Origin of the sequence: Ensifer sp. ENS07, from assembly GCF_014852185.1 — a bacterium.
Classification (GTDB): Bacteria; Pseudomonadota; Alphaproteobacteria; order Rhizobiales; family Rhizobiaceae; genus Ensifer; species Ensifer adhaerens.
Map to the genome: position 1 here is coordinate 57,672 of NZ_JACVBE010000010.1, position 57,671 is coordinate 115,342.

Consider the following 57,671-nt stretch of genomic DNA (forward strand, 5'->3'; position numbering starts at 1 on the left):
TGGAGAAGAGGCAATGATGCAATTTGACGTAATCATCATTGGCGGTGGCCATGCCGGCTGCGAAGCCGCGGCTGCGGCTGCGCGTCTGGGCGCCAACACAGCATTGATCACGCACAAGGCATCCACGATCGGCGTTATGTCCTGCAACCCGGCGATCGGCGGCTTGGGAAAAGGACATCTGGTCCGCGAGATCGACGCGATGGACGGCTTGATGGGACGCGTCGCTGATGCCGGCGGTATTCAGTTTCGTTTGCTCAACCGTCGCAAGGGTCCAGCGGTGCGCGGACCGCGTACGCAAGCCGATCGCCGCCTCTATCGCGAAGCCATGCAGCGGGAGATCGCTGCCATCGAGAATCTAACCGTTATCGAGGGCGATGCCTTCGACCTTCTGGAAGAGCAAGGCTGCATCCACGGTGTCGTCATGAAGGACGGCCGCCGCTTTCAAGCGAACTCCGTTGTTCTGACGACGGGCACGTTCTTGAAGGGCCTCATCCATGTTGGCGATCAGAAGATACCGGCCGGTCGCGTCGGTGAGGAACCGTCCGTCGGGCTCTCGGGAACCTTGCTGCGTTTTGGGTTGCGCCTCGGCCGCCTGAAGACCGGAACGCCCGCCCGCCTGGATGGACGCACCATCGACTGGGCGCGTGTTGGCCGGCAAGGTCCAGACCAAGATCCTGTGCCCTTTTCGTTCATGACCGACGGGATCGTGAATCGCCAGATCGATTGCGGTGTGACGCGGACGACGGAAGAGACGCACAAGATTATTACCGACAATATCGGCAAGTCGGCGATGTACTCGGGACAGATCGAGGGTATCGGACCGCGCTATTGTCCGTCCATCGAGGACAAGATCGTACGATTCGGCGAGCGTGATGGTCACCAGATCTTCCTGGAGCCGGAGGGTCTCGACGACGATACGATCTACCCGAACGGCATTTCGACGTCGCTGCCGGCTGACATCCAGGAAGCCTTTATCAAGACGATCCCAGGATTGGAGAATGTCGCAATACTGCAGCCTGGTTATGCCATCGAGTACGATCACGTCGATCCGCGTGAACTGAACGCGACCCTTGCTGTCCGCAAGATGCCAGGGCTTTTCCTCGCCGGTCAAATCAACGGTACGACCGGCTATGAGGAAGCCGGGGCGCAAGGTCTTGTTGCCGGCTTGAACGCCGCCTTGGCCGCGACCAACCGTCCCGAAATCGTGTTCAGCCGAACGCAGTCCTATATTGGTGTCATGATCGACGACCTGACGTCGCGCGGGATCACCGAGCCCTATCGCATGTTCACCTCCCGCGCGGAGTATCGATTGTCGCTGCGGGCCGACAATGCCGATGCGCGCCTGACACCGCTTGCGATGGAGGTCGGCTGCATCTCGGCTGCGCGGCGCGAACGCTTTGTCGATTGGCGCGCGCGTTTCGACGAAGGGCGTGCCCTGTTGAAAGGCCTCTCGGTAACCCCGGCTGAAGGTAACCGTCATGGCCTTAAGCTCAACCAGGATGGCCAACGGCGCACTGCTTTCGAGATCCTGTCCTATCCCGATCAGTCGATTGCCGGCTTGCAGCCGATCTGGCCCGAGCTGTCGTCGATTGGTCCGCGCGTCGTTGAGGCGCTTGAAATCGATGCGGTCTATGCGGTCTATATGGATCGGCAGGCGGCGGATATCGCCGGCATTCAGCGCGAGGAAAATCTCGCCATACCCGATGGCTTCGACTTCGATATGCTCTCAGGCCTCTCCAACGAGCTGAAGCAGAAGCTGAAGCAGCAGGCGCCCCGCAATCTGGCTCACGTGATGAAGGTCGATGGTATGACGCCGGCAGCAGCATCGCTGATCCTGGCGTGGGTGAAGCGACAGAACCGAACGGTAGAACGTGAAGAAAAGGCCGGCGTACAATGAAGGCGAGTCCAATCGATGTGTTGAACGGACTGCGTGTTTCACGTGAAACGAATGAACGGCTGGAGCATTTTGCCAAGCTCTTTCAGAAGTGGGCGAAGTCGATCAATCTCGTTGCGCCGTCCACGATCGAGGATCTTTGGCGTCGCCACATTGTCGATAGCTTGCAGCTCGCGCAGTTGTCGCCCGGTCCGAAGACCTGGGTCGATCTCGGCAGCGGTGGCGGCTTTCCAGGTGTCATCACGGCGATCTATCTCGCCGAACTTGGCGACGGTTGGGTCCATCTCGTTGAAAGCAACAACAAGAAGGCTGCCTTTCTGCGTGTAGCTCTGGCCGAAACGGGTGCGCGCGGCTCGGTTCACCCGGTTCGAATCGAAGAAGCAGGCGCATTGATTCCCCGAGCGGACGCGGTTTCGGCGCGCGCGCTCGCGGATTTGACCTTGCTGCTCGACTATTCTGCGCCATGGATGACGGCGAAGGAGCAGAAAGCGGTCGCCTACTTCCACAAAGGGCGGGATTACCAGCGCGAAATCGACAAAGCCGTTGGCCGCTATCAGTTTGATCTGGTAAAACATCCAAGCGTGGTCGAGCCGGATTCTGTCGTGCTCGAGATCGCAAATCTGGCGCGCAGGGCCCAGTGATCGCGAGCGGAAACATGTTTGGTGGCAAAAACCGGATCATCACAATCGCAAATCAGAAAGGCGGCGTCGGCAAAACCACGACCGCCATCAATTTGGCGACCGCATTGGCTGCTATTGGCGAACACGTTCTGATCGTTGATCTGGACCCGCAAGGCAACGCCAGCACCGGGCTCGGCATTCAACGCCGCGATCGGAACCTGTCATCCTATGAGCTGATGATGGGATCGCACGGGATCGGCGAGATAGCTCAGCAGACAGCCGTTCCGAATCTCTCGATCATTCCATCGACCATGGACCTTCTCGGCGTCGAGATGGAAATTTCGCAGGAACCGGATCGTGTCTTCCGTTTACGCAAGGCCTTGGTTAGCCCCGCCGCGATGGAATATTCCTACGTGCTCGTCGATTGCCCACCATCGTTCAACTTGCTAACGATGAACGCGATGGCGGCCGCCCATTCGGTGCTTGTCCCTCTGCAGTGCGAGTTCTTCGCGCTCGAGGGTCTGAGCCAGCTGCTGGAGACTGTGGATCAGATTCGCCGAACCGTGAATCCGAGCCTGGATATCCAGGGCATCGTCCTGACCATGTTCGATTCGCGCAACAACCTGGCACAGCAGGTTGTTAGCGATGTGCGGACGCATCTCGGCGACAAGGTCTACCACACCCTGATCCCGCGCAATGTTCGCGTCTCGGAAGCGCCTTCCTATGGCAAGCCGGCCATTCTTTATGATCTGAAGTGCGCTGGCAGTCAGGCCTATCTGCAACTGGCCTCCGAAGTCATTCAACGCGAGCGCCAGCGCAAAGCGGCATAATCATTTCGGTAGCGTAATTTAACTCGGGTGACGATATGAACGACGATAGCTCGAAGAGGCGGCTTGGTCGCGGACTGGCCGCGTTGATCGGCGAGATGGATCAGCCGTTGCAAACAGGGGCAGCTGCCCCTGCCCCGGTCAATCCGGATCGGCGCGTGCCGATCGAGTTCGTATCGCGCAACCCGCGCAACCCGCGTCGTCAGTTCGACGAAGCCGAACTCCAGGATCTCGCCAATTCGATCCGTCAGCATGGTATTGTCCAGCCTGTTGTTGCTCGCACCATCGGCGTCGATCGCTACGAGATCATCGCCGGCGAGCGCCGCTGGCGTGCCGCACAACTGGCCGGGTTCACCGAAATCCCGGTTATCATTCGCGACGTCGACGATCGCACGGCGCTTGAAATCGCTATCGTCGAAAACGTCCAGCGTTCGGATCTCAATCCGCTCGACGAAGCGCTTGGCTACGAGCAGTTGATCGCCGAGCACGGCTATACGCAGAACGATCTCGGCGAGATCATCGGCAAGAGCCGAAGTCATGTCGCCAATAGCCTGCGTCTTTTGAAACTGCCGGAACCTGTTCGGGACATGTTGTCGGAAGGCGCGCTTTCGGCTGGACATGCGCGCGCACTCATTCCGACCTCGGATCCGGCTACCCTCGCCCGGACGATCATTGCCAAGGGGCTCTCGGTGCGTGACGCCGAGCGCATCGCTCAGAACGATATTCGCGCGCAGAACGATCCGAATTACGGCAAGACCGTCCGTCGCGACGAGAAGGATGCCGATACGCTGGCGCTCGAGCGCACGTTGTCGGATAGCCTCGGGCTTGAGGTTACCGTGAACCACAAGGCGTCCGGTGGTCATTTGCGCATCGCCTACAAGACGCTGGATCAACTGGAAGAAATCTGCCGGCTGCTCGAGCGGCGATAAGCCACTCGTGCGTATTTTTGCTTTGGCGTATTGATGGCGCGTCGCTCCAACGAGCGGCGCGCCTAATTATTTGATATGATGAGATCTTTTGGCGTCCAGTTGAATTTCGGACGGCGAGGTCCACCCATCTCCCTCATGCAGCCTGAAGACCTGTTGGCGAAATTCGAACACTAGGCTGCGGCAACGGGACTGGATCGACAGAGGCAGGTCAGCGTCGCGCCGATTGCACCGCGATCGCCATCAGGTTCTGCAGCACCAGGCTTTCCTCCAGGCTTGCACGGCTGCGGCTCTGAAAGATAGTCGTCTGCAGGCGATTGAGCTCGCGGCGGATGGCCGGGCTCGACCAATGCTTCAAGGCTGCCTCGACGATCGGCTTGCGGCGAAAGTGCAGCCCACGCCCCAGCGTGGCGATCACTTGCCCCGCCTGCTGGCGGCTTGCATCCATCTCGGCGCGCATCACATCGAGCTGCTGAAACTGGCGCAGGCACGCCTGCAGCACCAGAAAGGCCGGCGTCTTGGATGTAGTGATCTTCTGCATCGCATGCAGCAATCCATCGAGGTCGCCCTTCAGCACGGCATCGACGGCATCGTCGACGGAGATGGCGCTGGCATCCCCAACGATATCGAGCACGTCTTCTTCGTCCACCGTGGACTTGCCACGGCAGTAGAGCGCAAGCTTGCGCAGCTCGTTTCGTGAGGCCAGGCGGTCGCCACCGAGCGCCTCCAGCAATCGTTGCCGTGCTGCGGTGCTGATGCCCAGCTTCTCGTCGCCGAGTTCCTTGTCGATCAGCGCTTGCAGGCTGCGCGCGTCGTCACTGTAGCAGGCGATACAGGCGACCGAACGCGCGCTCTCGCCGATCTTTCGAAGTGCGGACCCCTTCTTGAGGTCGCCGGCTTCGACGATCACATAGCTTCCGGTCGGTGGCTCGGACGAAAGGATCTGCAACGCATCGACCAGCGGCTTTTCATTGGCTGCGCCACGGACCCAGACGAGCTTTTCTCCACCGAAGAGGCCGATCGAGTTTACTTCATCGAGCAGCCGCCCGGGCGATTGCGTCAGTTCACTGACATCGAGCTTCAACAGGGAAAACGGATCGTCGAGCGGCACGCCGCAACGGGCGGCGATTGCAGTGGCACGCTCGGAGACGAGCCCGCGGTCGGGCCCGTAGAGGATGAAAAGCCGGTAGATTCCGGCTGACTTCTGGAGAAAGGAGTCGAACTCGTGCGACTTGACCTCGCTCATGCCGACACCCGTTAGCGGCTGAGAGCCGCGGCGATGTCGGCCCGGATCAGCTCGGCGAGTTCCTTGGCTGCGCGGTTTTCGCCGTCACGAACGGCGCGCACCTTGGCAAATTCCTGGACCGGGAAGTCAACGAGAGCAACGGCCGTGCGGTTGCCGGACTTGATGGTCTCGCCCGTACCGATCTTCGTCAGATTGTAGTCCGCCTTGACGACGATACGGCCGGCGCCGGCGCGGTCCTTGGCCTGATCGTAGAGCACGCCCATAGACCGGTGGGTGACGGTGAGCGCTAGGTGATACTGCGGATTCACGGGCTCGCCCTGACCACCTGCGGCCAGGAAGATCAGCGCGTTACGCACTTCCTGCTCGACACGGTCGGTGGCTTCGGAAATCTCGATCGCCGCCAGTGCCGTCGAGGTGCCGACCGGGTCGGAATAGAGCGGCCGGACCTGGCAGCCGGCGAGCGCGGTCAACATGAGCGCGCCAGCCAGAACCGGAATCGACCGGATACGGAAACCAGCTCTATCAGACAACGACATTGACGATCCTCTGGGGCACGACGATGATTTTCTTGGGGCTGCTGCCGTTGAGCGCGGACTTGACGGCATCGAGCGCCAGGACGGCGCTTTCGATCGCACTCTGATCCGCATCGCGAGCGATTGTCAAATCGGCGCGCTTCTTGCCATTGATCTGCACCGGCATGGTGATTTCGTTCTCGACGACCAAAGCGGGGTTGAAAGCCGGCCAGCCGCGTTCCGCAATCAGGCCCTCGCCCCCGACCTCGCGCCAGCATTCCTCGGCGAGGTGCGGCATCATCGGTGCGATGAGGTTGATCAGGATCGTCGTCGCATCCTTCACAGCCCCCGCCAGGGCCGCGTCGGCCTTGCCGGCTGCTACCTGGGTCAGCGGTGCGGCAAGCGTGTTCACGAGCTCGTAGATGCGCGCCACGGCCTTGTTGAAGGCGAGCTTGTCGTAGTCGGCCTCGACCGCGCGCAGCGTCTTGTGCGCGGCTTGCGAAACAGCGAGAGCCTCGCCTTCGAGCGCCGGGGCGGCCTCGATTGCCCGCAGCTTCTCGGCCGCTTCGCTGATCAGACGCCACACGCGCTGCACGAAGCGATGCGATCCTTCGACACCGGCTTCCGACCAGATCACGTCACGATCCGGCGGCGAATCGGAGAGAACGAAGAAGCGGGCGGTATCAGCGCCATAGGAAGCGATGATGTCGTCGGGATCGACGACGTTCTTCTTCGACTTCGACATCTTCTCGATCGAGCCGATGGTGATTTCCTCACCGGTTTCGATCAGCGTCGCGCTACGGCGTCCATCGATCTCCTCGATGCGGATCTCGGCCGGCGTCACCCATTCGCGCTGGGCGCCTTCGCCGCGGCTATAGGTTTCATGCACGACCATGCCCTGCGTGAACAGGCCTTTGAACGGCTCGTCGACGGCAACATGGCCGGTGGCCTTCATCGCGCGGGTGAAGAAGCGCGAATAGAGCAGATGCAGGATGGCGTGCTCGATACCGCCGATGTACTGATCGACCGGCAGCCAGTGGTTGGCGACCTTGGGGTCGGTCGGATTGTCTTCCCAGGGTGCGGTGAAGCGCGTGAAATACCAGGACGAATCGACGAAGGTGTCCATCGTGTCGGTCTCGCGACGGGCGTCCTTGCCGCAGTGCGGGCAGGCGACGTGGCGCCACGTGGCGTGACGGTCGAGCGGATTGCCCGGCTTGTCGAAGGTAACGTCCGGCGGCAGCACGACCGGCAGGTCGGCTTTCGGAACTGGTACCACGCCGCAGTCCTCGCAATGGATGACCGGGATCGGGCAGCCCCAGTAGCGCTGGCGCGAGATGCCCCAGTCGCGCAGGCGGAAATTGACCTTGCGCTCGGCACGCGGCGCACCGTCGAGCATTTCCTTCTCGAGCTTCGAAGCAACGGTCTCGAAAGCGTCTTCCGTCGACAGGCCGTCGAGGAAGCGCGAGTTGATCATCACGCCGTCGCCGATATAGGCCTCGTCACCAATGGCGAAGGTCGCGGCATCGCCGTCCCTCGGCATGACGACGGGAACGACCGGCAGGTCATATTTGCGCGCGAAGTCGAGGTCGCGCTGGTCGCCGGAGGGGCAGCCGAAGATGGCGCCCGTGCCATAGTCCATCAGCACGAAATTGGCGACATAAACTGGCAGCTCCCAGCTCGGATCGAGCGGATGCTTGGCACGGATACCGGTGTCGATACCCTTCTTCTCTGCCGTTTCCAGCGCGGCAAGGGAGGTACCGGCGCGGCGGCATTCCTCGCAGAATGCATCGACCTCAGGGTTGCTGGCCGCCACCTGCCTTGCCAGCGGGTGATCGGCGGCGATCGCCAGGAAGGAGGCGCCGAAGAGCGTGTCCGGACGGGTGGTGTAGACGGTGAGCTCGGTTGCGTCGCCGGCGGTGCCTTCGACGATTTCCCAACGCAGCGACAGGCCCTCGGAGCGGCCGATCCAGTTCTTCTGCATCAGGCGCACCTTCTCGGGCCACTGATCCAGCGTATCGAGCGCGTCGAGCAGTTCCTGGCTGAAGTCGGTGATGCGGAAGAACCATTGCGTCAGTTCGCGCTGTTCGACCAGCGCGCCGGAGCGCCAGCCACGGCCGTCGATCACCTGCTCGTTGGCGAGCACGGTGTTGTCGACCGGGTCCCAGTTGACCTTGGACTGCTTGCGGTAGACGAGGCCCTTTTCCAGGAAGTCCAGGAACAGGTACTGCTGGCGCTGGTAATAGGCGGGGTCGCAGGTGGCGAACTCGCGGTTCCAGTCGAGCGACAGGCCCATAACCTTCAGCTGCGCCTTCATCGAGGCGATGTTCTGGTAGGTCCAGCTGGCCGGGTGCACGCCACGCTCCATTGCGGCGTTTTCGGCCGGCATCCCGAAGGCGTCCCAACCCATCGGATGCAGCACGTTGAAGCCGCGGGCGCGTTTGTAGCGCGCTACCACGTCACCCATGGTGTAGTTGCGCACGTGGCCCATGTGGATGCGGCCCGAGGGATAGGGGAACATCTCGAGCACATAGTACTTTTCGCGCGGATCGTCGTTCTCGGTCTGGAAGACCTCGTTCTTATCCCATTCCTGCTGCCAACGGGGCTCGGCATCACGCGGATTGTATCGTTCGCTAGACATGTCTTTTCGATGTTCCGGAAGTTCTGCGGCGCATAGTGGCGCCTCATGATAATTGGGGTGACCTTCACCACGAAACCGCCTGACGGTCAAGTTTTTGAAGGGTTTGCCGCGACACTTTGGCGGATTTGAGCCTGTCCATGGCGGAGCGGCCTTGGCAATCGGCTCAACTTTGCCTAAGCCGCTCGGTCAGTGGTTTGGAAATCCCGTGTCGGAGAGCAGGTCCATGGAAGTTCAAGAACGGTTGCAGGATGTCGTGAGCCGGATTCAGGCAGCGGAGAAGTCTGCCGGTCGCGCCAAGGGTGCCGTCACGCTGGTCGCTGTTTCCAAGACCTTCGACGCCGACGCCATCCGCCCGGTGATTGCCGCCGGGCAGCGGGTCTTCGGCGAGAACCGCGTGCAGGAAGCGCAGGGCAAGTGGCCGGAGCTGAAGGCCGAGACATCCGGTCTCGAACTGCACCTGATCGGCCCGCTGCAGTCGAACAAGGCGGCGGAAGCCGTCGCGCTGTTCGATGTCATCGAGACGGTCGATCGCGAGAAGATCGCCCGCGCGCTTGCGGCCGAAATGCAGAGGCAGGGCCGGGCGCTTAGGCTCTACGTCCAGGTCAACACCGGGCTGGAGCCGCAGAAGGCCGGCATCGCGCCGGAGGAGACCGTTGCCTTCGTGGATCTCTGCCGCAACGAGCTGGGTCTTTCGATCGAGGGACTGATGTGCATTCCGCCGGTGGAAGAAAATCCCGGCCCGCATTTTGCCCTGCTCGCGAAGCTGGCTGCTGCCTGCAAGCTCGAGAAGCTGTCGATGGGCATGTCAGGCGACTTCGAGACGGCCGTCCAGTTCGGCGCCACCGGCGTTCGCGTCGGTTCGGCCATTTTCGGCGCGCGCTGAGGTCCGTTCGTCACATACCGCTTTCGTCGGGGTTCCCCTCGTCTCTCATTAGCCTATCCTTGTGCACGAGGAGGCCGGACATGTCCGGCAATATGCGCAGGGAGGAACGGACATGGCGAGTCGCTATGCCGACGTGTACGCGGGCTGGAAATCGGACCCGCAGAGTTTCTGGTCAAATGCCGCCAATGCGATCGACTGGTTTGAAAGACCGGCACGTGCATTTGATGCGGACGCTGGCATCTATGGGCACTGGTTCGCCGAAGGCATCACCAATACCTGCTACAATTGCCTGGATCGCCATGTGGCCGCGGGCCGTGGCGAGCAAATCGCCTTCATCTATGACAGTCCCGTCACCGGGCGGGTCGAGCGCATCTCCTATGCGTCTCTGCTCGGCGATGTAGCAGCGCTTGCCGCCGTCTACCGGAAACTCGGCGTTGGCAAGGGCGACCGGATCATTATCTATATGCCGATGATCCCGCAGGCGGCGGTTGCTATGCTGGCGGCTGCGCGCATCGGCGCCGTGCATTCCGTGGTTTTCGGCGGTTTTGCCGCCAACGAGCTCGCCGTACGCATCGACGATTGCCAGGCCAAGCTCATTGTGTCCGCAAGCTGCGGCATCGAACCTGGGCGCACCGTGGCCTACAAGCCGCTGCTGGATGCGGCGCTCGACATCGCGACCCACAAGCCGGCCCATTGCCTCGTCTTCCAACGCGAGATGGCGGAAGCCGCCATGACCGAGGGACGCGACCTCGATTTCGCTGCGGCTTTGGCGGCGGCCAAGCAGGCGGGAGAAGAGGTCGGCTGTACTCCGGTCGCCTCGACCGATCCGCTCTATGTGCTCTACACGTCGGGCACGACCGGCCAGCCCAAGGGCGTGGTGCGCGACAATGGCGGCCACATGGTCGCGCTCAAATGGTCGATGGAGAATTTCTTCGGCGTGCAGCCGGGCGAAGTGTTCTGGGCTGCGTCCGATATCGGCTGGGTCGTTGGCCACTCCTATATCGTGTACGGTCCGCTCCTCAACGGCAGCACCTCGATCCTGTTCGAAGGCAAGCCGGTCGGCACGCCGGATCCAGGCACCTATTGGCGCCTCATTGCCGAACACGGCGTCGTGGTGATGTTCACCGCGCCGACGGCGCTGAGAGCGATCCGCAAGGAAGATCCGGAGGCTTCCCACGTTCGCCGATACGACCTGTCGAAATTCCGCGCGTTGTTTCTTGCCGGAGAACGGGCGGATCCCGACACGATCCGATGGGCACAAAACGCGCTCGGCGTGCCCGTCATCGACCATTGGTGGCAGACGGAAACGGGATGGCCCGTGGCGGGAAATCCGATGGGGCTCGGGCTCCTGCCGGTAAAGTACGGTTCTCCGGCGGTTCCGCTGCCGGGATACGACGTCCAGATTCTCGACGATGCCGGACATCCGGTTGGCGCCGGTACGCTCGGCAATGTGGTGGTAAAGCTGCCGCTGCCGCCCGGCTGCCTGCCGACGCTTTGGAATGCTGACCATCGGTTCCGTGCGGCCTATCTCGACGAGTTTCCCGGCTACTACAAGACTGCCGATGCCGGCTACCTCGATGAGGATGGTTACATCTTCATCATGGCGCGGACGGACGACATCATCAACGTGGCTGGCCATCGCCTCTCCACCGGAGCGATGGAGGAGGTCTGCGCCAGCCACCCCGATGTGGCCGAATGCGCCGTGATCGGCATTGCCGACGACCTGAAAGGCCAGGTACCGGCCGGCTTCCTCGTCATCAACTCCAATGTTTCCCGTGAAACGTCGGAGATCGAGCGCGAGGTCATCAGCCTCGTGCGCGAACGCATAGGACCTGTTGCCGCCTTCCGCCTGGCCATCTGCGTCAAGCGGCTGCCCAAGACGCGGTCGGGCAAGATCCTGCGCGCCACGATCCAGAAGATCGCTGACCGCCAGCCCTGGAAGATGCCCGCGACGATCGACGATCCAGTCATCCTCGACGAAATCACCGTTGCGCTGCATGGGCGCGGCATCGGTGTATAACGATTGGTAAGCCGGCTCATGAATCTGCGAGGTGCATTCCGTATTAGGCGTGCACAATGGCCGCGAACCAATCGGCGAAACTGGCTGCCGCCTTCGAGCGTGTGAGTTTGGTGATCAGGAAGTAGCTCTCGTCCTCCAGGGTGGCGACATCGGACAGGATCACCAGGTCACCGTTTTCGATTTCGCGGCGGAAGACTTCGACCGGGCAAAGCGCCACGCCATGGCCGGCAATGACCGCCGTCGCCAGAAGATTGAAATCCTGGAAAACCGGGCCACGCAACGTCTGCGTGGTCTCCTGCCCTGCTCTTGTCAGCCAATCGCGCCAGCGTGACGTCGTTTCGTCGTGCAGCAGATCGGCAGACGCGATTGCCTCTGGTGTCCTCAACGCGCCTTTCCGCTCGAGATAACGGGGGCTCGCAACCGGCCGATTGATGCGGGAGAACAGCCGATCGGAGCGGGTCCCCTCGCTCTTGTCGGCGCCGAGCGTGATGAGGACGTCGCAGCCGGTTTCCCGCAATTGCTGCTCGGCCATCGCGTAGACGACCTTGACGTCCACCTCGGGGTGACGCTGCAGGAATTCGCCGAGTGCCGGGATCAGCCAGCGCGTGGCGATCGAGGGTATGCAGGCAACGCTCAACTGCGCCTTGGCGTTCAGCCGCAGCAACTCCGTTTCCGCGGCGATGCGCTCGAATGACGATGTCAACACGGCGGACAGGTTCTCCGCCTCCGGCGCCAGACTGACCCCACGCTTCTCGCGCATGAAGAGCGGCCGGCCGAACCACGCCTCCAGCAGCCGGATCTGGTGACTGATGGCGGCGTGCGTCACATGCAGTTCGTCACCGGCGCGGGAGAAGCTCGCCAGACGCGCTGCGGCTTCGAAGGCACGCAGCATGCCGAGTGGGGGTAACATCATCTGTAAGTTTTCCTCATCAAATCCTTGAGGAATCGTCGTTTGATTGCCTGTCTATGTCAATCGATACTGGGCTTCCAACCGAGGCGGGAGAGAGCTTTTCCGTTGGCGGATATTAGAAATGTTTACAGATGGAGAGGCCCATGTTCGTCCGCAGCCTGCAGCAGATCGAAGCAACTGATCATTTCGTCGAGTGGGGCAGCGGGACCAGTCATCGGCTGCTCACCGAGAGGGACGGTATGGGTTTCACCGTCTGCCACACGGTGGTGCGCGCCGGAACGGTATCGCTGCTCGAGTACCGCAACCATCTCGAAGCCTGCTATTGCATCGCCGGGCACGGCGAGGTCGAGGACATGCAGGGCAAGGTCTTCCCGATCAACAAGGGCGATATCTACGTGCTCGACCAGCACGACAAGCATTTCTTGCGCGGCGGCAAGGACGAAGACCTGATCCTCGTCAGCATTTTCAATCCGCCCCTTCAGGGGACCGAGCGCCACAACCTCAATGATCCATCCGGTTCGGCCTACTGAGCACGTTGCTGAGCACTGACCAACAAAAAAGCCCGGATCGTCGATCCGGGCTTTTTTCAATGGGCTGGACGGCGATCAGTACTGATCGTCTTCGTCCTCGTCCTTGCGGTCCGACTTCAGCGACTTGAGCTTGGCGAAGACGGCATCGGCGTCGATTTCCTTCTCTTCCTCGCGCTCGTAGCTGAAGCCCAGCTTTTCGGTTTCCTGGGCCGATTCCAGTGTCTGGCCGAGTTCGGCAGCCGTCGGCAGCGGACGGCCCTTGGAAGCGCGTTCGACTTCGAGGTCGAGGTCGATCTGCGAGCAGAGGCCGAGGGTTACCGGATCCATCGGCGTCAGGTTGGCGGAGTTCCAGTGGGTGCGCTCACGGATCTGCTCGATCGTCGACTTGGTCGTACCGACGAGGCGCGAGATCTGCGCGTCCTTGAGTTCCGGATGGTTGCGAACCAGCCACAGAATGGCGTTCGGGCGATCCTGGCGCTTGGAAACCGGGGTGTAGCGCGGGCCCTTGCGCTTGCTATCAGGTACGCGAACCTTCGGCTCGGACAGCTTCAGCTTGTGGTTGGGGTTGCCTTCGGCGCGGGCGATCTCGTCGCGCGAAAGCTGACCGGTCGCAATCGGGTCGAGGCCCTTGATGCCCTGCGCGGATTCACCGTCGGCGATCGCCTTCACTTCGAGCGGGTGCAGCTTGCAGAACTGCGCGATCTGGTCGAAGGACAGCGCGGTATTGTCAACCAGCCAGACGGCGGTCGCCTTGGGCATAAGCAGTTGCTGAGCCATGGATATAGTCCTTTTGTCCGCCGCGCCGGTGTCGCGGGCCGTGGAGTCTACCACTGATTTCCGGGAAATGTGGGCCTCTATACCGTCGTTGTCGCGAAATTGCAATTCTTCAGTTCCAAATGTCCTTTTGTCTAATTGCGGCGGGCATTTGACCTGCTATGAATGTGCGCGAAACGGGGGAGCCCTAGGAGGGGCGAACCGCACTAGGAATGCGTAGGGAGGAAAATATGTCCGCCAAAATCTATCCGGTGTTGAAGTCTGCCAAGAGCCGGACGCTGCTTGATAACGCCACTTACCTGAAGTGGTACGAGGAGAGCGTTTCCGATCCGGCAAAGTTCTGGGGCAAGCACGGCAAACGGATCGATTGGTTCAAGCCCTATACCAAGGTCAAGAACACGTCCTTCAAAGGCAAGGTCTCGATCAAGTGGTATGAAGACGGCCTTACCAACGTCTCCTACAACTGTATCGACCGCCACCTGAAGACGCATGGCGAAAAGACTGCCATCATCTGGGAAGGCGACAATCCCTATATCGACAAGAAGATCACCTACAACCAGCTCTACGAGCAGGTCTGCCGCCTTGCCAACGTCTTGAAGAAGCATGGCGTCAAGAAGGGCGACCGCGTCACCATCTATATGCCGATGATCCCGGAAGCATCCTATGCGATGCTCGCCTGCGCCCGCATCGGCGCCATCCATTCGGTCGTCTTCGGCGGCTTCTCGCCGGACGCACTTGCTGGCCGTATCGTCGACTGTGAGTCCACCTTCGTCATCACCTGCGACGAGGGCGTGCGCGGTGGCAAGCCGGTCCCGCTCAAGGAAAACACCGATACGGCGATCGACATCGCGGCCAAGCAGCATGTCATCGTCAACAAGGTTCTGGTCGTGCGCCGCACCGGCGGCAAGACCGCTTGGGCACCGGGCCGTGACCTCTGGTACCACCAGGAAATCGCGACCGTGAAGCCGCATTGCGAGCCGGCGAAGATGAAGGCGGAAGATCCGCTGTTCATCCTTTACACCTCGGGCTCGACCGGCAAGCCGAAGGGCGTGCTGCATACGACCGGCGGCTACCTCGTTTATGCGTCGATGACGCACGAATATGTCTTCGACTACCGCGATGGCGAGGTCTACTGGTGCACCGCCGACGTCGGCTGGGTCACTGGTCACTCCTATATCGTCTATGGTCCGCTCGCGAATGCGGCGACGACCGTGATGTTCGAAGGTGTGCCGAATTTCCCGGACGCGGGGCGTTTCTGGGAAGTGGTCGACAAGCACAAGGTCAACGTCTTCTACACCGCGCCGACGGCGATCCGCTCGCTGATGGGCGCCGGCGACGACTTCGTCAAGCGCGCCTCGCGCTCGTCGCTTCGCCTGCTCGGTTCGGTCGGCGAGCCGATCAACCCGGAAGCCTGGGAGTGGTATTACAACGTCGTCGGCGAGCAGAAGTCGCCGATCGTCGATACCTGGTGGCAGACCGAGACCGGCGGCATCCTGATCACGCCGCTGCCGGGTGCGACCGATCTCAAGCCCGGTTCGGCCACGCGGCCGTTCTTCGGAGTTCAGCCGCAGCTCGTCGACAACGAAGGCAATGTTCTGGAAGGTGCTGCCGACGGCAACCTCTGCATCACCGACAGCTGGCCGGGCCAGATGCGCACGATCTACGGCGACCATGCGCGTTTCGGTCAGACTTACTTCGCCACCTACAAGGGCAAGTATTTCACCGGTGACGGCTGCCGCCGCGATGAGGACGGCTACTACTGGATCACCGGCCGCGTCGACGATGTCTTGAACGTCTCCGGCCACCGCCTCGGTACGGCCGAAGTGGAATCGGCGCTCGTGTCGCATCATCTCGTCTCGGAAGCGGCCGTCGTCGGTTATCCGCACCCGATCAAGGGCCAGGGCATCTATTGCTATGTTTCGCTGATGGCTGGTGAAATCGGCAACGACGAACTGCGCGCCGCCTTGGTGAAGCATGTCCGTTCGGAAATCGGGCCGATCGCGACGCCGGACAAGATCCAGTTCGCTCCGGGCCTGCCGAAGACCCGCTCGGGCAAGATCATGCGCCGCATCCTGCGCAAGATCGCGGAGGATGACTTCGGTGCGCTCGGCGATACCTCGACGCTCGCCGATCCGGCCGTTGTCGATGATCTGATCGCGAACCGCCAGAACAAGGCCTGACCTTGAAAACCGCCGCGCGTCTCTTGGACGTGCGGCGGTTCTCCTCTCGTCGCCAGGTGGCCGTCAAACCATTTCGTGAGCCGGATTCAGATCGCGGTTGCAGGCGCGGGCGCCCGACCTGAACTTAGAAGTCGATCGCCCGACCCTTGATCTCCCAGTCGCCGTAGCGGGCTGGATCTTCACCTCCGCGCCCGCCGATCTCCTGCGGCAGTTCCTTCTTGATCTCCGCCTGACGCCGCTCTTCCGCTTCCTTCAGCGCCCGCACAGCGGCGGGCGGCAGCGGCTTCTTCGGGCGGTCGGCGGCGTTGTCATTGTCGTTCTGCATCTGAACGGTATCCGGATTCGAGCATCAATATTGAAGAATTGGGTGTTTGCACCCATCATATAGGATGCCGTTCCCCGGACGGGAACCCTGATTCACGAGAAACGTAGACGACCCGGAGCCTCCTGATGAACCTTGTCCGCACCGCCATGCTGCTTGCAGTCATGACCGCCCTGTTCATGGCGGTAGGCTTCGCCATTGGCGGACGGGGCGGCATGATGATCGCCTTCGTCATGGCCGCAGGCATGAACTTCTTCTCCTATTGGAACTCGGACAAGATGGTGCTGCGCATGTACCGCGCGCAGGAGGTCGATGAGCGCAGTGCCCCGGAATATTACGGCATCGTGCGTGACCTCGCTCGCAATGCCGGCCTGCCGATGCCGCGCGTCTATGTGATCGATAGCCCGCAGCCGAACGCGTTTGCCACCGGTCGCAATCCGGAGAATGCCGCGGTCGCCGCGTCGACCGGGCTGCTTCACGCTCTCGACTATGACGAGGTCGCCGGCGTGATGGCGCATGAACTCGCGCACGTGCAGAACCGCGATACGCTGACGATGACGCTGACGGCAACCCTTGCCGGCGCGATCTCGATGCTCGGCAACTTTGCCTTCTTCTTCAGCGGCAACCGTGAAAACAACAATCCGCTCGGCTTCATCGGCACGCTTGTCGCGATGATCGTGGCGCCGATGGCGGCAATGCTGGTGCAGATGGCGATCAGCCGGACGCGCGAATACTCGGCCGACCGTCGCGGCGCCGAGATTTGCGGCAAGCCCCTGGCGCTCGCTTCGGCGCTGCAGAAGATCGCAGGCGCCGCCCATCAGATCCACAATGACGATGCCGAGCGCAACCCGGCAACGGCGCATATGTTCATCATCAATCCGCTCTCCGGCGAGCGCATGGACAACCTGTTCTCGACCCATCCGAACACCGAAAACCGCATCGCGGCCCTGGAGCAGATGGCGCAGGAGATGCCTTCGGTCTCGACGCCGCCGGTTCGTGCTGATAATCCCGTGCGCAAATCGCGCTCTGTGCCCTCTACCGGATGGGGTCGCGGTGGTTCCGAACCGCCCAAAGGTCCCTGGTCCTGATGTCTGCAGAAAACAACAACGATTCACGTCCGAAACGATCGCACCGCAACGGCGGCGCAGCGAAATCGAAGAAGCCCGCTCCGGCGCCGCGTGGTCCGGAGAAGCCGGGGTTGAGGGCTCGTCAGGCCGCCGCGAAGATCTTGGCAGCAGTTATCGACCGCAAGACGTCGCTCGACGGCATGCTCGACAGCGAGCACGGCAACCCGGCCTATCGCGAGCTTAACGACGCCGACCGCGCTCTGGTCCGGGCAATACTCAATTCCGCCCTTCGCCATCTCCCGCGCGTGCAGGCTGCGATCAACTCGCTGCTGCAGACGCCCCTACCGGAGGGTGCGCGGGCGCTGGAGCATGTGCTTGCCGTGGCAGCGGCACAGATCCTCTATCTCGACGTGCCCGATCATTCCGCCGTCGATCTCGCCGTCGAACAGGCGCAGAACGATCCGCGCAACCGCCGCTTCGCCAATCTCGTGAACGCCGTGCTGCGGCGCCTGTCGCGCGAAAAGGAAGCCGTTCTCGAAAGCACGCGCCATATTCCGGCGATGCCGGAATGGTTCTTCGAGCGCCTCATTGCCCACTACGGCGCAGCGGCGGCCGAGAAGATCGCCGAGGCGCAGTTGACGCCGGCGGCAATCGATCTTTCCGTCAAATCCGAGCCTGCGGCTTGGGCCGAGCGGCTTGGTGGCACCGTCCTGCCGACCGGCTCTGTGCGGCTCGGCGCATTCTCCGGGTCCATCCCCTCCTTAGCCGGATTCGATGATGGCGGCTGGTGGGTCCAGGACGCGGCTGCATCGATCCCTGCGCGGCTCTTTGGCGACCTCAAGGGCAAGCGGACCGTCGATCTCTGCGCCGCACCGGGCGGCAAGACGGCCCAACTCATTCTTGCCGGCGCCGAAGTGACGGCGCTGGACCAGTCCGGCAGCCGCTTGCGCCGGCTGAAGGGCAATCTCAAGCGGCTGGGGCTCGAGGCTGAGACCAAGGAAGTCAACATGGCGGACTTCCAGCCGGAAGCCCTGTTCGATGCGGCGCTTCTCGACGCTCCCTGCTCCTCGACCGGCACGACACGACGTCACCCTGATGTGTTGTGGACCAAGGGACCGGAAGACATCGAAAAGCTTGCCGACCTGCAGGAGCGGCTGCTTCGTCATGCGCTGACGGTGGTCAAGCCCGGTGGCACCGTCGTCTTCTCGAATTGCTCCCTCGACCCGCGTGAAGGCGAAGAGGTCGTTGCTCGGGTTATCGGTTCCGGCGAAAGCTACGAGCGCGTTCCGATTTCTGCAGCGGATTGGCCGGGGCTCGAGGATGCGATCACGCAGGTCGGCGAAATGCGGACGACGCCGGCCATGCTGCCGCTCGATGCACCGTTTTCGAGCGGCCTCGATGGTTTCTACGCGGCGGTGATTCGGCGCAAATAACAGCGCAAACTGAGCTTTCAGCAGCTGGAACCGGGCCTCAAGGCCCTGTTTCACCGCATCATTTGACGCTTTCGACCGGGAAGCCTATCAAAGATGGCAGGATTGATAAAAGTTTAATGGTCTTCGCGGCACCATGCGGACGCTGGCGCGAGGTCCTGGCGCGCTCCGATGATGTGAGTGATCGTGCCAGAAATGAGGTAACCGGCGGCGTTGATGTTGTTTTCCGGCAGGCGAAGGCTTTCTTACCTGTATGTGCGTGAAGGCTGGCGCCGCGTGTCGCGTCGCCTGTCGATCGGGCGCGTCTCCACTCTGCGCTTTACCGGCTCCACCCCCAATCGCCTGATCGTTGCGCCGACGGATCTGAGGGCCGTCGATCCCTTTGTCGCGGAAGAAATTCTTGCCGGGCGCTTCCCTCTTGCCGGCCGCGTGCTCGACACGGAGGGCGAGTCGCCGTTCGAGATCGATTTGCCGTCGCGCGAATTTGCGGCCCGACTGCATTCCTTCGGCTGGCTGCGGCACCTGCGGGCGATCCGCGAGGATGCGGGTTTCGTCCGGCTGCGGCAGATCGTCGACGACTGGATCGGCACCCATGGACGCGATCTCGGCGGCATCGCCTGGGATGCGGATATCATGGCGCAGCGCATCATCGCCTGGCTGTCCCATTCGCCGGTGGTGCTGCGCAATGCCGAGCATGGCTTCTACCGCCGTTTCCTGAAAAGCCTGGCGCTGCAGGTGCGCTATCTCAGGCATATCGCCGATACGGTGCGCGACGGCGAGCAGAGGCTTCGGGTGCGGCTTGCGCTTGCCATGGCGTCGGTTTCCATGCCGGCATCGCCCGGCGCCATCCGCAAGGCATCGCGCCATCTCGATCTCGAACTCGACCGCCAGATCCTGCCCGACGGCAGCCACTTCTCGCGTAGTCCGCGCGCGGGCCTTGAGCTGTTGCTGGATCTGCTGCCACTCCGCCAGACCTACGTTAATCTCGGGCATGACGTGCCGTCGCGCCTCATTCCCTGCATCGACCGGATGTACCCGGCCCTGCGCTTCTTCCGGCACCAGGGCGGCGAACTCGCGCTGTTTAATGGTGCTACCTCGGTTCTGGCGCATGAACTGGCGTCGGTGCTGCGCTATGACGAGACGGCCGGCGAACCCTTCCGCTCCCTGCCGCACGCCCACTACGAACGTATGGCCATGGAAAACACCGTTGTCATTATGGACACCGGCCGGCCGCTTTCCGTAGACCTGTCGCGCAGTGCCCATGCCGGCTGCCTGTCCTTCGAAATGTCCTCGGGCAAGACGCGCTTCGTCGTCAATTCCGGCGCCCCGAAGTTTGCCGGGGAGCGATTCCGCCAGATGGCGCGGATGACGGCTGCCCATTCGACCGTGACGGTCAACGACACGTCGTCGTCGCGCTTCTCGCAATCGCGCTTTCTCGGACCGATCATGACGTCGGGCGTCAAGCACGTGGCGGCGGCCCGCAAGGACGAAGCGGGCGGGCTCGAGTCGGTGACCGCAAGCCACGATGGCTATCTTGCCGCCTTCGGCCTGGTCCACGAGCGTGGTATCGGTGTTTTGAACGGCGGTCGCATGGTCCGCGGTCGCGACCGGCTGTCGCGCGCCGACGGCAGCGACCCGGAGGCAAGCGATACCGCGATTGCCGTGGCGCGGTTCCACATTCACCCGGCGGTCGCCATTCGCCAGAACAGCGCCCGCGAGATCTTCCTGACGGCGCCGGATGGCGAGATCTGGCTGTTTGCCTGCCAGGATGGTGATCTTGCCGTCGAGGAGGACATCTTCTTTGCCGATCCTTCGGGTATCCGGGCCTCGCAGCAGCTGACGGTGACCTTTGCGATTGCGCAGCAGCCGGAGATCCAGTGGACGTTTTCACGCGCGAACTGAGCCTTCTGTCTTGACGACGGGCACGCCCAAGAAAGCGCCTCAAGTTTTCCGTTCGCGTTTCAGGAGCGATCGCATTGAAGAATTTGGATCGATCCGATCCAGATTCATCGCGATCTTCAGGCCCGGCGAGGTTCCTTCGCCCGGCAAGCTATGCTAACGGGCAGCCATCTCAACCGCCGGAGCTTCCTCCCGGGGCGTCCGGCGCCGCCAAAGGAGCATGGTTGTGGCTGTCGCCTCCAAGAAAATCCCCGCCCCGAACGAGGTTACGGTCCGCACCGCCCTCCTCTCCGTCTCCGACAAGACGGGCGTCGTCGAGCTCGCGCGCGCCCTTAACGAAAAGGGCATCCGGCTCGTTTCGACGGGCGGGACCCACAAGGCACTCTCCGAGGCTGGCCTGCCGGTGAGCGACGTTTCCGAGCTGACCGGCTTTCCCGAGGTCATGGACGGCCGCGTGAAGACGCTGCATCCGGGCGTTCACGGTGGCCTCTTGGCGATCCGTGACGATGCCGATCACGTTGCGGCCATGTCGACGCACGGCATCACCGCCATCGACCTCGCGATCATCAACCTCTATCCCTTCGAAGAGGTCAGGGCCAAGGGCGGCGACTACCCGACGACGGTCGAAAACATCGATATCGGCGGCCCGGCGATGATCCGCGCCTCGGCCAAGAACCATGCCTATGTGACGATCGTCACCGATCCGGCCGACTATCCGGTGCTGCTCGAAGAGCTTGCTTCCGGCAAGACGACCTATGCCTTCCGCCAGAAGATGGCCGCCAAGGCCTATGCCCGGACTGCCGCCTATGACGCGGCCATTTCCAACTGGTTTGCCGAGGCGCTCGACACCCCGATGCCGCGCCATCGCGTCATCGGCGGCGTCCTGAAGGAAGAAATGCGCTACGGCGAAAACCCGCACCAGAAGGCGGGCTTTTATCTCACCGGAGAGAACCGCCCGGGTGTCGCCACCGCGACGCTGCTGCAGGGCAAGCAGCTCTCTTACAACAACATTAACGACACGGATGCCGCCTTCGAGCTGGTGGCCGAGTTCCTGCCCGAGAAGGCATCGGCGGTCGCGATCATCAAGCATGCCAACCCTTGCGGCGTCGCGACCGCGCCGACGCTTGCCGAAGCCTATCGCCGAGCGCTTGCCTGCGATTCCACCTCGGCTTTCGGCGGCATCATCGCGCTCAACCAGGAGCTCGATGCGGAGACGGCCGAAGAGATCGTCAAGCTCTTCACCGAAGTGATCATCGCGCCTTCGGTCAGCGATGCGGCCAAGGCCGTGATTGCCCGCAAGCCGAACCTGCGTCTGCTTGCGACCGGTGGCCTGCCGGATCCGCGCATTCCGGGTCTTGCCGCAAAGACCGTCTCGGGCGGCCTGCTCGTGCAGACGCGCGACAACGGCATGGTGGAGGATCTCGAACTCAAGGTCGTCACCAAGCGCGCGCCGACGCCCCAGGAACTCGAAGACATGAAGTTCGCCTTCAAGGTGGCCAAGCACGTGAAGTCGAATGCGATCGTTTATGCCAAGGACGGCCAGACGGCCGGCATCGGCGCCGGCCAGATGAGCCGTGTCGATTCCGCCCGCATCGCCGCGATCAAGGCCGAAGAAGCCGCAAAAGCGCTGGGCCTTGCAACGCCGCTCACCAAGGGTTCGGCCGTTGCCTCCGAAGCCTTCCTGCCGTTTGCCGACGGCCTGCTCTCGGCGATCGCCGCGGGTGCTACGGCCGTCATCCAGCCGGGCGGCTCCATGCGTGACGAAGAGGTGATTGCGGCTGCGAACGAGCATGGCGTCGCCATGGTCTTCACTGGCATGCGCCACTTCCGCCACTAAGATCGTCGGGCGGGCGCTGGGCGTCTGTCCGGAATTGGCCGCTAAGGCCCAACAGTCAGAAGCCGTCGCTTCCCCAGGATGCGGCGGCTTTTTTGCGACCGTCATCGGCCGGATAGGGCGTGCGCAGAAGGATCAGCAGGCCGATCACCAGAAAAGCAATCAGCGCCATCATGCCGATCCGTGCCGAGCCGGTGGCAAGCGTGATCGTGGCAACGGATGCGGGGGCGAGGAACGAGGTGGCCCGGCCGGACAGCGCATAGAGGCCGAAGTAGCGACCGGCCTCGTCGAGGCTGACGCTGCGGGCGAGGTAGGAGCGCGACGAGGCCTGAACGGGGCCGAAGGCGACACCGACGAGCAGGCCGTAGAGAATGTAGGCCTTTTCGGCGGCCGTGCCGAACAGGCCGCCGGTATCTTCCATCGACAGCGGCAGCAGCCCGAACAGCGTGAAGCCGGGGCCTGTCGAGACGATGCCGATCGTGGCAATCGTCAGGCAGATCAGGCTGGCGGTGACGATCACCTTGGAGCCAAGGTGCGCATCCAGCCAGCTGGCGCAGAGGCAGCCGCCGATCGCGACGACGTTGAGAATGATGCCGTAGACGCCGAGCTCCAGGGTCTGCCAGGCGAACATCGCGGCCGCGAAGGTGCCGCCGAGTGCCAGCAGACCATTGACGCCGTCCTGGAAGACCATGCGCGCGATCAGGAAGCGCAGGATCCCACGCCTTTCCCGAAGCTCGACGAGCGTGCCCTTGAGCTCCCTGAGGCCAGTGACGGTTGCCTTGCCGAGCGACATTGCCGCCTTGGTGGCATCGGGCGTGAACAGGAACATCGGCAGGATAAAGACGAGGTACCAGACGGCGGAGATCGGGCCGGTGATGCGTGCATCCTCCCCCTTTGCCGGATCCAGGCCGAACAGAGGGTCGATGCCAAGCGCCGTCTTGCCGGTCTCAGGACTTCCGGCAAGCAAGGCCACGACGGCGACCAGCACGATCATGCCGCCGAGATAGCCGAGCCCCCAGGCGATGTTGGAAATGCGCCCCACGTCCTTCTCCGGCACCAGACGGGGCATCATCGAATCGTTGAAGACGATCGAGAACTCGGCCGCGACCGTCGCGAGGATCATGAAGATCGCCGGATAGAGGATCGGCGAGCCGGGGGCTGCGAACCAGAGCATAGCCAGCGATGCGATCTTGATGACGGCGAAGAAGGCGATCCAGGGTTTGCGCGGCCCGGTGGCGTCGGCGATCGAGCCGAGCACCGGCGAAAGAACCGCGATGATGATGCCCGAAACCGTGAGCGTGTAGCCCCACATCGCCTGGCCGACCGCATGGTCCTCCGTCAGCCGCGATACGAAATAGGGGCCGAAGATGAAGGTCGTGATGACGGTGAAGAAGGGCTGCGCGGCCCAGTCGAACAGCATCCAGCCGCCGATGCCCGCACGGGACGTGCGTGGCTGGTCTTCAGTCCCCCCGGCCGAAATCTGCAAAGTCCCCTCCCGAAACGACTGCGCCACGCGTCCCCTCGAACGCGCGGCGCAGCCTATCTTCAATTGAACCGATTCCAAAAGGTCTGGAACCGGACGCGGGCGAAAAAACTGCCCGCATCCTCTTTGGTACCGTTACTTGGCCCTTCCGCGTGCCAGGTCGTTGAGGAGACCTGCAGCGACGGTGATCTTGGCAAGCGTCGTTTCACCCTTCTCGGTCAGAAGGCGCAGCTGGCCAGTCGCCTGGGCGACACGGACGCGCTCGCTTTCTTCCCAGGCCGCAACCGGGCTGCGCTCCTTCTTCTGCTCGCGCAGGGCTGCCGCGGTGATATCCCGGCGTGCCGCCGCGATATCGGATACAGCGCGTGACAGAGCCATGGCCTCGAACTGCTCGGTTGCCGGAACGCGATCGGATGCCGCCAGCAGACGGTTGATGCGAAGCGTGTCGGTGACGGCGAAATAACCTTGCGCCGTGCGGCTCAGCGTCTCGCCGGTTTCTGCGGCAATCTGCATGATCTCGGGCACCAGCGTCATCAGCGCCAGTTCCGAGATTTCCTCGGCGAGCTTGGCGGGAACGCCACCCTCGACGAAGGCTGCCGTCTTCAACCGGGCTTCTTCGGCGCTCTCGCCGGACACTGCAGTGCGCATGGTCGCACGCAGCTTCTGCAGGCCGTCGCCGAGGCGCGATACGGCCTCGGAGACCGAGCCGGTCGCCGCATGGGTGCGCAGCGCCCGCTCGGTGACGAGCGTGAAGATGCGGCCGACTTCCTGGTAGAGGATGTTCTGCAGGCCGCCGCCGATCTTGTTGTCGAGCGCGTCGATCTCGTCATAGATCCGCGGCAGGTCGAAGCCGTCGAGCGCCAGCACCGCCGCCTTGACGACGTCGGCCGAGAGGAAGCCGGTGGCGTCCGTCAGGGTCGAGACAAAGGCCGGACCACCGCGGTTGATGACCTCGTTGGCGAGGATCGTCGCGATGATTTCGCGGCGCAGGCGGTGACCGTGGATATCGCCGGCATAGGCCTTGCGCATCTTGCCCGGGAAGTAACGCTCGAGCGTCGCCGTGAAGTACGGATCGTCGGGCAGCTCGCTCGCAATCAGCTCATCGAAGAGAACGAGCTTGGAGTAGGAGAGCAGCACGCCGATCTCCGGGCGGGTCAATGGCTTGCCCGCCTGGTAACGCTCGGTCATGGCCTGGTCGGTCGGCAGCGTCTCGACCTTGCGGTTGAGATGGCCGTCGGCCTCCAGCCGGGTCATGAGCCGGCCGAGCGTCGTGCGGTTGCCGAGCCCTTGCATGGCGGTCAGAGAGATCGCCAGCGACTGCTCGTAGTTGTTGCGCAGCACTAGGTGGCCCACTTCCTCGGTCATCGAGGCGAGCAGCGTGTTGCGCTTCGGACGGGTCAGGCGACCATCGCGCATGGCGGAAGCCAGCGCGATCTTGATGTTGACCTCGACGTCGGAGGAGTTGACGCCCGCCGAATTGTCGATGGCATCCGAGTTGCAGCGGCCGCCATTGAGGCCGAAGCCGATGCGGCCCTTCTGGGTGACGCCGAGGTTGGCGCCCTCGCCGATGACGCGGGCGCGGACCTCTTCGGCTGCCACGCGAATGGCGTCGTTGGCGCGATCGCCAACTTCGGCGTCCGTTTCGTTGCTGCCGCGCACATAGGTGCCGATACCGCCGAACCAGAGCAGGTCGACCTGGCTCTTCAGGATCGCGTTCATGATCTCGAAGGGCGTTGCCTTCTGCTTGTCGAGGCCGATGGCGGCCATCGCCTCAGGCGTCAACGTCACCGACTTCTCGGCACGCGAGATGATCATCGCGCCGTTCGAAAGCGTCTTGCGGTCATAGTCCTGCCAGCTCGAACGCGGCAGGTCGAACATGCGCTTGCGCTCGGCAAAGGACCCATCGATATCCGGATTCGGATCGATGAAGATATCGCGATGATCGAAGGCTGCGATGAGGCGGATCTTCTCGGACAGAAGCATGCCGTTGCCGAAGACGTCGCCCGACATGTCGCCAACGCCAGCAACGGTGAAGGGCGTCGTCTGGATGTCGGTGTCCATCTCACGGAAGTGCCGCTTGACGGTCTCCCAGGCGCCGCGGGCGGTGATGCCCATCTTCTTGTGGTCGTAGCCGGCGGAACCGCCCGATGCGAAGGCGTCGTCGAGCCAGAAGCCCGCTTCCTGTGCAAGGCCGTTGGCCGTGTCGGAGAAGGTCGCGGTGCCCTTGTCGGCAGCAACGACGAAGTAAGGGTCGTCGCCGTCATGGCGCTGCGTGTCGGCCGGCGGTACGACATCCTGGCCGACGATGTTGTCGGTGACCGACAGCAGCGTGCGGATGAAGGTCTTGTAAGCTTCGGTGCCGGCCTTGAAGATTTCGTCGCGGGTGCCGCCCGCCGGAAGCAGCTTCGGATAGAAGCCGCCCTTGGCGCCGACGGGCACGATAACGGCGTTCTTGACCTGCTGCGCCTTCACCAGACCGAGCACTTCCGTGCGGTAGTCCTGGGCGCGGTCCGACCAGCGAAGGCCGCCGCGGGCGACCTTGCCGAAGCGCAGGTGCACGCCTTCGACCTCGGTGCCGTAGACGAAGATTTCGCGGAACGGATGCGGTTCCGGCAGACCGTCGAGCTGCTTCGGGTCCAGCTTGAAGGCGAGTACCGCGCGCGGCTTGCCGTCGGCGTCATGCTGGAAGTAGTTGGTCCGGAGCGTCGCTTCGATCGCGTTGACGTAGCGTCGCAAAATCCGGTCCTCGTCGAGGCTCGGCACGGCCGAGAGCGCGTCCTCGATCGCCGACAGCAGCGCGTTGCACTTCTTGGCGCGCGGCTTTTCCTCGAGTTGCGGATCCATCCGGGTCACGAACAGCTTGAAGATATCGGCGGCAATCGCCGGATACTTGTTCAGCGTGTCGGCGATATAGCCCTGAGAGTAGGTGATGCCGGCCTGTCGCAGATAGCGGGCATAGGCGCGCAGCACCGTCACCTCGCGGGCGTTGAGGCCCGCAAGCAGGATCAGCCGGTTGAAGTTGTCGTCCTCGATCGCGCCGTTCCAGGCGGCCAGGAACGCCTCTTCCAGCGCCGGGCCGGATTTTTCGAGGTTCAGCGCAAGGCCATCACGATGGATCAGCTCCATGTCGTGCAGCACGACCTTGCGCTTCTCTTCGCCGTGGGCATTGACGCCGATGTCGTAGGTCTGTTCGCTGATGACCCGGAAGCCGAGGTTTTCAAGCAAAGGTACGCGGCGCGACAGCGACACGGGTTCGCTGGCGTGGAAGATCTTGAGCTCGGCGGTGTCCGGCCGCGAGACGGCGCGCGGATAGTGGTAGAACTCGATGCGGATCGGATCCGGGCCCTTGCAGGCGGCGATGTCGGCCAGATCGGCATAGGCTTCAGCCGGCGTGAAGAACGACTGGTAGGCATTGTCGACATCGAGCTCGATGCCGTCCTTGCGGGCAAGCAGGTCGAACCGGTCGATCCAGCGGGTGACGATGCCGCGAACGGCTTCTTCGAGCTTGGCCTGCGGAATGCGCGGCGTCTTGCCGGCGGAGCGGCCGATGATGAAGTGGACGCGGGCAAGGCCCCCTTCCGGGAAGGCCGGGTAGTAGGCGGAGACGCGACCGTCATAGACCGTCTTCAAGTAGTCGCCGATCTTTTCGCGCACATCCGAATCGTACTGTTCGCGCGGCACGAAGACGATGACCGAGACGAAGCGGTCGAAATGGTCGATGCGTGGCAGTACTCGGATGCGCGGCCGGTCGCCGAGTTCGTTGATCTGTTCGCAGAAAGCGGCGAGCAGGCCGACATCGATCTGGAAGAGATCGTCGCGCGGATAGGATTCGAGCGTGTTGTCGAGCATCTTCCCGGAATGGCTCTGCGGATCGTAGCCGAAGTGATCGACGATCTTTTCGATCTTGTGGCGCAAAAGCGGGATCTCGGCCGCCTGGCGGGTATAGGCCGAGGAGGTGAAGAGGCCGACGATGCGCAGTTCTCCGGCGACATTGCCGTCGGCGTCGAAGCGCTTGACACCGATATAATCCATATAGGCGCGGCGATGGACGACCGATTTGACGTTGGCCTTGGTGACGATCAGGAAATCCGGGCTTTCGAGGAAGGCGAGAATTTCAGGCGTAGTCAGCACCGCGTCCTTGCCCTGGCGCAGCACGCGCACATCGGGATTGGAGAGCATGCCGAGGCCCCTGCCCTTGCCGCGCTCGACCATCGCCTTTCCGCCCTTACCGGAATAGGTGTATTCGCGCATGCCGAGGAAGGTGAAGTTGTTGTCACGCAACCAGCGGAGGAAGGCAAGCGCCTCGTCGCGGTCGCTCTTCTTGCGCGAGGCGTTATAGGCCTCCAGCTCCTGCATCGCATGATCGAGCAGCGCGGTCATCGCTGGCCAGTCGTGCACAGCCTGGTGCACCTGCTCCAGCACGTCGCGAATGCGGTTGCTGAGCTGTTCGGCCTCGACCGGCGCGAGCTTCGTCAGATGGATCTGGATGTGGCTGACGCGGTGCGACGGATCGCTTTCCTCTTCGGGATCGAAGAGCTTTGCCGGCTTGCCCGGTTCCTTGACCAGGATGGGGTGGATCGCGAGGTGAATGTCACGGTGGGTGCTGGTGATTTCCCCCATGACCGAATCATAGAGGAACGGCATGTTGCGTTCGGTGACCGCGATGATCGACACCTCGGTGCCGCCAGGTGCTACACCGGCGACGGTTTCGACGGAAACCTGCGGCTTGCCGCCATCCCAGCGGGCGAGTTCCTGATAGGCATGGGCGGCCGTCAGCGCCAGCATGTCCGCCGAATAGAGATCGAGGTCATCGTTGCTGGCCCCACCGAAGAGGATCTCCGGCGCCAGCGCCTCGACGCCCAGTTTGATGGCGGCCGCCTTCGCTGCGTCGATGTGTCTGTCCCGCTTCGGATTGTATTTCACGCCCATGAAGTCTCTCCCATTCATGATAGGCCAAACCCTATCAGAACCATGGCTAATGGCGACCGCTTTTTACGCTGATTTCGGCAAAATCGAGCCCAAAATCGGAGAATTTCACGTGAAAACAGCTTAAATCCATTTAAATCGAAGGTAATTTCGCGAAAATTGCTCGAAAATCGAAGAAAAAGCACGAAAACGCCAGAGGCTTCTCCGGAGCCTATCTGACATCGGCTGTTGACAGGGGGGTGACAGTCGGGTGAACAGAGTTTCGAGATCGTAGGATTGGACTGGTCGATGCCCGAAATGCCTTCCCTGCCCGGCGCCGTCATCGTCATCTCGAGCCATGTCGTGCGCGGCAAGGTGGGCAACAGGGCCGTGGTCTTCGCGCTCGAAACTCTGGGGCATCCAGTCTGGGCCCTCCCGACCGTCATCCTCCCCTGGCACCCGGGCCACGGCCGCTCGACGCGGGTCACCATTTCCGATCAGGATTTCGGGTCGGTGATCGATGACCTCATGGCAGCACCCTGGGCCGGAGAGGTGCGCGCCGTGCTTTCGGGCTACCTAGGCTCGGCCGGACAGGCCGAAAGCGTGGCCCGGCTGGTGACGGCGCTGAAGGAGCGCAATCCCAAACTGATCTACGCCTGCGACCCCGTGATCGGCGATGCTGGCGGTCTCTATGTGCCGGAAACCACGGCGGTTGCCATTCGCGACCGGTTGCTGCCGCTTGCAAATCTCGCGACCCCGAACCGTTACGAGCTTGCCTGGCTTGCCGGGGCGACGTTGGAGACGAACACGGCGATCCTTGACGCAGCGCTCGGCCTCGGTCCGGCCCGCGTCTTGGTGACGTCTGCCGTGCCGATGATGAGCGGCGGGACCGGTAATCTCTTTCTCTCGGGCAACCACGCCCTGCTTGCCGAACATCGTTTGGTCGAAAACCCGCCGAATGGTACGGGCGACCTGTTGGCGGCGGTGTTTCTCGCCCGGATCCTTGAAGGACTTTCAGAGGAACGTGCCTTGCAGATGGCGACTGCGAGCGTATTTGAGATCATCGCGCGGAGCGTCAAGCGCGGCGCGGATGAACTGACCATCGAGCAGGACGCGTCGAGCCTATCGACGCCAATGGCGATGGTGCAGATGCGCCGACTGGTTCATCCGAATCAGATGCGGCGCAAGTGAAGAAGCTGTTCACGGACCGCCACCCCTATGGCATCGTGGATTGAATTTTAGATCGCGATCATTTTCATGACGGAGGCGCAGGTGGGCGAAAGCCGGCCATGCCGCCTTGAAGCACGAGCGGAGCAATCGATGGACAAGCAGCAGCAGCGTTTTCCGGACTATCTTCTGAACGGCTACCACAACTTCATGAACGGTCGCTTCAGCGAGCAGCAGAAACGCTACAAGGCGCTGGCGGAAACCGGTCAAAAGCCGAAGACGATGGTGATTGCCTGTTGCGACTCGCGTGCTGCGCCGGAAACGATCTTCGACAGCGGCCCGGGCGAACTCTTCGTCGTGCGCAACGTCGCCAATCTCATGCCGCCCTACGAGCCGGATGGTCACTACCACTCCACTTCGGCGGCCCTCGAGTTCGCCGTGCAGTCGCTGCGCGTCAGCGACATCGTCGTCATGGGCCATGGCCGCTGTGGTGGTATCAAAGCGGCACTCGATCCCGATGCGGAGCCTCTGTCACCGGGCGATTTCATCGGTCGCTGGATGCATCTGCTGAGGCCCGCGGCTGAGCAGATCCAGAGCAACGACGTGATGACGCAGGCGGAGCGCCAGCGTGCGCTCGAGCGAGTTTCGATCCGCAACTCGCTTGCCAATCTGCGCACTTTCCCGTGCGTCCAGATCCTCGAGGCCAAGGGCAAGCTCCACCTGCACGGCGCCTGGTTCGACATCTCGACCGGCGAACTCTGGGTGATGGACCCGGTGACGGGCGATTTTTCCCGCCCGGGAATGTAAGCGGTCAGCAAAAAAAGGCCCGGCTCTTTCGAACCGGGCCTTTTGTCTGGTTGGTTATGCGTTCCGAAGGACGAAAATCCTAGAGACCGTCGATCTCGGCGCCGATGATGGCGATCGCTTGCTGGTAGACGCTTGCGGCGTTCCAGCCCTGGATCGCAGCGAAGTTCGCCTGGCCCTGCTGATAGCCGGCGCCCGGCTGCCAGCCATGGCCGCGCAGGAAATTGGCGGTGGATGCCAGCGCGTCAGCCTTGGAGCGAACCATGTCGACATGGCCGTTGCCATCGCCATCGACGCCGTATTTCAGGACGTTGGCGGGCAGGAACTGGGTCTGGCCGATTTCGCCATGGGCGGCGCCACGCGCATCCGGGCTCAGATCGCCGCGCTGCACGAGCTGCAGGGCCGCATAGAGCTGGTTGGTGAAGTAGTCCGAGCGACGGCAGTCATAGGCCAGCGTCGAAACGGCCGAGAGCGTGTGCTCCTTGCCCATGAAACCGCCGAAGCCGGTTTCCATGCCCCAGATGGCAATCAGCGGGCCAGCCGGCACGCCGTAGCGCCGCTCGATGCTGGTAAAGAGTGCGGCGTTCTGCTGCTTCATCTTCTTGCCGCGGGAAATGATCACTTGGCCGCCGCGCTTCTGCATGAACTGCTCGAGCGACAGCTTGAAGCTCTTCTGGCCGCGGTCGGCGCGGATCGTCGCCTTGTTGTAGGAGACGCCGGAGAGTGCACGGTCGAGCACCTGCGGGCTGATGCCGTTGCCGGAGGCCTGCTGCTTGAAGTTCTGCACCCAGGCTTCAAAGCCGCTTCCGTCATTGCCGCATTGGGCGGCAGATGCCACCGCCGGAAAAACTGCAGTCGAAATCAGGGCGGCAAGCCCCACTGCTGCGCACTTCGCCCTGTGCATGAAATACCCCGTCATAGCCCGAATCTCGTTGCTCTTAAAAATGCCAGCCTTCGCCGGCCGTGTCACCTACCGCAAGCGGCAGGTAACTTTATCGTGGTTTCACGTGAATCCGGGAAGGATCGGCCCCTCGTGAAACAGGAAACCCGCCAGGCTCGAAAGAGCCTGGCGGGAGTGAATGGTTCTAATGCCGTTTTCAGGCAGCCTGCTTGCGCGGCTTGATGAGGCCACGATTGACCAGCAGCTCGGCAATCTGGATCGCGTTCAGAGCGGCACCCTTGCGCAGGTTGTCGGAAACGACCCACAGGTTGAGGCCGTTCTCGACGGTTGCGTCTTCGCGGATGCGCGAGATGTAGGTCGCATCTTCGCCGGCGCACTCGTAAGGAGTGACGTAGCCGCCGTTCTCGTGCTTGTCGACGACGAGGCAACCCGGCGCTTCGCGCAGGATGTCGCGCGCTTCGTCAGCGGTGATCTCGTTTTCGAACTCGATGTTCACCGATTCCGAATGGCCGATGAAGACGGGAACGCGCACGGCGGTGCAGGTCACCTTGATCTTCGGGTCGAGCATCTTCTTGGTCTCGGCGAGAACCTTCCACTCTTCCTTCGTGTAGCCGTCTTCCATGAACACGTCGATGTGCGGAATGACGTTGAAGGCGATGCGCTTGGTGAACTTCTTCGATTCGATCGGATCGGCAACGAAGACGGCGCGGGTCTGGTTGAAGAGTTCGTCCATGCCGTCCTTGCCGGCGCCGGAAACCGACTGGTAGGTCGAGACGACGACGCGCTTGATCTTGGCGTGGTCGTGCAGCGGCTTCAGCGCGACGACAAGCTGGGCGGTCGAGCAATTCGGGTTGGCGATGATGTTCTTCTTGGTGAACTGCGCGATCGCGTCCGGGTTCACTTCCGGAACGATCAGCGGCACTTCGGCGTCGTAGCGCCAGGCCGAGGAGTTGTCGATGACGACGCAGCCCTGCTGGCCGATCTTCGGCGAATACTTCAGCGATACGGCGCCGCCAGCCGACATCAGGCAGATATCGGTGTCGGAGAAGTCGTAGTTTTCGAGGTTCTTGACCTTGAGGGTCTTGTCGCCGAAGGAAACTTCGGTGCCCTGGGAGCGGGCGGAAGCGAGGGCGACCACTTCATCCGCGGGAAAGCCGCGTTCGGAAAGGATGTTCAGCATCTCCCGGCCGACATTGCCGGTGGCGCCTGCGACTGCAATCTTGAAACCCATGATCTAAGCTCTCTTTTCTGTCTCTCCTCGTCGGGTGAGGGGGAAACCGCGCGACCTGCCGCGAGGGTTCCTGTCCCCGGCCAAACCGGGGAGAGAGCGGAGGGCCAGAGACGTCAGACGGTTTTCGTCGTCGTTTTGGCCGTTGTTTTGCAAGCGAACGAAAAATCGACATCCTGCCCCGCGGCAAGAGCCGGCAGGATCAAAGCAGCGATGGCTGGACCGATCGGTCGCATGGTGGTGATTTCCTCGTTCGTCGCTGCTCTTACGCGGTTTTGGGGAAGAGTCAAGACATTGCCGCGCGCCGGCACGCCCCCGCCCTGCCCGCGATCGATCGCCGCATTAGACGAAAGTCATAAGCCGAAAGCATCTCTGCCTGTGATGACACTTTTCTGACATCCTCATTTCAGGCGCACCACGTCCGGACGTTCGAGGGAGGAATGCTGGACCAGCCAATGGGCGCTCCTTTGGAGTGGAGGATTATCAAAATGGCAAATGTCGCGACAGCGGACGACGCAAAAACGCGTCCGATGACCGGCGAGGAGAAGAAGGTCATCTTCGCCTCGTCGCTCGGTACCGTCTTCGAATGGTACGATTTCTATCTCTACGGTTCGCTCGCCGTCTACATCGGCGCGACCTTCTTCAGTTCCTACCCGGAAACGACGCGTAACATCTTCGCGCTTCTGGCCTTTGCCGCGGGCTTCCTGGTTCGCCCGTTCGGCGCGCTCGTCTTCGGTCGCCTGGGTGACCTCGTCGGCCGCAAATACACCTTCCTCGTGACGATCCTGATCATGGGTCTGTCGACCTTCCTGGTCGGCATCCTGCCCGGCGCTGCCTCGATCGGCATTGCCGCGCCGATCCTGCTCATCGTGCTGCGCATGCTGCAGGGCCTGGCGCTCGGCGGCGAATATGGCGGTGCGGCAACCTACGTGGCCGAACACGCCCCGCATGGGCGTCGCGGCTACTTCACGTCCTGGATCCAGACCACGGCGACGCTCGGTCTGTTCCTGTCGCTGGTGGTGATCCTGCTCGTGCAGTTCGCGCTCGGCAAGGAAGCCTTCGCCGCCTGGGGCTGGCGCATTCCGTTCCTGCTGTCCTGCGTGCTTCTCGGCATTTCCGTCTGGATCCGTCTGAAGATGAACGAATCCCCGGCCTTCAAGAAGATGAAGGAAGAGGGCAAGGGCTCCAAGGCGCCGCTTCGGGAAGCCTTCGGCCAGTGGAAGAACGCCAAGATCGCGCTTCTGGCGCTGTTCGGTGCCGTCGTCGGACAAGCCGTGGTCTGGTACTCCGGTCAGTTCTACGCGCTGTTCTTCCTGACCGGCGTCCTGAAAGTAGACGGTCAGTCGGCCAACATCATGGTCGCCGCCTCGCTTTTGATTGGCACGGGCTTCTTCGTGCTATTCGGCTGGCTCTCCGACAAGATCGGCCGCAAGCCGATCATCATGGCCGGTCTGCTGCTTGCGATGCTCACCTACTTCCCGCTGTTCAAGGCGCTGACCTGGGCCGGTAACCCTGCACTCGCTGAAGCCCAGGCAACCGTTCGCGCAACGGTGACCGCGGCTCCCGGCGACTGCAAATTCCAGTTCAACCCGACGGGCACGGCGAAGTTCACAACCTCGTGCGACATCGCAACCGCGTTCCTCACCAAGAACTCCGTTCCCTACGACGTCGTCACGACGGCTGCGGCGGGCACGGCGGCGACGGTCAAGGTCGGCGACACCACGATCAACAGCTACGACGCAGTCGCTGCTGGCGATGGTGCCAAGGCCGCCAACGCCGCCTTCGAAAAGCAGACCAACATGGCGCTCCACAATGCCGGCTACCCGCTGGTTCGTGGCGCGGCAAAGGTTCCGGACGCCAAGCTTGACGGTTTTGTCACCGCCAACCCGGAACTGTCGCTTGACGCAGCCGCTGTCCGCGGCGGCGAAAAGACCATGGTTCCGGCCGAAAAGCTCATCGCCGACAAGCTGCTGACCAAGGATGAAGTGGGCGCTGCCACCGAAATGGCCGTCTACACGATCGCCGGCGGCGGCACCTACGCGATGGTCGCGGATCCTGCCAACGTCAACTGGACGACGATCATCGCGGTGCTCACCGTGCTCGTCATCTACGTGACGATGGTCTACGGCCCGATCGCAGCCCTGCTGGTCGAACTCTTCCCGACCCGCATCCGCTACACCGGCATGTCGCTGCCCTACCACATCGGCAACGGCTGGTTCGGCGGGCTGCTTCCGGCAACGGCCTTCGCGATGAGTGCTGCCCAGGGCGATATCTACTACGGCCTCTGGTACCCGATCGTCTTTGCAGGGATCACGCTGGTCATCGGCCTCCTGTTCCTGCCGGAAACGAAGGATCGCGACATCCACGCGATGGATTAAGCCCGGCGCTCCCGGAGAGAACAAATCCCGGGGGCACCTCAAATCTTCCCCGAGCTATCATGGCTCTCCTGACTCCGGCGCGGTCTTCCGCGCCGGCTTTTTTATTGGGTCGGCTCGCTGCGTCCGGCAAGCGGCCAACCGCCCGGGCCGAGGCGAAACAGGCGACCGTATTTGGCAAAGACAAACGCCATCATCACCGATGTCCAAAGGCCGAGCAGCAGCCCGGCGGCGACGTCGCTCGGATAGTGTGCGCCAACGATGACGCGGGAAACACCGATCGTCAGCGCCAGGACCAGAAAGAGTGGCCTCAGTCTCGGCAGCAGCATGGCGAAGACGCCGAAAAACGCACCGGCCGCAGTCGAGTGCCCGGACGGAAAGCTCTCATAGAGATCACTGGCGGCGAACGGCGTCAGGCTGTAGGCGCCGAGCTCGGCAAAGAGTTCCGGTCGTGCCCGGCCGATCAGGAGCTTCAGCGTATGCACCAACGCGCTGGCGGTGCCGATCGTCAAAAGGAAATAGGCGGCGAGGTCGCGGGCAGTGCGCGCCTTGTTTTGAAGCGGCCCCTGGCTTGCCGCCCGGCGCAGCACGAAGGCCCCCGCAAGCAGGATACCGGAAAGATAGATCATCCAGCCAAAGGTACCGAAATCGGTGATCCTTTCATTGAAGGTGACGATGTTGTCCGGCAGGCCTTGCGCGCGCTGTGACAGGAACGGATCGAGCGGGATGAGCGCGAACACGAGGATGGCTGTTGTCAGCACGATCCATCCGGTGGCCGCAAGTGGTCGGTTCATGGTTCTCCCATCCTGCCACCCAGATCGCGCGGCAATTGTCTGTTCCTGTCGGGGCACGATGCAGGGCGCTTCCCGCGCCAGGCGGCCCCGGTCCGTCTTTTTCCGATGTGTCGGTTCTTTTGGCAAATTCAAGGCCGTGAAACGCAAAACACCTCCGGATGCGCTCCGGAGGTGTTGGTTTTCGTAGGCCTGTTGGCGTCAGCGTGACGCCGTTCAGGATCGGTTGTCGCTTACGCCGACAGCGCCTTGAACTCGGCAAGGATGGCGTCGCCCATCTCGGTGGTGCCGACCTTCTTCGCCCCTTCGGCCATGATGTCGCCGGTGCGGATGCCCTGGTCGAGCACGGTGGCGATCGCCTTCTCCAGATTGTCGGCTTCCGTCACCAGGTTGAAGGAATAGCGCAGGCACATGGCGAACGAGGCGATCATCGCGATCGGGTTGGCAATGCCCTGGCCGGCAATGTCGGGTGCCGAGCCATGCACCGGCTCATAGAGCGCCTTGCGCTTGCCGCTGACACCATCCGGTGCGCCGAGCGAGGCGGACGGCAGCATGCCGAGCGAACCGGTGAGCATCGCCGCCACGTCCGACAGCATGTCGCCGAACAGGTTGTCGGTGACGATGACGTCGAACTGCTTGGGCTGGCGCACCAGCTGCATGCCGCCGGCGTCCGCCAGCATGTGCTCGAGCTGGACGTCGGAGTACTTCGCCTTGTGCGTCTCGGTCACCACCTGGTTCCACAACACGCCCGACTTCATGACGTTGCGCTTTTCCATCGAGCAGACGCGGTTGTTGCGGGTGCGGGCCAGCTCGAAGGCGACGCCCGCGATGCGCTCGATCTCGTAGGTGTCGTAGACCTGGGTGTCGATGCCACGCTTCTGGCCGTTGCCGAGATCGATGATCTCCTTCGGCTCGCCGAAATAGACGCCACCGGTCAGCTCGCGCACGATCAGGATGTCGAGGCCTTCGACCAGTTCCGGCTTGAGCGACGAGGCGGCGGAAAGCGCCGGGTAGCAGATCGCCGGGCGCAGGTTGGCGAAGAGCTCGAGATCCTTGCGCAGGCGCAGCAGACCGGCTTCCGGGCGCACCTCGTAGGGCACCGCATCCCACTTCGGACCGCCGACGGCGCCGAACAGCACCGCATCGGCGGCAAGCGCCTTCTTCATGTCCTCTTCCGAGATCGCCTGACCGTGGGCGTCATAGGCCGAACCGCCGACCAGGCCCTCGTCCGTCACGAAGCCGGCACCAAGCTCGGCATTCATGTAGGCGATGATTTTGCGGACTTCCGCCATGGCTTCCGGGCCGATGCCGTCGCCGGGCAGAAGGAAGAGGTTGCGCACAGTCATGGATAGTCCTTCTCGCGGGGGGAAAACTCGGCCGCGTTCTAGCGCAACTTCGTATCGAGGGAAATCGGCGAAACGAAAGATTTGTGCGCGGCCGCGAGCGGAACGTTCCCTACGGAACAGCTGATCGGCCGGGGCACTGCGATGATGGTCTAGAAGCCGTGTACCTGCCTGGCCGTCGATCCCTCGAGGAGAAAAACATGAGCAATTTCGTTCACGCCGTCGCCGCCCATATCCGCGCCACGACCAAGAACCTGACCTTTACTGGCCGGCCTTCCGGCAAGCGCTCACCCGCGTCGTCCTATAGTTGGCTTAGCTTTCCTCTTGACTGAAACGGTGCCTCCGGATCGAATGCGGGTAACGCAACTGGGAACCCGCCATGTCCGAGACGCTGCTGATTGGAGCCTTTCTCGCCGCCCTCTCCTATGTCCTTATTCCCGGACCGGCGTTTCTGGCGCTGCTCGGCATCGGCGCCGGCCAGGGGCGCAAGGCAGGCGCCTTGTTCATGGGCGGACACCTTGCCGGTGACGTTCTCTGGTCGACCCTGGCGCTGGTCGCAATCGTCGGCGCGCGCTCCGTCGGCACGACGATTTTCGATATCCTCGGTCTCTTCTGCGGCGCCTATCTCGGCTGGATCGGCTGGACGGCATTGCGCGCACGCCCCGCCGGGGAGAACCGCGCGCTCGTGACAGTCGAGCGTCCTTTGAGACGCGGACTGATTTTTGGACTCACCAATCCCAAGGGCTATCCGGTAGCGCTCGCAACCTTCACGGCGCTGCTGGCCAGCTCGGCCAACGCGCTCGAGTTCGATGCGCTGCCGGCGCTGCTCGGCGTCTCGCTGATCGGATTTCTCGTGGCCGATCTGATCCTGATCGTCATCATCGGCACCTCCGTCGTGCGGCGTTTCTACCGACGCCACGAACTCGCGATCGTCCGGCTCTCCGGTCTCCTGTTCATCGGCTTTGCCGTTCAGGCGGTCTGGCACGCTGCCCCCGGGCTTCTCGGTTTGCGCAGGCCTTGACGGCAAGCCCCCTCACGACCACCTCCATTGCCTCCGCGTCCTGATGTCATAGATCAGCGACGCCCCTCCCCGGCCCCGCGTCGGACCGCATGCGAAAGGATTTCTGATGACCACCAGCACCCCGCTCAATCCCGCGCTCACCGCATGGACCGGCCACGAAGGCCTGCCGCGTTTCGACCTGGTGAAGGACGAGGATTTTGCTCCGGCGTTCGACGCGGCTTTCAGGGAACATGAGGCGGAGATCGACGCGATTGCCGAAAACCCGGCGGCGCCGACCTTCGAAAACACGATCATTGCGCTGGAGATCGCCGGTGACGGACTGTCGCGCGTATCCTCGATCTTCTGGAACAAGGCCGGCGCCGACACCAACGAGACGATCCAGGCGCTGGAGCGCGATATCGCGCCGAAGATGTCCCGGCACTATTCGAAAATTGGCATGAATGCGGCGCTCTTCAAGCGCATCGACACGCTGTGGGAAGGGCGCGCAGGGCTTGGCCTCGATCTTGAAGCGACGCGCGTACTCGAGCGCCACTGGAAGGGTTTCGTCAAATCCGGCGCCAAGCTCGCAAAGCCCGAGCAGGAGCGGCTGGCAGCGATCAACGAGAAACTCGCCGGCCTCGGCGCCAGGTTCGGGCAGAACGTGCTCGCCGATGAGAAGAGCTGGGTTCTGTTCTTGGAGAGCGAGGAACAGCTCGCCGGCCTGCCGGACTTCCTGCGCGACGCCATGGCGGCGGTTGCCGAAGACCGCGGCCAGAAGGGCAAGTACGCCGTCACCCTGTCGCGCTCGATCATCGAACCGTTCCTGACCTTCTCCGACAATCGCGAGCTTCGCGAGCAGGCCTTCCGCGCCTGGATCGCGCGCGGTGAAAATGGCGGCGACACCGACAATCGCGGGCTGATCGCCGAGATGCTGGCGCTGCGGGCCGAAAAGGCGAAGCTGCTCGGCTATGATAACTTCGCGTCGCTGAAGCTCGACGATACCATGGCGAAGACGCCCACTGCCGTGAACGGCCTGCTGATGCAAGTCTGGGAAAAGGCGGTTGCCCGCGCCCGCGAGGAAGAGGCCGAGCTTGCCCGGCTTGTTGCCGACGAGGGCCGCAATCACGACGTCATGCCTTGGGACTGGCGCCATTACGCCGAGAAGCTCCGCGCCGAAAAGTTCAATTTCTCCGAAGGCGAACTCAAGCCTTACCTGCAGCTCGAAAAGATCATCGAGGCCTGCTTCGATGTCGCCAAGCGTCTGTTCGGCATTACCGCGACGGAGAAGAAGGGCATTGCCGCCTACCATCCCGACGTGCGCGTCTTCGAGATCAAGGATGCATCCGGCAAGCTGGTGGCATTGTTCCTTGGCGACTACTTCGCCCGGTCTTCGAAGCGCTCCGGTGCGTGGATGAGTTCGTTCCAGTCGCAGCACAAGCTCAAGCTGAAGAACGGCGCCGAAGGCGAGCTGCCGATCATCTACAACGTCTGCAATTTCGCCAAGCCCGCCGAGGGCAAGCCGGCGCTGCTGTCGCTCGATGATGCCCGAACGCTCTTCCACGAGTTCGGGCACGCATTGCATGGCATGCTATCCAACGTCACCTACCCTTCGGTGTCCGGCACGGGTGTGTCGCGTGACTTCGTCGAGCTGCCGTCGCAGCTTTACGAACATTGGCTGACGGTGCCGGAGATCCTGAAGCGTTATGCGGTGCACTACCAGACGGGCGAGCCGATGCCGCAGGCGCTGCTCGACAAGGTGCTGGCGGCGCGAACCTTCAACTCGGGCTTCGCCACGGTCGAGTTCACGTCGTCCGCACTGGTCGATATGGCCTATCATACGGCCGCGGTGACGGCGGAACCGATGGCGCTCGAAGCCAAGAAGCTCGATGAGATCGGCATGCCGAAATCCATCGTCATGCGCCATCGCAGCCCGCACTTCCTGCACGTCTTCTCGGGCGACGGCTACTCGGCCGGCTACTATTCCTACATGTGGTCGGAAGTGCTCGACGCCGATGCCTTCGCCGCCTTCGAGGAAACCGGCAACGCCTTCGATCCGGCCATGGCCGCCCGCCTCAAGGACAACATCTATTCGGTCGGAGGCTCGATCGATCCGGAGGATGCCTACAAGGCCTTTCGCGGCAAACTGCCGAGCCCGGATGCGATGCTCGCGAAAAAGGGCCTGGCTGCCTGAGCCACGCCGATTTCCGATCACGCCATCCGGCGTGATCGGTTGTTCCAAAGTCCCCGCACTGTCTCGCAAGCAGCCTCGAAGTCGTCGTGATTGCGCAGACTGACAAGGGCGGCAGCCGCCGTCGTAATGATGGTGGTTTCCGCGCGCTCGTCGCGGGCAGCACCAGTCCAAACCGCCTGCCAGTATTCGCGGCTGCTCAAGCCGGTGCGCGGTTCGGCCGGCGGCGCGATTTTCGCGGGAATGATGACTTCGGAGGCTTCGCCGCCGACAAGGCGGAAAAGGGGCGTCTGGCGGTAGGGCGTGAACTCAGCGTGGTCGCGGGTGTTGCCGAGGATCGTCAACTCTCTCGTGCCGAGCAGCATGGCGATGTCGCGGCTGAGCGTGCGGCTCGAGGGATTGGCGACGCCGAGAAGGCTTGTCCGTCCGCCCATCGGATTGATGAGGTGTATGGCGGCGTTTAGCGGCATGCGCATCTCCATCAGCCGATAGAGCCCCAGCAAGCGATAGACCTGCGGCGCAAAGGCCGAGAGCGGCAGATAGGCGATGCCTGCCGACCGAAGCGCTGTCTTGGCGGCCGTGATCGACGTGCAGATCGGGATGCCGGCTGCGGAAGCGGCCACCTCCAGCTTGTACCGATCCGTACCCTCTTCACCGTAGCTTCCATGCAGCACGACGCGATGCCCGGCATCGACGACAAGCCGTGCCGCATGCAGGAACCAGGGCGCAGTCTTCAATTTGGGCGAGAGGTAGCAGGGCCAATCGAGGTCGGCGATGCCGTTTCCCGGTTCAATTGCGCCGATATGGCGGCGCATGGCGCGCACGAAACCGGCCACCTCCACCGCCGTCGGTCCGCGATAATGCAGCACCGTCATCAGCGCACCGATCTGCACCGGGTCCGCTTCGCCGGCAAGGATGATCGCCAGCGCGTCCTCGGCCTCCTCTTCGCTCAAGGGGCGGCTGCGGCCGGCGCCGGTGCCGACAGTCGCGATGCAGCGAGCCAATCGTCGTTCAGGGGCGGCATCGTCGCCGATTTCGGCCAGCTTTGCGGCGAACTGTTCCGGTGCCGGCTCCCCCTCAAGCAGGCGGCTTGGCCGGACCGCCAGCGGTGGTGCGTCGGTCAGTGCCTGCCCTTCCCAGCCGGCGTGACCTGTCTGTGTGGGTGCGGACGCGGAGCCAGCGGCGCGTGCGTCAAGCAGGGCTTCGGTCTCTGCGGCAAGAGCGCGCACGCGTAGCCGCAGAGACTCGGCAAGCGGGGTCGGGCGCAGGCCATGACCTGTGCGCAGGAACAGCGGATCGGCATAGTCCTCACGCAATTGACCGAGCAAGCGGCTCATTGCCGAGGGCTGCAGACCGACGCTTGAAGCGGCACGGCTGACGCTGTTTTCGCGTAGCAGTGCGTCCAGCGCCAGGAGCAGGCGCAGCTTGCTCAGATCCGTCTGACGTTCGTTGGACGCCGACGCGCCTCCTGTCACGCTCGCCGTTGCTTTCGCCATGGTTCCGTCCCGCCTTTCTGTCTCATCCGGCATATTCGCGGGCGCTGTTTTGCGTCGTTTCGTATTTGGAACGGTTCCAAAACAGCGTCGTTGACCGTCTCCCTCGCCAATAACTAAGTGGAGTTCATTACTCAAGATATATGCGGGGCGAAGATGATGAAGCGGATGGGGCCTGAGACCGAAACCGAGGGGCAGCGGCAAGGGGACCGCTGGAACCGGTGCGGCTCGGCCGGATGGTCACGTCGTTTCGTCTGCGCCTGCCTCGCCGGCACGGCGCTGACGGTGCCGACGGAAGCCTTGGCACAGAAGGCCAAGGAAAAGGAGAAGGAGAAGGCGACCGAACTCGAGCAGATTGTGGTGACGGCGACCGGGTTCGAGCAAAACGTCAAGGATGCGCCGGCGAGCATCACGGTGATCTCGGGCGAAGACCTGCAAAAGCGGTCGTTCCGCGATCTCACCGATGCGCTTCGCGACGCGCAAGGGGTTGCGGTGACAGGTGTCGCCAACGAGCGCGACATCTTCATCCGCGGCCTGCCCGGCTCCTACACGCTGATTCTTGTCGACGGAAAGCGCCAGAGCACGCGTGACGCGCGCACCAATGGCAACTCCGGTTTCGAGCAGAGCTTCATTCCGCCGGCCGCCGCCATCGAGCGTATCGAGATCGTCCGTGGGCCGATGTCGTCGCTCTACGGTTCCGATGCCATGGGTGGGGTCATCAACATCATCACCCGCAAGGTCGCCGACAGCTGGACCGGCTCGTTCACCACCGACGGCACGATGCAGCAGCACAAGCAGTTCGGCAATTCGGGCCAAATGTCGTTCTACACCAGCGGGCCGATCCTGAAAGACACGCTCGGCGTACAGATCTGGGGCCGCGGCCTGAAGCGCAGTGAGGACAGGTTCCTTTCCGGCATCACCGGTTCGAAGGAACACGATCTGACGGCGCGGCTTTCCTATACGCCGAACGAGGATCATGACTTCTTCCTCGAAGGCGGGACCGCACGGCTTCGCCGCGATGCCAATGTCGGCAAGACGATCGAGCCCGGACCGCGCGCGGTCAGCACCTACAACGACAACGACCGCGATCACTGGTCGTTCTCCCATACGGGCCGCTGGGGACCGACGACGTCTGACTTCTCCATCCTGCAGGAATGGGCGGAGCGCCGGACCTACAACTACAGCCAGGCAGACGGTCGCTTCGTCAAGCAGCCGCGCGCGCCCGAGGTGCGCAACACCGTCATCGACGGCAAGTTCACCACCCCCTTCGATCTCGGCGGCAGCCACACGCTGGTGACTGGCGGGCAATATTTCGAGGCGCGGCTTTCCGACCAGAACCCGGGTCGACGCACGGGCTTGAACGAGACCTTCTCGGCGACGCAATGGGCGCTGTTTGCCGAAGACGAATGGCGCATGGTCGATGACTTCGCGCTGACCACGGGCCTGCGTCTCGATCATCATGAGGAATATGGCTACCACTTGAGCCCGCGCATCTACGGCGTCTGGAACGCGACCGACATGCTGACGGTAAAGGGCGGCATTTCCACCGGCTTCCGTGCGCCCGATATCCGCAGCATCGCGCCGGGTTATGCCTATACGACCGGCGGTGGCGGTTGCTCTTATGGTCCGACCGGCACCTGCGGCGTGATCATCGCCGACCCGAACCTGAAGGCCGAATCGAGCACGAGCTATGAAATCGGCGCGATTTGGGACAATGGCGACGTCATTCTCGGTGGTACCTATTTCTATACGGATTTCCGGGACAAGATCTCCAACTCGATGGTGCTGGATTCGGCCGGCAATCCGGTGCGCTGGAGCGAGGACCCGAACTACCGCCTCTGGTACAACTACAATATCGACGACGCGATCATTCAGGGCGTCGAGCTCACCGCGACCTGGAATGCGACGCCGGATCTGACACTTCGCGCGAGCTACACCTACACGCAGTCCGAACAGAAGACCGGCACCTTTGCCGGCTTCCCGCTGGCGCGCACGCCGGAACACATGGCCAATCTCAGGGCTGATTGGTACACGCCGGTCGAAGGGCTAGAAGCCTGGGCTTCCGTCAGCTATCACGGCGAAGAGATCGCCGCCGGCCCGCGCATCGGCACCAACGGCAAGCCGGTGACGATCAACGGCCAGCAGGGCCGCAAGTACGACGCCTATACGACGGTCGATATCGGCACGAAATATGATGTCGGCGAGGGCCTGACGCTGAACGCCGCGGTCTACAATCTCTTCGACAAGGAAGTCGAGCAGACCGATTTCAACACGGTCATGGAAGGCCGCCGCTTCTGGATGAGCCTAACGGCAACATTCTGATCATCCGGCCGGCCCCTGCCCGGCTCCCGATCGAAAACAGACGGCGCCCGGAAGGCGCCGTCTGTCATTTCTCAAGCGCCGCTCTTTCTCAGGCGCTTTGGTCCACGCCGAGGGTCGATAGCAGGCTTTTCATTCTCTGGAGCGCCAGTTCCGGCCGGTCGAGCACATTGGCGCGGTCGGCGAGGCGGAAGATATCGGCGTAGTGCAGCACCCCGCGGGCGGACTGCATGCCGGCGGGCATGGTGAAGTGGCGCTGGTGGCCGTTCAGCCAGGCGAGGAGAACGACGCCGGCCTTGTAATACTGTGTCGGCGCCTCGAAGATCTTGCGGGACAGGGGCACGGTCGGCTCGATCACGCCGCGGAAGGTGGCGAGATCGTCCTTCGCCAGCGCCGCGAGTGCCTTGGAGGCGGAGGGCGCCACCGCATCGAAGATGCCGAGCAGCGCGTGGCTGTACTTCGTGCCGTCGCCCTCGATCAGCTCGGCATAGTTGAAGTCGTCGCCGGTAAAGCAGAGCACGCCTTCGGGCAGGCGATTGCGCAGTGCCACTTCCTTGGCGTTGTCGAGCAGCGAAATCTTGATGCCTTCGACCTTGTCGCGGTTGGCTTCGATGATCGAGAGCACCGTATCGAGCGCCTGGTCGAAATTCTCCGAACCCCAATAGCCCCGAAGTTGCGGATCGAACATGTCGCCGAGCCAATGCAACACCACCTTGTGCCTGGTCTGGCCGAGGATGCGGCCATAGACGAGGCGATAGTCGTCGGCCGATCGCGCGACGCGGGCGAGCGCCCGGCTTGCCATCATGATCGCCCTGCCCCCCTCGCCTTCGACGAAGCCGACCTGTTCCTCATAGGCGGCAATCACATCGTCAAGCGAGCGTGCATCGGTGGGCGCAAGATGGTCGGTGCCGGCGCCACAGGCAAGATCGGCGCCCGCTACCTGCCGCGCATCGCTGAGCGATCGGCGGATCAGCTCCTGCGCGCCCGGCCAGGCAAGGCCCATGCCGCGTTGGGCGGTGTCCATCGCCTCGGCGATTTTGAAACCCAGGCTCCAGAGGTGATGGCGAAACGCCATCGTCACGTCCCAGTCGATCGCCGGGTTGCCCCAGGGATCGAGATCCTTGAGCGGATCCGAGACCACATGGGCGGCCGCATAGGCGATGCGGTTGAAGGTCGGCGGCGTGTTGGGCCGTTCGATCGGCGTTCCGGTCAGGCGATACTGTTCAAGCGAGCCGTCTTGGCGCGGCAGCGTCAGGCTTGTCATTGGGGTTGGTCTCCTCCGCGGACGTTTGTCCTGGAATACTTTGGATCGTTCCAAATGGCAAGCGGCAATGTTTTTCAGGCGAGGCGATCCTCCTCCAGGCGATTGCGGATCTCCAATAATATCATTGAAATTCAATTAAATAATCCGTCAAACCGCAGATCGCGACGCTTCTCAAGGTGCCTTTTGTCTAGACCGAGCGCGGCTGGACGGGAAAAAAGTGATCAACCAACTCTTGACGAAATTGGAACGTTCCAATTATGAAAGAAGAAAGCAGGCAGAAGAATTCGGGAGGATGCTGTGGTTAAGGAGAGGGTAACGGTCATCGATATTGCGCACGCTGCCGGCGTGTCGAAGTCGACCGTGTCGCTCGTTCTTCAGGGCAGCTCGCTCGTCAATGAGGCGACGCGCGCCAAAGTGAATGCCGCCATCCGCGATCTCGGCTATGTCTATAATCGCGGTGCTGCCAATCTTCGGCAATCGAAGTCCAAGATCATCGGCATCGTCGTCAACGATCTCACCAACAGCTTCTTTGCGGAACTCGCCGTCGGCGTCGATGCGGTCGTGCAATCGGCAGGCTTCGTGCAGTTTCTTGCCAATACCGGCGAAAAGATCGAGCGCCAGCGCGAAGTGGTCGCGTCGATGCGCGAGCATGGCGTTTCCGGCCTGATCATCTCGCCGGCGCGTGGCACCGAAGCGGCCGATCTTGCGCCTTTGGTCGAGAGCGGCATTCCCGTCGTGCTCGTCGTCCGCGACATTGCCGGTGCAAATGTCTCTTCGCTGATCTCCGACAACCACGCTGGTGCCGTGGCCGCGGTGCGTCATCTGATCGAACGTGGTCACCAGCGCATCGCCTTCCTCGGCGGCTTTTCCGACACCGCCGTCTTCGAGGCGCGCATGCGCGGCTACCGCGATGCGCTCGTCGAGGCCGGCATGCCGGTTTCGGAATCGCTGATCATCGGTTCGGCGCCGTCGCGTGCCGGCGGGGTGACGGCGGTGGAGCAGGCGATGATGCTCGCCGACCGGCCGACGGCCGCACTCTGCTTCAATGATGCGGTCGCTTTCGGCGTCTGCGATGGCCTGAGGGCCCGGCGGCTTGAGCCGGGTGCCGATTTTGCCGTTATCGGTTTCGACGACGTGATCGAGGCGAAGACAGCAGTTCCGGCGCTGACGACGGTGTCCGTCGATCCGCAAGGCATGGGCCAACGGGCGGCCGAACTGCTGTTGAAGCAGATCAAGGCCGGTAAGGCGGAGCCGGAAGCCATCGTCGGTTCGGTTCGTCTCGTCGTTCGCCAGAGCTGCGGCGCTGCAATCGAGAGAAAAAGGGAGGCACTGGCATGACACGGTGGGGTCTGATCGGCGCAAGCACGATTGCGCGCGAATGGGTGATCGGCGCAATCCGCGCCGCCGGAGGCGAGGTCGTCTCCGTCATGAGCACGAGCGCGGAGCGCGGCGCGGCTTACGCCGAGGAGAACGGCATCGCCAAGTCGGTGACCACTGTTGCCGAACTCGTCGGCGATCCCGATGTCGATGCCGTCTATGTCTCCACCACCAATGAACTGCATCGCGAGCAGACGCTGGCGGCGATCGCTGCCGGCAAGCACGTGCTCTGCGAGAAGCCGCTGGCGATGACGCTGGAGGATGCGCGCGACATGGTGAGCGCAGCGCAGGAAGCGGGTGTCGTTCTTGCTACCAACCACCACCTGCGCAATGCCGCCAGCCACCGCGCAATGCGCGATGCGATCGCCGAGGGCAGGATCGGCCGGCCGATTGCAGCCCGCGTCTTCCACGCCGTCTATCTGCCGCCGCATCTCCAGGGCTGGCGACTGGAGAGGCCGGACGCCGGCGGCGGCGTCATTCTCGACATCACCGTGCATGACGCCGATACGCTGCGCTTCATCCTCAACGACGATCCGATCGAGGCCGTTGCCATCAGTCACAGTGCCGGCATGGGCAAGGAAGGCCTGGAGGATGGCGTCATGGGTGTCATCCACTTCCGCTCCGGCGTCATCGCACAGTTCCACGATGCCTTCACCACCAAATACGCAGAGACCGGTCTTGAGGTGCATGGCACCGAAGGATCGCTGATCGGCCGCAACGTGATGACGCAGAAGCCGACAGGCACGGTGACGCTGCGCAACGCCGATGGCGAGAGCGAGCTGACGCTCGACCACCGCAATCTCTACGAAACAGCGCTTTCCGCTTTCCATGCCGCTGCCCGGGGCAACGGCCGTCCATCTGCGACGGGCGAGGATGGCGTCTGGTCGCTGGCAACGGGCCTTGCCGTCGTCAAGGCGGCGGCCACCGGCCGGGCCGTGGCGATCGAAACGGGACTTTGAACTCATGTCGATGAAAAAGCACATCTCGCCGGCCGAAGCGGCTGCCCTGATCCCGGATGGCGCGGTGGTTTCGGTCTCCTCGTCCAGCGGCCTCGGCTGCCCGGATCTGATGCTCAAGGCGATCGGCGAGCGGTTCGAGACGACCGGCCACCCACGCGACCTGACGACGCTGCATCCGATTGCCGCCGGCGACATGAGCGGCATCAAGGGCGTCGACTATATCGCCAAGAAGGGTCTGCTGAAGAAGATCATCGGCGGCTCCTATCCCTCGGGTCCGTCGAGTGCGGAACCGCCGTTGATCTGGCAGATGATCGGCGCTGACGAGGTGGCGGCCTACAACGTGCCCTCCGGCATCCTGTTCGACATGCACCGCGAGGCCGCGGCCAAGCGCCCGGGCGTGATGACCAAGGTCGGCCTCGACACCTTCGTCGATCCGTCGCGCGAAGGCTGCGCCATGAATGCTTCGGCCGCGGCTGAGCCCATGGTTAAGAAGGTCTCGTTCGAAGGCGAGGACTGGCTCTATTTCAAGGCGATCGCGCCGCAAGTGGCGATCATCCGCGCGACGACGGCGGACGAGCGCGGCAATCTCACCTATGAGCACGAGGGCGCCTATCTCGGTGGTCTCGACCAGGCGCTCGCTGCCCGCAACAATGGCGGCATCGTCATTGCCCAGGTCAAGCGCATCACCAAGGAAGGCTCACTGAAACCCCACGACGTGCGCGTGCCGGGCGTGCTGGTGGATTATGTCATCGTCGATCCCGACCAGAAACAGACGACCCAGACGCTCTACGATCCGGCGATTTCCGGCGAGATCTTCCGGCCGCTCGACAGTTTCCGGGTGCCGGAATTCAATATCCAGAAGGTCATTGCCCGCCGCGTGGCGCAGGAGCTTGAAGCCGGCAGCGCCGTCAATCTCGGCTTCGGCATTTCGGCCAATGTGCCGCGCATCCTGCTCGAAGAGGGGCTGCACGGTGCGGTCACCTGGGTGATCGAGCAGGGCGCTGTCGGCGGTGTGCCGCTGCTCGACTTCGCCTTCGGCTGCGCCTCCAATGCCGATGCCTTCATGCCCTCGCCCTATCAGTTCACTTATTTCCAGGGCGCCGGCTTCGATGCCTCGCTGCTCTCCTTCCTTGAGATCGATCGCAACGGCTCGGTCAACGTGTCGAAACTCTCTTTCCGCCCGCATGTGACGGCCGGCGCCGGCGGTTTCGTCGACATAACGGCACGGGCGAAGAAGATCGTCTTCTCCGGCATGTTCAATGCCGGCGCCAAGCTCGCGGTCGCCGACGGCAAACTGGTGATCGAAAAGGAAGGCAAGCTGAAGAAGCTGGTCAACGAGGTCGAACACGTCACCTTCTCAGGCCGTCGCGGCATCGAGCAGGGCCAGGACATCACCTATATCACCGAGCGCTGCGTGATGAAGCTGACGCCCGAGGGCGTGATGCTGACCGAGATCGCGCCGGGAGTCGACCTGCAGGCGCATATTCTCGACCAGTCGGAATTCCCACTGATCGTTTCCGACAGACTGAAGACCATGGATGCGGGTCTGTTCCAGGATGCATTGCTTGGTCTTGAACTGCCGAAGAAGCCGGCGCGCCGGCTTCAGGGAGGCGACCGTGGCTGAAGGCCGTATCCGCATCGAGGTTGATGGACCGATCGCGACCATGACGGTTGCCCGTCCGGACAAGCTCAATGCCTTCGATATCGACATGCTGAAGGCGTTGGCATCGGCTTGCGACGAGATTGAAGCCGACCGCAATGTGCGTGTCGTCATCCTCACCGGCGAGGGCAAGGCATTTTCGGCCGGCGGTGACATCAAAGCCTGGGGCGGTATGGATGCGCCTGCCTTCGGGCATGACTGGGTACGGTTCGGCCACCGCGTGTTCGAGCGGCTGGCGACGCTGCGCATGCCCGTCATCGCCGCTCTTAACGGCCATGCGCTTGGCGGTGGGCTGGAACTGGCGGCGGCCGCCGATATCCGGCTGGCCGAAGCGCAGATCAAGATCGGGCTGCCGGAGACGAGCCTCGGCATGGTGCCCGGCTGGTCGGGCACGCAGCGCCTCGTCTCTCGCTTTGGCGCCCAGATCGTCAGGCGCATGGTGCTGGGCGGCGAGATGTTCACCGCCGAGGCTGCTCTGCGCGAAGGTCTGGTCGATGCCGTCGTCGAGACCGGCACGGTGCTTTCAGCTGCCCGCGATTATGCGGCGCGTGTCGCCAAGCGCGGGCCTGCGGCGCTCGAGATTTCGAAACTGATGCTCGCTTCGGCGAATGGCGAAGACAACGGATCCGCAGTCGAAGCGCTCGGCTCGATCCTTGTCGCCAAGACCGGCGACCTCAAGGAAGGTGTCGTTGCCTTCTCCGAAAAGCGTGAAGCCCAATTCAAGGGAGAATGGTAATGACCGTGCTCGTGAAACCCAAGCCGATCGACGGCCAAAAGGTTCGCGCCTTCCAGATGCTGATCGACGGCAAATGGGTGGACAGCGCCGAGGGCCGTACGATCGAGCGCGTGGCGCCGGGCCACGGCGTCGTCGTCAGCCGCTATCAGGCGGGCACCAAGGCCGACGCCGAAAAAGCGATTGCTGCCGCACGCCGTGCCTTCGACGAGGGCACCTGGCCGCGCATGACCGCTTCGCAGCGTTCGCTGGTGCTTTTGCGCGCAGCCGATATCATTGCCGAGCGCGCCGATGAGCTTGCCTATCTCGATGCGATCGAATCCGGCAAGCCGATCAGCCAAGCCAAGGGCGAACTCGGCGGTGCCGCCGATATCTGGCGCTACGCCGCGGCTCTCGCCCGCGATCTGCATGGCGAAAGCTACAACACGCTCGGTGACGGTACACTTGGCGTCGTGCTGCGCGAGGCGATCGGTGTCGTCTCGATCATCACGCCCTGGAATTTCCCGTTCCTGATCGTCAGCCAGAAGCTGCCCTTTGCGCTGGCCGCTGGCTGCACCACTGTCGTCAAGCCGTCCGAGCTGACCTCGGCCTCGACGCTGCTGCTCGGTGAAATCCTCGAAGCCGCCGGCGTTCCCGCCGGCGTGGTCAACATCATCACCGGCACGGGGCCGGAGGTCGGCGCGCCAATGACGACGCATCCGGATGTCGACATGGTGTCCTTCACCGGCTCGACCGGCGTCGGCCGCCTGACCATGGCCAATGCTGCCCAGACGCTGAAGAAGGTCTCGCTGGAACTCGGCGGCAAGAACCCGCAGATCGTTTTCCCCGACGCCAATCTCGACGAATTCATCGATGCCGCCGTCTTCGGCGCCTATTTCAATGCCGGCGAATGCTGCAATGCCGGCTCGCGATTGATCCTGCACCGTGACATCGCCGACGAGGTGACGCGCCGCATCGCCGAGCTCTCGGCCAAGGTGAAGGTCGGCGATCCGCTCAATCCGGAAACCCAGGTCGGCGCAATCATCACGCCGCAGCATCTGGAAAAGATCGCCAGCTATGTTTCTGCTGCTTCCAAGGATGGCGCTGCGGTTGCCCATGGCGGCACCGCGCTCGATCTCGGCATGGGCCAGTTCATGGCGCCGACGATCCTTTCTTCCGTGCGCCCGGACATGGCGGTGGCGCGCGAAGAAGTGTTCGGCCCGATTCTCTCGGTGCTGACCTTCGAGACGACGGAAGAGGCGATCGGCATCGCTAATGCGATCGACTATGGTCTTTCGGCCGGGGTGTGGAGCCGCGACTTCGACACCTGCCTGACGATCGGCCGCCGCGTGCGCGCCGGCACCATCTGGATGAACACCTTCATGGATGGTGCGTCGGAACTGCCCTTCGGCGGCTACCGCCAGTCCGGCCTCGGCCGCGAACTCGGCCGGCATTCGGTCGAGGATTACACCGAGACCAAGACGCTCAACATGCATATGGGGCCGCGTACCGGCTGGTGGATGCCGCGCTAAGGCTGAAACAGGGGAGGAGAGGACATGCGGACGATGGGGAGAACATTGGGGCAGGAGGCAGCGTCACGTGACACCGCCTTGCGTGCCGTGTTCGCCCGCTCAGCCGGCCGCGCCGAAGCTCGATGGGATCTGCGGACAGAGCAGCAGCTGCAGCTTGCTGACGTCGCTTTCGCCGCCGATCTTCTGCAGGAGCACCCGGCCCATGTCCTCGCCGGTCGCCGTCAGGTCCTCGTAGATCGTCTCGACCTGCGGCTGGATGGCGCTCAGGAGATGCGAGGTCTGCTTGGCGACGATGTCGTATTCGCGTCCGAGCGTCAGCCCGCAATCGCTCATGCCGGTGATGGTTGCGAGCGCGCAGACTTCGCCGCCGCACATGAAACTGTCCGGTGGATCGGGCTCGGCGTAGCGCTGGCGCACGCGGTCGCGGATGGCGCCTGCCGGGCTGTCGAGATCGATGCCCGAGAGGATTTCGTAGGCGCAGCCCGCCTCGCGCACGGCGGTCATGAAGCCGTGCTGAAGATGGCCGGCAAAGGTGAAATCGGCGGGGCCACTGATCAGGGCCGGCTTGCGCCTGCCCTTGGCGATCAGGCGCTTCGTCGCCTGGTAGGAAAAGGTGAAGTTGTCGTAGTCGACATAGGGATGCGGGGTGGAAAGCTCCGTGCGCCCATGGGTGACGAAGGGAAAGCCGAGATCGGACAGCAATCGGACCCGGGGATCGAGCGGTTCCGTGCGCGAGAAGATCAGGCCATCGGCCATCGCGTTGCGGGTGATGTAGTTGACCGCCTCGACATTGGTCGAGTTCAGGAAGTTCGGCATGACGATCAGGTGGTAGGCCGTGCCCTGAAGTGCCTTGGCGATGCCGCTCATGATCGAGGTGCCGTAGCCGAGGATTTCCTCGTGCGGGTCGAGCAGCACGCCGATGACATTGGTGCGGCCGGTCTTCAGGCGCTGGGCGGCCCGGTCGGGCGAATAGCCGATCTCGTCTGCGACCTCGCGCACTCGCTTGCGGGTATCGAGCGAGATCTGCGGCGCATCGGAAAGGGCACGCGAAACGGTGGTGACCGCAAGGCCGGTGATTTCCGCGATCGTGCGAAGGGTCGGCTTGCCGCGCTTGACGGCAGAACCAATGTCTTCGGCGTGGGCGGGCTTGGAGGGATCGGCCAATGCTAGTCTTTCTGAACGCGGGCGGGAGCGGTGTTTGTATCGTGGTGCGAGGGCTTAGGCAATCGAATCATGAAAACGTTTTAAATCTCGCATCGCGGCATGGCTTGCTGCACTGCAATAGCTAATGTGAGCTATATAATTCAGTAAATTCAAACGGTTCCGAAGGTGCTAAAATACAAAATGGCGGAATGCTTGACTTGCTGAATTTATAACGTTTTAAATGGCCAGCCGCTGGCTGAAGCGGCGCGAATTCCGGGGTGGAGGAGGTTCCGCCTCGTTAACTTGCAAACGGGAGGAAAACGATGCGCAAGTTGATGACGACGACGGCCGTTGTGGCGCTGATGATGGCGGCCACCGCCGCGCGCGCAGCCGAAAATGTGGAAGTTCTGCACTGGTGGACATCCGGTGGCGAAGCCGCCGCACTCGACGTTCTGAAGAAGGACTTGGAAAGCAAGGGCATCACCTGGACCGACATGCCGGTTGCCGGCGGTGGCGGTACGGAAGCGATGACGGTTCTGCGCGCTCGCGTCACCGCGGGCAACGCTCCGACCGCCGTGCAGATGCTCGGCTTCGACATTCTCGACTGGGCCAAGGAAGGCGCACTCGGCAACCTCGACGAGACCGCTTCCAAGGAAGGCTGGGACAAGGTGATCCCGACCGCCCTGCAGCAATTCTCGAAGTATGACGGCCACTGGATCGCAGCGCCGGTCAACGTGCATTCGACCAACTGGGTCTGGATCAACAAGGCCGCCCTCGACAAGGCTGGCGGCAAGGAGCCGACCAACTGGGACGAACTGGTTGCCCTGCTCGACAACTTCAAGGCCCAGGGGATCACCCCGATCGCCCATGGCGGCCAGCCCTGGCAGGATGCGACGATCTTCGACGCCGTCGTGCTTTCGCTCGGCACCGACTTCTACAAGCAGGCTTTCATCGATCTCGACCCGTCAGCGCTCGGCGGCGACAAGATGAAGGAAGCCTTCGACCGCATGACGAAGCTGCGCTCCTATGTCGACGACAACTTCTCGGGCCGTGACTGGAACCTCGCTTCCGCCATGGTTATCGAGAACAAGGCCGGCCTGCAGTTCATGGGCGACTGGGCCAAGGGCGAATTCCTGAAGGCCAAGAAGGTGCCGGGCACCGATTTCGTCTGCATGCGCTTCCCGGGTACGCAAGGGTCCGTGACCTTCAACTCCGACCAGTTCGCGATGTTCAAGGTTGCCGACGACAAGGTTCCGGCCCAGCTCGCCATGGCTTCGGCGATCGAAAGCCCGACCTTCCAGTCGGCCTTCAACGTGGTCAAGGGCTCGGTCCCGGCGCGCACCGACGTTCCGGACACGGACTTCGACGCCTGCGGCAAGAAGGGCATCAAGGACCTGGCAGAAGCCAACACCAACGGCAAGCTCTTCGGCTCCATGGCCCATGGCCATGCCAACCCGGCTGCCGTCAAGAACGCGATCTACGACGTCGTGACGCGCGAGTTCAACGGCGAACTGACGTCCGAAGAGGCCGTCAAGGAACTGGTCTCGGCCGTCGAGGCCGCGAAGTAACGGGCTCGCTCCGGGGCGCACTCTAGGCGCCCCGGACACCCTATTCCGACATGCAGGCGCCGTCGAACCGCCGTGGCCAACAGGACGCGGGGAGGGGCGCTTTGATACCCAGAACCTCGCGCGGATGCCGATATCAGGGATTTCCCGACGGCCGCGCCAGAAGTGGTGAACGTTCATGGATAGCCGCAGTCGCCTGCAGGACCTGATACCGAAGCTGGTGCTTGCCCCGAGCTTCCTCATCGTCCTGATCTTTGTCTATGGCTTTATTGCCTATACCGGCTTTCTGTCGATGACGGACAGCAAGATGCTGCCGTCCTACAATTTCGTCGGGTTAAGCAATTATTCGAAGCTGTGGGCGCTGCCGCACTGGTGGCGGGCGGTGAGCAACCTGGCGATCTTCGCCGCGCTCTATATCACCATCTGCTCCGTGCTCGGCCTTGGGCTGGCAATCCTGCTCGACCAGAAGATCCGGGCCGAAGGTTTCCTGCGGCCGATCTACCTCTACCCGATGGCACTCTCGTTCATCGTGACCGGAACGGCCTGGAAGTGGTTCCTCGATCCCGGCATCGGCCTTGAGAACACCATGCACCTCTGGGGCTGGGAGAGCTTCTCGTTCAACTGGATCAAGGACCGCAACTACGCGATCTACTGCGTCGTCATTGCCGCGGTCTGGCAGTCGACCGGCTTCATCATGGCGATGTTCCTTGCGGGCCTTCGCGGCGTGGACAACGAGATCATCAAGGCAGCGCAGATCGACGGCGCCAAGACCTCGACGATCTATCGCCGGATCATCATTCCCCTGATGCGGCCGGTGTTTCTTTCCGCATTCGTGGTGCTCGCGCATCTGGCGATCAAGGCCTACGACCTGATCATCGCGCTCACCGGCGGCGGCCCCGGCCAGGCGACCGAACTGCCGGCGACCTTCATGTATTCCTACACCTTCACCCGCAACCAGATGGGCATCGGCGCGTCCTCGGCGATCATCATGCTGGTGATGATCTTCTCGATCATCGTTCCCTATCTCTATTCCGAAATCCGGGGAGCACGACGCTGATGAGCGCTCCGAGCCCAGACAACATCATTTCACACAACCGCCTCACCCGCGCGTTGATCTACACCGCGCTGATCCTCTTTGCGCTCTATTCGCTGTTGCCGCTCTACGTCATGCTGGTGAACTCGGTGAAGCCGCTCGACGAGATCCGCCAGGGCGGCATGCTCAACCTGCCGCAGACCTTTACGGTCGAGCCGTGGCTTCAGGCCTGGTCGACGGCGCAGATCGGCGTGCAGCCGACCGGCCTGAAACCCTTCTTCATCAACTCGATCCTGATGGTCGTGCCGGCCGTAGCAATCTCGACGATCATCGGCGCACTCAATGGCTACGTGCTGACGAAGTGGCGCTTTCCCGGTGCCAACATCTTCTTCGGCATGCTGCTGCTCTCGTGCTTCATCCCGTTCCAGATCGTGCTGATCCCGATGGCACGCATCCTCGGCATCCTTGGGATAGCCGGTTCGATCTGGGGCCTGATCTTCGTCCATGTGATCTACGGCATCGGCTTCACGACGCTCTATTTCCGCAACTACTACGAAGCGTTCCCGACCGAGCTGGTGCGCGCAGCGCAGATCGACGGCGCCAGCTTCTTCCAGATCTTTTGGCGCATCCTGTTGCCGTCCTCCGGTCCGATCATCGTCGTCTCGGTCATCTGGCAGTTCACCAACATCTGGAACGACTTCCTGTTCGGCGCGTCCTTCTCAGGCCCCTATTCGACGCCGATGACGGTCGCGCTGAACAACCTCGTTTCGTCCTCGACAGGCGTCAAGGAATACAACGTCCACTTCGCGGGCGCGATCCTCGCCGCCCTGCCAACGCTCATCGTCTACATCGTGTCCGGCCGCTACTTCGTTCGCGGGCTGATGTCGGGCGCCGTGAAAGGATAAGCTCATGTCTTTCTTGAAAATCAGCAACCTGCGCAAATCCTATGGCTCGCTCGAGATCCTGAAGGATATCAACCTGGAGATCGAAGAAGGCGGCTTCCTGGTGCTGGTCGGCCCCTCGGGCTGCGGCAAGTCCACACTTCTCAACACCATTGCCGGTCTGGAGCCGATCACATCGGGCGAGATCGCCATCAACGGTCGTTCGGTTGCCGATCTGCATCCCTCGAAGCGCGACATCGCCATGGTGTTCCAGTCCTACGCGCTCTACCCGAACATGACGGTTGCCGGAAACATCGCCTTCGGCATGGAAATCCGCGGCGTGCCGAAGGAGGAGCGCGAAAAGGCGATCAAGCAGGTCTCGGAAATGCTGCAGATCGGCCATCTGCTCGATCGCAAGCCGAGCCAGCTCTCGGGCGGCCAGCGCCAGCGCGTCGCCATGGGCCGGGCGCTGGTGCGCAACCCGCAGGTCTTCCTGTTCGACGAGCCGCTCTCCAACCTCGACGCAAAGCTGCGCGTCGACATGCGCACCGAAATCAAGCGGCTGCACAACCGCATGAAGACGACGATCGTCTACGTGACCCACGACCAGATCGAGGCGATGACGCTGGCGACCAAGATCGCGGTGCTGAAGGATGGCGTGCTGCAGCAGTTCGGGACGCCGGCCGAGATCTACAACAACCCGGCCAACATGTTCGTCGCCGACTTCATGGGCTCGCCGGCGATGAACCTGCTGACGGCGCGGATCGAAAAGAGCGGCTCCGACATTGCGGTCACGCTGACGCGTCCGAATGCCGAGCCGCTGAAGCTTGCGGTGCCTCAGGCCAACGGCGCACTGTCTGCCTATGCCGGCAAGGACGTCGTCTTCGGCATCCGTCCGGAAGCGCTGACCGATCCTGATGGCGCCGACCGCAATGCCAAGGTGGTCGCCGAGGGCGAGTGCCTGATCGAGGTGGTCGAGCCGGCCGGCTCCGATACCTTTGCGGTCACCCGTCTCGGCGGCAAGGAGATCGTTGCC

At 62.7% G+C, this 57,671-nt stretch carries 43 protein-coding genes (1 of these 43 only partly in view); 28 read left to right on the forward strand and 15 right to left on the reverse strand.

Going from position 1 to position 57,671, the window contains the following annotated elements; translation table 11 throughout:
* Positions 1–13 precede the first annotated feature (13 nt).
* The 4 genes from mnmG to IB277_RS25610 are packed head-to-tail and all read left to right on the forward strand — an operon-like array spanning position 14 to position 4,270.
* Positions 14–1,897: a tRNA uridine-5-carboxymethylaminomethyl(34) synthesis enzyme MnmG gene (gene mnmG / locus IB277_RS25595; RefSeq protein WP_192372015.1), complete on the forward strand. Its 1,884-nt coding sequence runs from the start codon at positions 14–16 to the stop codon at positions 1,895–1,897.
* Entirely contained in the window at positions 1,894–2,535 is a 642-nt protein-coding gene (gene rsmG, locus IB277_RS25600; protein ID WP_034800144.1) for a 16S rRNA (guanine(527)-N(7))-methyltransferase RsmG, read from the forward strand. Before mnmG ends, rsmG begins: the two co-directional genes overlap by 4 nt.
* A 14-nt stretch (positions 2,536–2,549) precedes the next feature.
* The gene (locus IB277_RS25605) at positions 2,550–3,344 is read left to right on the forward strand and encodes a ParA family protein (protein WP_060521519.1); all 795 of its coding nucleotides are present in this window, start codon (positions 2,550–2,552) and stop codon (positions 3,342–3,344) included.
* Between the two features lie 35 nt (positions 3,345–3,379).
* Positions 3,380–4,270, forward strand: coding sequence for a ParB/RepB/Spo0J family partition protein (locus tag IB277_RS25610; RefSeq protein WP_034800146.1), 891 nt, complete (start codon positions 3,380–3,382; stop codon positions 4,268–4,270).
* 208 nt (positions 4,271–4,478) lie between these two features.
* On the opposite strand, the gene holA is transcribed toward IB277_RS25610, so the two are convergent.
* The 3 genes from holA to leuS are packed head-to-tail and all read right to left on the reverse strand — an operon-like array spanning position 4,479 to position 8,663.
* On the reverse strand, positions 4,479–5,513 hold the full coding sequence (gene holA, locus IB277_RS25615) for a DNA polymerase III subunit delta (RefSeq protein WP_034800147.1): 1,035 nt from the start codon (positions 5,511–5,513) through the stop codon (positions 4,479–4,481).
* 11 nt (positions 5,514–5,524) lie between these two features.
* Entirely contained in the window at positions 5,525–6,049 is a 525-nt protein-coding gene (lptE, locus tag IB277_RS25620) for an LPS assembly lipoprotein LptE (RefSeq protein WP_034800148.1), read from the reverse strand.
* The gene (leuS, locus tag IB277_RS25625; protein ID WP_034800149.1) at positions 6,036–8,663 is read right to left on the reverse strand and encodes a leucine--tRNA ligase; all 2,628 of its coding nucleotides are present in this window, start codon (positions 8,661–8,663) and stop codon (positions 6,036–6,038) included. The genes lptE and leuS overlap by 14 nt, the downstream gene beginning before the upstream one ends.
* A gap of 223 nt (positions 8,664–8,886) precedes the next feature.
* On the opposite strand from leuS, the gene IB277_RS25630 reads away from it, so the two are divergent.
* Together IB277_RS25630 and IB277_RS25635 are read left to right on the forward strand one after the other, a co-directional pair.
* On the forward strand, positions 8,887–9,546 hold the full coding sequence (locus IB277_RS25630) for a YggS family pyridoxal phosphate-dependent enzyme (protein WP_060583727.1): 660 nt from the start codon (positions 8,887–8,889) through the stop codon (positions 9,544–9,546).
* A gap of 112 nt (positions 9,547–9,658) precedes the next feature.
* A complete protein-coding gene (locus IB277_RS25635; RefSeq protein ID WP_110819703.1) occupies positions 9,659–11,566 on the forward strand; it encodes a propionyl-CoA synthetase in 1,908 nt (635 codons plus the stop codon).
* Between the two features lie 43 nt (positions 11,567–11,609).
* On the opposite strand, the gene IB277_RS25640 is transcribed toward IB277_RS25635, so the two are convergent.
* Positions 11,610–12,476 (reverse strand): LysR substrate-binding domain-containing protein, encoded by an 867-nt coding sequence (locus tag IB277_RS25640; RefSeq protein ID WP_110819722.1) that lies wholly within the window; start codon positions 12,474–12,476, stop codon positions 11,610–11,612.
* Between the two features lie 143 nt (positions 12,477–12,619).
* On the opposite strand from IB277_RS25640, the gene IB277_RS25645 reads away from it, so the two are divergent.
* Positions 12,620–13,006: an ectoine synthase gene (locus IB277_RS25645; RefSeq protein WP_110819702.1), complete on the forward strand. Its 387-nt coding sequence runs from the start codon at positions 12,620–12,622 to the stop codon at positions 13,004–13,006.
* Between the two features lie 75 nt (positions 13,007–13,081).
* Here IB277_RS25645 and IB277_RS25650 read toward each other — a convergent pair whose 3' ends face one another.
* Entirely contained in the window at positions 13,082–13,783 is a 702-nt protein-coding gene (locus IB277_RS25650) for a DUF1013 domain-containing protein (protein WP_034800153.1), read from the reverse strand.
* 227 nt (positions 13,784–14,010) lie between these two features.
* On the opposite strand from IB277_RS25650, the gene acs reads away from it, so the two are divergent.
* Entirely contained in the window at positions 14,011–15,960 is a 1,950-nt protein-coding gene (gene acs, locus IB277_RS25655) for an acetate--CoA ligase (RefSeq protein ID WP_060583722.1), read from the forward strand.
* Positions 15,961–16,084: 124 nt separating this feature from the next.
* Here acs and IB277_RS25660 read toward each other — a convergent pair whose 3' ends face one another.
* On the reverse strand, positions 16,085–16,285 hold the full coding sequence (locus IB277_RS25660) for a DUF1674 domain-containing protein (protein WP_034800155.1): 201 nt from the start codon (positions 16,283–16,285) through the stop codon (positions 16,085–16,087).
* A 125-nt stretch (positions 16,286–16,410) separates the two neighbouring features.
* Between IB277_RS25660 and htpX the strand changes: the two genes are divergently transcribed.
* From htpX to purH, 4 genes are all read left to right on the forward strand, one after another.
* Positions 16,411–17,370, forward strand: coding sequence for a zinc metalloprotease HtpX (htpX, locus tag IB277_RS25665; RefSeq protein WP_110819701.1), 960 nt, complete (start codon positions 16,411–16,413; stop codon positions 17,368–17,370).
* A complete protein-coding gene (locus IB277_RS25670; RefSeq protein ID WP_060521511.1) occupies positions 17,370–18,782 on the forward strand; it encodes an RsmB/NOP family class I SAM-dependent RNA methyltransferase in 1,413 nt (470 codons plus the stop codon). Before htpX ends, IB277_RS25670 begins: the two co-directional genes overlap by 1 nt.
* A gap of 213 nt (positions 18,783–18,995) precedes the next feature.
* On the forward strand, positions 18,996–20,681 hold the full coding sequence (locus IB277_RS25675) for a heparinase II/III family protein (RefSeq protein ID WP_110819700.1): 1,686 nt from the start codon (positions 18,996–18,998) through the stop codon (positions 20,679–20,681).
* 223 nt (positions 20,682–20,904) lie between these two features.
* The gene (gene purH / locus IB277_RS25680; protein ID WP_192372016.1) at positions 20,905–22,515 is read left to right on the forward strand and encodes a bifunctional phosphoribosylaminoimidazolecarboxamide formyltransferase/IMP cyclohydrolase; all 1,611 of its coding nucleotides are present in this window, start codon (positions 20,905–20,907) and stop codon (positions 22,513–22,515) included.
* A 55-nt stretch (positions 22,516–22,570) separates the two neighbouring features.
* Here purH and IB277_RS25685 read toward each other — a convergent pair whose 3' ends face one another.
* Together IB277_RS25685 and IB277_RS25690 are read right to left on the reverse strand one after the other, a co-directional pair.
* Positions 22,571–23,998, reverse strand: coding sequence for an MFS transporter (locus IB277_RS25685; RefSeq protein ID WP_090295185.1), 1,428 nt, complete (start codon positions 23,996–23,998; stop codon positions 22,571–22,573).
* Positions 23,999–24,130: 132 nt separating this feature from the next.
* Positions 24,131–28,924, reverse strand: a complete 4,794-nt coding sequence (locus tag IB277_RS25690) for an NAD-glutamate dehydrogenase (RefSeq protein ID WP_090295186.1) — start codon at positions 28,922–28,924, stop codon at positions 24,131–24,133.
* A 285-nt stretch (positions 28,925–29,209) separates the two neighbouring features.
* On the opposite strand from IB277_RS25690, the gene pdxY reads away from it, so the two are divergent.
* Both pdxY and IB277_RS25700 read left to right on the forward strand, forming a co-directional pair.
* A complete protein-coding gene (gene pdxY / locus IB277_RS25695) occupies positions 29,210–30,091 on the forward strand; it encodes a pyridoxal kinase PdxY (protein WP_060609297.1) in 882 nt (293 codons plus the stop codon).
* Positions 30,092–30,220: 129 nt separating this feature from the next.
* Complete coding sequence (locus IB277_RS25700; protein WP_034800167.1) at positions 30,221–30,874, forward strand: carbonic anhydrase; 654 nt, start codon at positions 30,221–30,223, stop codon at positions 30,872–30,874.
* A gap of 79 nt (positions 30,875–30,953) precedes the next feature.
* Here IB277_RS25700 and IB277_RS25705 read toward each other — a convergent pair whose 3' ends face one another.
* Together IB277_RS25705 and IB277_RS25710 are read right to left on the reverse strand one after the other, a co-directional pair.
* Positions 30,954–31,775 (reverse strand): lytic transglycosylase domain-containing protein, encoded by an 822-nt coding sequence (locus tag IB277_RS25705; protein WP_034800180.1) that lies wholly within the window; start codon positions 31,773–31,775, stop codon positions 30,954–30,956.
* Between the two features lie 193 nt (positions 31,776–31,968).
* Complete coding sequence (locus IB277_RS25710; protein WP_034800169.1) at positions 31,969–33,003, reverse strand: aspartate-semialdehyde dehydrogenase; 1,035 nt, start codon at positions 33,001–33,003, stop codon at positions 31,969–31,971.
* Between the two features lie 485 nt (positions 33,004–33,488).
* Between IB277_RS25710 and IB277_RS25715 the strand changes: the two genes are divergently transcribed.
* The gene (locus IB277_RS25715; protein WP_034800173.1) at positions 33,489–35,378 is read left to right on the forward strand and encodes an MFS transporter; all 1,890 of its coding nucleotides are present in this window, start codon (positions 33,489–33,491) and stop codon (positions 35,376–35,378) included.
* A 101-nt stretch (positions 35,379–35,479) separates the two neighbouring features.
* On the opposite strand, the gene IB277_RS25720 is transcribed toward IB277_RS25715, so the two are convergent.
* Positions 35,480–36,169: a phosphatase PAP2 family protein gene (locus tag IB277_RS25720; protein ID WP_034800174.1), complete on the reverse strand. Its 690-nt coding sequence runs from the start codon at positions 36,167–36,169 to the stop codon at positions 35,480–35,482.
* A 230-nt stretch (positions 36,170–36,399) separates the two neighbouring features.
* Positions 36,400–37,512 carry a 3-isopropylmalate dehydrogenase gene (gene leuB / locus IB277_RS25725; RefSeq protein ID WP_192372017.1) on the reverse strand — a complete coding sequence of 371 codons (1,113 nt, stop codon included), beginning with the start codon at positions 37,510–37,512 and terminating at the stop codon, positions 36,400–36,402.
* Positions 37,513–37,709: 197 nt separating this feature from the next.
* On the opposite strand from leuB, the gene IB277_RS38710 reads away from it, so the two are divergent.
* From IB277_RS38710 to IB277_RS25735, 3 genes are all read left to right on the forward strand, one after another.
* Positions 37,710–37,841, forward strand: a complete 132-nt coding sequence (locus IB277_RS38710; protein ID WP_255380610.1) for a hypothetical protein — start codon at positions 37,710–37,712, stop codon at positions 37,839–37,841.
* 47 nt (positions 37,842–37,888) lie between these two features.
* Positions 37,889–38,530 carry a LysE family translocator gene (locus tag IB277_RS25730; RefSeq protein ID WP_034803056.1) on the forward strand — a complete coding sequence of 214 codons (642 nt, stop codon included), beginning with the start codon at positions 37,889–37,891 and terminating at the stop codon, positions 38,528–38,530.
* Between the two features lie 106 nt (positions 38,531–38,636).
* Positions 38,637–40,700: a M3 family metallopeptidase gene (locus IB277_RS25735; RefSeq protein WP_110818888.1), complete on the forward strand. Its 2,064-nt coding sequence runs from the start codon at positions 38,637–38,639 to the stop codon at positions 40,698–40,700.
* 17 nt (positions 40,701–40,717) lie between these two features.
* On the opposite strand, the gene IB277_RS25740 is transcribed toward IB277_RS25735, so the two are convergent.
* Positions 40,718–42,193, reverse strand: coding sequence for a glycosyl transferase family protein (locus IB277_RS25740; protein WP_090295192.1), 1,476 nt, complete (start codon positions 42,191–42,193; stop codon positions 40,718–40,720).
* Positions 42,194–42,358: 165 nt separating this feature from the next.
* Here IB277_RS25740 and IB277_RS25745 point away from each other — a divergent pair, with 165 nt between their 5' ends.
* Positions 42,359–44,512 (forward strand): TonB-dependent receptor domain-containing protein, encoded by a 2,154-nt coding sequence (locus IB277_RS25745; RefSeq protein ID WP_192372029.1) that lies wholly within the window; start codon positions 42,359–42,361, stop codon positions 44,510–44,512.
* An 88-nt stretch (positions 44,513–44,600) separates the two neighbouring features.
* Here the strand turns inward: IB277_RS25745 and IB277_RS25750 are convergent, their stop codons facing one another.
* Entirely contained in the window at positions 44,601–45,773 is a 1,173-nt protein-coding gene (locus IB277_RS25750) for a dihydrodipicolinate synthase family protein (protein ID WP_089044270.1), read from the reverse strand.
* A 297-nt stretch (positions 45,774–46,070) separates the two neighbouring features.
* Between IB277_RS25750 and IB277_RS25755 the strand changes: the two genes are divergently transcribed.
* Genes IB277_RS25755 through IB277_RS25775 form a run of 5 tightly spaced genes read left to right on the forward strand, consistent with a single transcriptional unit; the run spans position 46,071 to position 52,013 of the window.
* Positions 46,071–47,111 carry a LacI family DNA-binding transcriptional regulator gene (locus IB277_RS25755; protein ID WP_090295193.1) on the forward strand — a complete coding sequence of 347 codons (1,041 nt, stop codon included), beginning with the start codon at positions 46,071–46,073 and terminating at the stop codon, positions 47,109–47,111.
* The gene (locus tag IB277_RS25760) at positions 47,108–48,109 is read left to right on the forward strand and encodes a Gfo/Idh/MocA family protein (protein ID WP_090295195.1); all 1,002 of its coding nucleotides are present in this window, start codon (positions 47,108–47,110) and stop codon (positions 48,107–48,109) included. The genes IB277_RS25755 and IB277_RS25760 overlap by 4 nt, the downstream gene beginning before the upstream one ends.
* 4 nt (positions 48,110–48,113) lie before the next feature.
* Complete coding sequence (locus tag IB277_RS25765; RefSeq protein ID WP_090295197.1) at positions 48,114–49,733, forward strand: acyl CoA:acetate/3-ketoacid CoA transferase; 1,620 nt, start codon at positions 48,114–48,116, stop codon at positions 49,731–49,733.
* Positions 49,726–50,505, forward strand: a complete 780-nt coding sequence (locus tag IB277_RS25770; RefSeq protein ID WP_090295199.1) for an enoyl-CoA hydratase/isomerase family protein — start codon at positions 49,726–49,728, stop codon at positions 50,503–50,505. Before IB277_RS25765 ends, IB277_RS25770 begins: the two co-directional genes overlap by 8 nt.
* Positions 50,505–52,013 carry an aldehyde dehydrogenase family protein gene (locus tag IB277_RS25775; RefSeq protein ID WP_090295200.1) on the forward strand — a complete coding sequence of 503 codons (1,509 nt, stop codon included), beginning with the start codon at positions 50,505–50,507 and terminating at the stop codon, positions 52,011–52,013. The genes IB277_RS25770 and IB277_RS25775 overlap by 1 nt, the downstream gene beginning before the upstream one ends.
* 99 nt (positions 52,014–52,112) lie before the next feature.
* On the opposite strand, the gene IB277_RS25780 is transcribed toward IB277_RS25775, so the two are convergent.
* The gene (locus IB277_RS25780; protein WP_034803036.1) at positions 52,113–53,177 is read right to left on the reverse strand and encodes a LacI family transcriptional regulator; all 1,065 of its coding nucleotides are present in this window, start codon (positions 53,175–53,177) and stop codon (positions 52,113–52,115) included.
* 314 nt (positions 53,178–53,491) lie between these two features.
* On the opposite strand from IB277_RS25780, the gene IB277_RS25785 reads away from it, so the two are divergent.
* The 4 genes from IB277_RS25785 to IB277_RS25800 form a co-directional block, all read left to right on the forward strand.
* Positions 53,492–54,724, forward strand: coding sequence for an ABC transporter substrate-binding protein (locus tag IB277_RS25785; protein ID WP_371589769.1), 1,233 nt, complete (start codon positions 53,492–53,494; stop codon positions 54,722–54,724).
* Between the two features lie 175 nt (positions 54,725–54,899).
* The gene (locus IB277_RS25790) at positions 54,900–55,778 is read left to right on the forward strand and encodes a carbohydrate ABC transporter permease (protein ID WP_090295203.1); all 879 of its coding nucleotides are present in this window, start codon (positions 54,900–54,902) and stop codon (positions 55,776–55,778) included.
* Positions 55,778–56,659, forward strand: a complete 882-nt coding sequence (locus IB277_RS25795; RefSeq protein WP_034803016.1) for a carbohydrate ABC transporter permease — start codon at positions 55,778–55,780, stop codon at positions 56,657–56,659. The genes IB277_RS25790 and IB277_RS25795 overlap by 1 nt, the downstream gene beginning before the upstream one ends.
* Positions 56,660–56,663: 4 nt before the next feature.
* A protein-coding gene (locus IB277_RS25800) for an ABC transporter ATP-binding protein (protein WP_034803014.1) crosses the window boundary here: on the forward strand, positions 56,664–57,671 show its 5' portion. Its footprint extends 108 nt past the window's final position; the window shows 1,008 of its 1,116 coding nt (coding positions 1–1,008); the start codon lies at positions 56,664–56,666; its stop codon lies beyond the right edge, outside the window.

Coding starts and splice junctions, on each gene's coding strand:
- mnmG (WP_192372015.1), top strand. CDS start 14: ATGATGCAATTTGACGTAATCATCATTGGCGGTGGCCATGCCGGCTGC.
- rsmG (WP_034800144.1), top strand. CDS start 1,894: ATGAAGGCGAGTCCAATCGATGTGTTGAACGGACTGCGTGTTTCACGT.
- IB277_RS25605 (WP_060521519.1), top strand. CDS start 2,550: ATGTTTGGTGGCAAAAACCGGATCATCACAATCGCAAATCAGAAAGGC.
- IB277_RS25610 (WP_034800146.1), top strand. CDS start 3,380: ATGAACGACGATAGCTCGAAGAGGCGGCTTGGTCGCGGACTGGCCGCG.
- holA (WP_034800147.1), bottom strand. CDS start 5,513: ATGAGCGAGGTCAAGTCGCACGAGTTCGACTCCTTTCTCCAGAAGTCA.
- lptE (WP_034800148.1), bottom strand. CDS start 6,049: ATGTCGTTGTCTGATAGAGCTGGTTTCCGTATCCGGTCGATTCCGGTT.
- leuS (WP_034800149.1), bottom strand. CDS start 8,663: ATGTCTAGCGAACGATACAATCCGCGTGATGCCGAGCCCCGTTGGCAG.
- IB277_RS25630 (WP_060583727.1), top strand. CDS start 8,887: ATGGAAGTTCAAGAACGGTTGCAGGATGTCGTGAGCCGGATTCAGGCA.
- IB277_RS25635 (WP_110819703.1), top strand. CDS start 9,659: ATGGCGAGTCGCTATGCCGACGTGTACGCGGGCTGGAAATCGGACCCG.
- IB277_RS25640 (WP_110819722.1), bottom strand. CDS start 12,476: ATGTTACCCCCACTCGGCATGCTGCGTGCCTTCGAAGCCGCAGCGCGT.
- IB277_RS25645 (WP_110819702.1), top strand. CDS start 12,620: ATGTTCGTCCGCAGCCTGCAGCAGATCGAAGCAACTGATCATTTCGTC.
- IB277_RS25650 (WP_034800153.1), bottom strand. CDS start 13,783: ATGGCTCAGCAACTGCTTATGCCCAAGGCGACCGCCGTCTGGCTGGTT.
- acs (WP_060583722.1), top strand. CDS start 14,011: ATGTCCGCCAAAATCTATCCGGTGTTGAAGTCTGCCAAGAGCCGGACG.
- IB277_RS25660 (WP_034800155.1), bottom strand. CDS start 16,285: ATGCAGAACGACAATGACAACGCCGCCGACCGCCCGAAGAAGCCGCTG.
- htpX (WP_110819701.1), top strand. CDS start 16,411: ATGAACCTTGTCCGCACCGCCATGCTGCTTGCAGTCATGACCGCCCTG.
- IB277_RS25670 (WP_060521511.1), top strand. CDS start 17,370: ATGTCTGCAGAAAACAACAACGATTCACGTCCGAAACGATCGCACCGC.
- IB277_RS25675 (WP_110819700.1), top strand. CDS start 18,996: ATGTTGTTTTCCGGCAGGCGAAGGCTTTCTTACCTGTATGTGCGTGAA.
- IB277_RS25690 (WP_090295186.1), bottom strand. CDS start 28,924: ATGGGCGTGAAATACAATCCGAAGCGGGACAGACACATCGACGCAGCG.
- pdxY (WP_060609297.1), top strand. CDS start 29,210: ATGCCCGAAATGCCTTCCCTGCCCGGCGCCGTCATCGTCATCTCGAGC.
- IB277_RS25700 (WP_034800167.1), top strand. CDS start 30,221: ATGGACAAGCAGCAGCAGCGTTTTCCGGACTATCTTCTGAACGGCTAC.
- IB277_RS25705 (WP_034800180.1), bottom strand. CDS start 31,775: ATGCACAGGGCGAAGTGCGCAGCAGTGGGGCTTGCCGCCCTGATTTCG.
- IB277_RS25710 (WP_034800169.1), bottom strand. CDS start 33,003: ATGGGTTTCAAGATTGCAGTCGCAGGCGCCACCGGCAATGTCGGCCGG.
- IB277_RS25715 (WP_034800173.1), top strand. CDS start 33,489: ATGGCAAATGTCGCGACAGCGGACGACGCAAAAACGCGTCCGATGACC.
- IB277_RS25720 (WP_034800174.1), bottom strand. CDS start 36,169: ATGAACCGACCACTTGCGGCCACCGGATGGATCGTGCTGACAACAGCC.
- leuB (WP_192372017.1), bottom strand. CDS start 37,512: ATGACTGTGCGCAACCTCTTCCTTCTGCCCGGCGACGGCATCGGCCCG.
- IB277_RS38710 (WP_255380610.1), top strand. CDS start 37,710: ATGAGCAATTTCGTTCACGCCGTCGCCGCCCATATCCGCGCCACGACC.
- IB277_RS25730 (WP_034803056.1), top strand. CDS start 37,889: ATGTCCGAGACGCTGCTGATTGGAGCCTTTCTCGCCGCCCTCTCCTAT.
- IB277_RS25735 (WP_110818888.1), top strand. CDS start 38,637: ATGACCACCAGCACCCCGCTCAATCCCGCGCTCACCGCATGGACCGGC.
- IB277_RS25740 (WP_090295192.1), bottom strand. CDS start 42,193: ATGGCGAAAGCAACGGCGAGCGTGACAGGAGGCGCGTCGGCGTCCAAC.
- IB277_RS25745 (WP_192372029.1), top strand. CDS start 42,359: ATGGGGCCTGAGACCGAAACCGAGGGGCAGCGGCAAGGGGACCGCTGG.
- IB277_RS25750 (WP_089044270.1), bottom strand. CDS start 45,773: ATGACAAGCCTGACGCTGCCGCGCCAAGACGGCTCGCTTGAACAGTAT.
- IB277_RS25760 (WP_090295195.1), top strand. CDS start 47,108: ATGACACGGTGGGGTCTGATCGGCGCAAGCACGATTGCGCGCGAATGG.
- IB277_RS25765 (WP_090295197.1), top strand. CDS start 48,114: ATGTCGATGAAAAAGCACATCTCGCCGGCCGAAGCGGCTGCCCTGATC.
- IB277_RS25775 (WP_090295200.1), top strand. CDS start 50,505: ATGACCGTGCTCGTGAAACCCAAGCCGATCGACGGCCAAAAGGTTCGC.
- IB277_RS25785 (WP_371589769.1), top strand. CDS start 53,492: ATGACGACGACGGCCGTTGTGGCGCTGATGATGGCGGCCACCGCCGCG.
- IB277_RS25790 (WP_090295203.1), top strand. CDS start 54,900: ATGGATAGCCGCAGTCGCCTGCAGGACCTGATACCGAAGCTGGTGCTT.
- IB277_RS25795 (WP_034803016.1), top strand. CDS start 55,778: ATGAGCGCTCCGAGCCCAGACAACATCATTTCACACAACCGCCTCACC.